Raw genomic sequence first — 57,144 nt, 5'->3', positions numbered from 1 at the left:
CCTCGATCTGTTCCTCGCCAGCCTGAGCTACACCAATACCTCCGCGGTCGACATGGGCAGCTTTATCCATCAGCACGGCAGCTGGCGCATCTTGTTCGACTGCGTGATGATCGGCTTGTTCGGCGGCTTGTACATCGTGCCGCTGTTTGCGGTGATCCAGACCCGTTGCGACCGCCAGCACCTGTCGCGCACGATTGCCGGCATGAATATCATGAACGCCTTGTTCATGGTGGTGGCGGCCTTGGTGGCGCTGACCTTGCTGAGCTTCGGTTTCACCATTCCGCAGATTTTCCTGGTGACGGCGATCCTCAACGCCATCGTCGCGATCTACATCTTCACGGTGGTGCCGGAATACCTGGTGCGTTTCGTGGCCTGGATCCTGATCCATACCATCCATCGGGTCACCACCATCAACCGCGACCGTATTCCTGATGAAGGCGCGGCGGTGCTGGTATGTAACCATGTCAGTTACGTCGATGCGATCGTGATCATGGCGGCCAGTCCACGGCCGATCCGCTTTGTCATGGATCACCGGATCTTCAAGGTGCCGGTGCTGGCCTGGCTGTTCAAGACCGCCAAGGCGATTCCGATTGCGTCGGCCAAGGAAAATCCTGAGCTGATGGAACGCGCCTTCGATCAGATCGCGGCGGCGCTGGCAGACGGCGACCTGGTCTGCATTTTCCCGGAAGGCAAACTGACCAGCACCGGCGAGATGAACGAATTCCGCGGCGGCATCAAGAAAATCGTCGACCGCACGCCGGTGCCGGTGATTCCGATGGCCTTGCGCGGCCTGTGGGGCAGCATGTGGACCCGCAGCGCCGGCAATCCGTTTCACCGCTCGTTCAAGCGCGGGCCGTTATCGGCGCTGCAACTGGCGGTAGGCGAGCCGGTGGCGCCAGAGCAGGCGACACCGGAATATCTGCAACAGCAAGTGCAGCTTTTGCGTGGTGAATGGCAATAAGCGCGCTAATGAAAAAGGACAGAGAACGACGAAATTGAAAAATACTTTATTAGAAGATGCCGTATCGGTGCAATCCGCACGCCGTCGCTTCCTGGCCAATGGCGGCAAGCTGCTGGCCGGCAGTCTCTCAGGTAGCGTCGCAGGCAGCCTCGCGGGCAGCCTATTACTGAGTACCTTACCCATGTCTACTTCTTTCGCCGCAGACACAGCTGCCATTCCTGTGCCGCTGATTATCGACACCGACCCCGGCGCCGACGATGTGATCGCCTTGTTGCTGGCCTTGTCCGCCCGTGACCGGCTGGACGTCAAGGCGCTGACCACGGTAGCAGGCAACGTCCAGTTGCGCTACACCTCGCGCAATGCGCGCATGGTGCGCGAGTGGGCCAACCGGCCGGACGTGCCGGTGTATGCCGGCTGCGCGCGGCCGATGCTGCGCACGCCGATCTATGCCGCCGAAGTGCATGGCGCCGAAGGCGTCACCGGCGTCAAGATATTCGAGCCGGAACAGCCGCTGGCCAAAGGCCAGGCGGTGCAATACCTGATCGAAACCTTGCTGGCGGCGAAACCGCAAAGCATCACGATCGTGACGCTGGGCCCGCAAACCAACCTGGCCATGGCGCTGATCCAGAATCCCGACATCAAGCAAGGTATCAAGGAAATCATCATGATGGGCGGCGCCCATTTCAATGGCGGCAACATCACACCGGCGGCCGAGTTCAACGTCTTTGCCGATCCGCATGCCGCCGACGTCGTGTTCAAGAGCGGTTTGCCGCTGACTGTGATCCCGCTGGACGTGACGCACAAGATGCTGACCAGTCCGGAGCGCATAGAACGGCTGCGCAAGATCGGCAACCAGGCCGGCAAGATCGCCGCCGACATCCTCGATGCCTATGTCGAGCACGATATCAAGCAATACGGCCTGCCGGGCGGCCCGGTGCACGACGCCACCACCATCGGCTACCTGCTCAAGCCGGACATGTTCAAGGGCCGCATGGTGAACGTCGAAGTCGATACCCGGGAAGGGCCGACTTTCGGCGAGACCGTGGTCGATTACTACCATGCGACCAAACGGCCGGAGAATGCGTGCTGGATTACCGAAGGCGATACCCAGGGCTTTTTCGACCTGCTGACTGTTCAGTTGGCCAAGCTGCCTTGAGTCGATAGGCGGCTTGGTTCTGCGCAGTCTGATCCAGGCTGCGCGGTATTTTCGATGTGAAAAATATAATGGTTATGACGCCGAGCTAACTAACAATCCTGCCGCACTGGTAAAATCATGGTTTTCAGCCCCTTTACATCTGGATTATCATGCCCGGCAATACCTTCGGCAGTCTGTTTAGCGTCACCAATTTCGGCGAGTCCCACGGCCCGGCCATCGGCTGCATAGTGGATGGCTGCCCGCCGGGCATGGAATTGTCCGAAGCCGATATCCAGCCCGACCTTGACCGCCGCAAACCCGGCACGTCGCGCCACGTTACCCAGCGCCAGGAGCCCGATACGGTCGAAATCCTGTCCGGCGTCTACGAAGGCAAGACCACCGGCACGCCGATTGCGCTGCTGATACGCAACCAGGACCAGCGCAGCAAGGATTACGGCAACATCCTCGACACCTTTCGTCCCGGGCACGCCGATTACACTTACTGGCAAAAATACGGCATCCGCGATCCGCGCGGCGGCGGCCGTTCGTCGGCGCGCCTGACTGCGCCTGCGGTGGCTGCGGCGGCGATCGCCAAGAAATGGCTGAAACAGCAGTACGGCACCACTTTCAAGGGCTGCATGAGCCAGCTGGGCGAGCTGCCCATCGTGTTTGAATCCTGGGACCACGTGCCCAATAACCCGTTTTTTGCCGCCAATATCAGCCAGATCGACGCCCTTGAGACCTATATGGATGCCTTGCGTAAAGACGGCGATTCCTGCGGTGCCCGCATCGATGTGGTGGCGTCCAATGTGCCGGTCGGCCTGGGCGAGCCGCTATACGACAAGCTGGATGCCGAGATCGGCTACGCCATGATGGGCATCAACGCTGTCAAAGGGGTTGAAATCGGCGCCGGTTTTGCCTGCGTGGCGCAAAAGGGCTCGCAGCATGGCGATGAAATCACCCGCCATGGCTTTCTCACTAACAACGCCGGCGGTATCCTGGGCGGGATTTCCAGCGGCCAGGACATCACCGTCTCGATCGCCATCAAGCCGACTTCCAGCATCCGTACGCCGCGGCAGTCGATCGACAAGCAGGGCAATCCGGCTACGGTCGAGACTTTCGGCCGCCACGACCCTTGCGTCGGCATCCGTGCGACGCCGATCGCCGAAGCCATGCTGGCGCTGGTATTGATGGACCACGCCTTGCGTCACCGCGCCCAGTGCGGCGACGTACAGGTCGAGCGACTGGTCGATCCGCAGTAATTCCGCTATCGCCACCATGCTCTGGTGGCGATTTCCCCTCCCGATTTTCCCGGCAGGAAGCGCGCGCCGGCAGCATTGGCGCGCCTTCTCCTGCAAGCGCCAGTTGCGTCCAGGTCTCAACGCCGTATCGATTTTGCGATCACGCTGGCTAATCTTGCGCGGCTGGCGTAGGTTTACGTTACGCTTGTTGATATTGTGCTTCGTCAATGCCAAAGTACGCCAAGACCGTTTGACACCGAATCAGATCGCATCCCGAGAGAGAAGGGGACATCATGCTCGATACACTTTCTAGCGCCGCCCTCGCTGGCGGCCTGTCATGGGCCAGCGGCATTCGCCTGTACATGGCGCTGTTTGTCGCCGGCTGGTTTGGCCGCGCCGGCTGGATCGACTTGCCGCAGGCGCTGCAGGTGCTGGAGTCGCCTTGGGTCATCGGCGTCACCGGCTTGCTGACGGCGGTCGAGTTTCTGGTGGATAAGATTCCGGGACTCGATTCGGTCTGGGATGCGGTCCATACCTTTATCCGGATTCCTGCCGGCGCCATCCTCGCTGTGGCCGCCATGGGTCACATGGATCCGGCCTGGACCACGGTGGCGGCGCTGGTCGGCGGCACTTTTGCGCTGGGCGCTCATGCCACCAAGGCCGGCAGCCGCGCCATGATTAATACCAGCCCCGAACCGCTGAGCAACTGGACCGCCTCGTTTTCCGAGGACGCGACGGTGCTGGGCGGTTTGTGGGCGGCTTTTTTCCATCCCTGGCTGCTGTTTGCCTTCCTGATTCTGTTTTTTCTGTTTGCGATCTGGCTGCTGCCTAAATTATGGCGCAGCATACGCTGGGTTTTTCAAAGGCTGGCCACATGATTTTATTGCAGTCCCTACGCATGACCCGGCGCGACTGGCGCGCCGGTGAATTACGATTCTTGTTGATAGCCCTGATTGTTGCGGTTGCCTCATTGTCCGCGGTCGGCTTCTTTGTCGACCGCATGCGCGCCGGCCTGAACCGCGATGCGCATCAGTTGCTCGGCGCCGATCTGCTGATTTCCGCCGACCAGCGCATCACTCCCGACTGGCGCGCCGAAGCCGAGCGCCGTCACCTGACCTTGGCCGATACCGTGGTTTTCCCGAGCATGGCGATTGCCGGCGACGGCGACAACGCCAGGTCGCAGCTGGCGTCACTGAAGGCGGTCACGGCCGGCTATCCTTTACGCGGCAGCCTGACCGTCGCCGATGCGCCCGGCGGCGCCGATGAAGTGACGCGCCAGACGCCGGCCCCCGGCACGGTATGGCTGGATGCGAACATGCTGACGGCGCTCAACCTCAAGGTCGGCGATCCGCTCAAGCTGGGCGACAGCAGCTTCACGATTGCCAAGGTGCTGGTGATTGAACCCGACCGCGGCAGCGGCTTCATCAACTTCGCGCCGCGCGTCATGTTATCCATGGCCGACCTGGCCGCCACCAACCTGATCCAGGACGGCTCGCGCGTCACCTACCGCTTGTTGCTGGCGGGAGCAGGGCCGCAAATACAGGATTTCCAGAAATGGGTCGAAAGCGATATCGCCCGCGAAAACGTCAAGGGCGTGCGGATCGAGGGCCTGGAAAACGGCCGTCCTGAAATGCGCGCCACGCTGGATCGCGGCCAGCAATTCCTGTCGCTGGTCGGCTTGCTGTCGGCCTTGCTGGCGGCGGTCGCGGTGGCAATGGCGGCGCGCCGCTTCATGCTGCGCCATCTGGATGCCTGCGCCATGTTGCGCTGCCTCGGCATGACGCAGAACCAGGTGACGCAACTGTATTTGCTGGAATTCCTGCTGATCGGCGTGGCCGGCAGCGTGATCGGTGTGCTGCTGGGTTTCGGCGCCCATTTCATGCTGCTGGAGCTGCTGGGGAAATTCGTTTCCAGCGACTTGCCTGGCGCCAGCGCCATTCCGGCGTTGCAGGGCCTGATAACAGGCATCCTGCTGCTGGTCGGCTTTGCCTTGCCGCCGATCCTGCAACTGCGCAATGTGCCGCATAACCGCGTGATCCGGCGCGAGCAGGATGCGCCGCAGGCGATGGTGCTGGCCACCTACAGCCTCGGTACGCTGACCTTTATCGGCTTGCTGTTATGGCAGGCGGGGGATCTGAAACTGGGTTTGCTGACCGCATTGGGATTCCTGGGCGGCTTCGGCCTGTTCGCCTTGCTTGGCTGGCTGGCGCTGAAAGCTTCGCGCTACTTGCGCGGCTTGTCGCGCCATCCCAGCTGGCGTTTCGCGCTGACGGCGCTGCAGCGGCGGCCGGCGGCGACGGTGGTGCAGATCGTCGCCCTGTCGCTGGGCCTGATGGCCTTGTTGCTGCTGACCGTGATACGCGGCGATCTGATCGGCGCCTGGCAGCAGGCGACGCCGGTCGATGCGCCCAATCGTTTCGTGATCAATATCCAGGACGACCAGCGCGCCGAGATCGGCCGGCGCTTGCAAGGCATCGGCATCGCCCGGCCGGACCTGTCGCCGATGATCCGCGGCCGCCTGACCCAGGTCAACGGCAAGCCGATCACCGCCGATACTTATCCGGAGGATAAGGCCAAGCGTCTGGTCGACCGTGAATTCAATTTATCCACCATGCTGCAGCTGCCGCCGCAGAACACCATCACCGCAGGCCATTGGCTTGACGATACGCAGCCGGCCGCCTCGGTGGAAGAAGGGTTGGCCAAGACCCTGAACCTGAAGCTGGGCGATCAGCTGCAGTTCGACATTGCCGGCCAATTGGTCAGCGCACCGGTCACCAGCATCCGCAAGCTGGAATGGGGTTCGATGCGGGTCAACTTTTTCGTGATACTGAATCCCAAACTGATGAAAGACATGCCGCAAACCTGGATCACTGCATTCAACCTGCCGGATGCGCACGCCGCTTTCGGCAATCAGCTGACGCGCGATTTCCCCAACTTGACCGTGGTCGATATCGGCAGCGTCATCAAGCAGATCCAGAGCGTGATCAGCCAGGTCGTGGCGGCGGTCGAGTTCCTTTTTCTGTTCACACTGGTGTCCGGCGCGCTGGTGCTGTATGCGGCGCTGGTCGGTTCGCAAGATGAGCGCACCCGCGAAGCAGGCCTGCTGCGCGCGCTGGGGGCTACCCGCAAGCAGTTGTCGCAATCGCAATGGATAGAATTCGGCCTGATCGGCAGTCTCGCTGGTTTCCTCGCGGCAAGCGGCGCCGCCGCCATCGGTTGGGCGCTGGCGCAATATGTGTTCAGCTTTACCTGGACCTTCAGCCCGCTGGTCTGGCTGGCCGGGATGGCGATCGGCGCCGCCTGCACCTTTGCCGGCGGCTGGATCGGCTTGCGCAATGTCTTGAACCAGCCGCCGTTGCAAACACTGCGCGAGGCCTGAAGCCGCACCGGCTGGCGTCATTTCGGGGATAATGCCGGCTTACGCTATCATTATCCCCATGACTACAGAACACACAGCCTCTACCCAAGCGCCTGAAGAGCAATCCCAGGCCAGCATCTACGCGCTGATCGGCGGCGCCGAAAAGCTGCGCGAACTGGTCGACCGTTTTTACGATCTGATGGACCTGGAACCGCAATTCGCGGTGATCCGCGCCTTGCATCCGACCACTCTCGACGGCTCGCGCGATAAATTCTACTGGTTCCTGTCCGGCTGGAGCGGCGGCCCCGATTTGTATATAGAACAGTTCGGCCATCCACGCCTGCGCGCACGCCATCTGCCGTACGGGATTGCTTCGCCTGAGCGCGACCAGTGGCTGCGCTGCATGGCGCTGGCGATGCAGGATGTCGGCATGGACGAATGGCTGCAGGAGCGTTTGCTGACGTCTTTCTTCCAGACCGCCGACTGGATGCGCAACAAACCCGATACCCCGCAATAATTTCAGGCACATAGAAATCCACATGGCATCAACAGAATTGCTAGTCTTGCTTTTAGTCGCAGCCATCATCATCGTGCTGCAGGTCATCGCCATTTTGCGCAGCAAGCGCGGTGTGGATCCGGCGCAGCAGCTGACGCAATTGCAGAACGACCTGCAACGTCATCAACAAGAGCTCGGCGATCGCCAGCAACGTGACCTGCGCGGCGAGGTGCAAACCAGCGCGCAGAACATGCGGCAGGAAATCGGCAGCAATTTCGGCCAGTTGCAGCAAACGCTGGCGGCGCAGATGACTAGCGTCGCCACCTTGCAAAACAACCAGATTGACACCTTTGCCCAGCAGCTGGTCAAGCTCAATGAAACCAACGCCCAGCAGCTCGACAGCATGCGGTTGGCGATGAACCAGCAGGCCCAGACCAACCGCGAAGAGCAGGCGCAGTCGCTCAAGCGCTTTGGCGATACCCTCAACCAGACGTTGGCGGCGCTGACCGAATCGAATGCGCAGCGGATGGCCGAAGTGCGCGCCACGCTGGAAGCCAAGATCAAGGATCTGCAAACCGACAACGGCTTGCGGCTGGAAGAAATGCGCAAGACTGTCGATGAGAAATTGCATGCGACGCTGGAGCAACGGCTGGGCGAATCGTTCAAGATCGTTTCCGACCGCCTGGAAAAAGTCCATCAGGGCCTGGGCGAGATGCAGCAGTTGGCGATCGGCGTCGGCGATCTCAAGCGGGTGCTGACCAATGTCAAGACGCGCGGCACCTGGGGCGAAGTGCAGCTGGAAATGTTGCTGGAACAAGTGCTGACGCCGGAGCAGTACGCGAAGAATGTGGAAACCGTGCCAGGCAGCGGCGAACGGGTTGAGTTCGCCATCAAGTTGCCTGGTAATGACGATGGCGGCACGCCGGTGTGGATGCCAATCGACGCCAAGTTCCCGAAAGAGCAGTACGAGCGCTTGGCGGACGCGGCCGACCGTGCCGATGCCGAAGGCGTGGCGCTGGCGTCGAAAGAGCTGGAGCGCGCGGTGCGCGGCGAAGCCAAGACGATTGCCGAGAAATATTTGTCGCCACCTTTGACCACCGATTTCGCCATTCTGTTCTTGCCTACCGAAGGCTTGTACGCCGAAGTCATGCGCCGTCCCGGCCTCGCCGATGAATTGCAGCGCGTGCACCGCATCAGCATTGCCGGACCGTCCACATTGTCGGCGTTGCTGAATAGCCTGCAGATGGGCTTTCGCACACTGGCGCTGGAGAAGCGTTCGTCGGAAGTGTGGCAAGTGCTGGGCGCGGTCAAGACTGAATTCAGCAAATTTGGCGACGTGCTCGCCGCCACCAAACTGACGCTGGAACGCGCCGCCAAGAATATCGACCAGGCGGAAGTGCGCAGCCGCCAGATGGCGCGCAAGCTGAAGTCGGTGGAAGCCTTGCCGAGCGAAGCTGCGCAACTGATATTAGGTAAAGAACCCGATCTGTTGTCTGACGAAGAAAACTGATCTAGCCGGCAGACAGTTCTTCCAGGGCCAGGCCGCGTGTTTCAATCCCGAGGAAAAACACCAGCGCCGCGGCAACCACAAAGCACAATGCGCCGACAGTAAACACGCCACCCTGGCCCCAGCTGGGCAGCACCACGCCGACGATGTAAGGGCCTAGCAAGGAGCCGATTCTGCCGATCGCGGACGCAAAGCCGGAGCCGGTGGCGCGAACCCCCGTGGCATACAGTTCCGGCGTGTAGGTGTATAGCACGGCCCACATGCCGAACAGGAAAAACTGCATGCACAAGCCGCTCGCGATCAAGGCGTTTTCATGTCCGCTCATCGCGCTCCTGCCATACAGGTAGGCCATCAGCGCGCCTCCCAGCAGCGCCGCGATGCAGGTCGGCTTGCGGCCCCATTTTTCCACCAGCCACGCCGCAGTCAGGAAACCGGGAATTCCGCCCAGGGAAATCAAGACCGTGTACATCACCGATTTTGTCACCGCAAAACCGCCTTGCTGCAACAAGGCGCCGAGCCAGGTGGTGAGGCCGTAGAAACCCAGTAGAGCGAAGAACCACAAGCCCCAGATCATGATGGTCCGGCTGCGATGCAGCGGCGACCATAAGGTCATGAATGTATTGCGGCGAGCTGCCGCGGGTGCATGCGACAAAGCCCACACCGGCTCGGGCAATCTGTCCAGTTTCAGGCTGCGCTGCACCTTGTCCTCGAATTTTCGCAAGACGGTTTCCGCTTCCTGATGGCGGCTGACATGCTCCAGCCAGCGCGGCGACTCCGGAATGAAGCGGCGCACGATCAGCAGGAATAGCGCGGGCACGGCCAGCAGCGCAAACACGGTGCGCCAGTTGTAGGTGGATAGTACGAAATAGGAAACTAGCCCGGCACAGATAAATCCCAAAGGCCAGAAACCGTCCATCAGGGCGACATACCTGCCGCGCGCCTTGGCCGGAATGAATTCCGACATCAGGGTTTGCGCGACCGGGAATTCCATCCCCATGCCTACGCCCAGCAGAAAGCGATAAGCGCCTAGCGTGGCCGCATCCGGCGCCGTCGAGCACAGATAGCTGGCGATGCCCCAGATCACCATGCTGACCTGGAATACCGATTTGCGGCCGAACCGGTCGGCCAGCATGCCCGATACCGCGGCTCCCAGCACCATGCCAACAAAGCTCATGCTCGCCAGCGCGCCTGCAGCCTGGGTAGATAGGCCGAATTCGACTTTGATCGAGCCCAGCACGAAGGTCATCATGCCGAGGTCTATCGAGTCAAAGAAAAACGCCAGTGCAATGATGAAAAAAATCATCCTGTGATAGCCGCTGACCGGCAAGCGTTCCAGCCGGGCTGCCGCCTGCACGCTGCTTGTCATGTCGAATGGCGCTATGGTGCCGTCCATGTTATTTCTCCCCGTGAAAATATCTCCCTTTCAGTTTGTTGCAATTGAAATGGTCGGGGACGGCATGGAACGACAGGAATTAGTGCATATGCGTCGAATAGCTGGAGGATCGGAATTGGTCTCAAAGTGAGATCAAAAATATATATTTACCTTTTGTTAATGGCTGATAATCTTGTACCTATCACGCGGCCAAGCGCGGTCGGTTACATCAAGCCGGCATCGCGTACGGCGGCTTACCGCTTTGCCGGACCACTTCGACATCGATGCCGAGGCAAGTCCTGACGATATGCGGCGTCATGGTCAGCGCCGGCGTATCCTGGACCAGCAAGGTACCGTTGGCCAGCCAGGCCAGCTGGTCGGCGTAGCGCGCTGCCAGGTTGGGATCGTGCATGATCGCCAGCACGCCGATATTCCATTCTTTTGCCAGATGCCGCAGAGTATTCAGCAGATGATGCTGATGCGCCAGGTCCAGCGCTGCCGTAGGTTCGTCCAATAGCAGATAACGTGCGGCCGGCTGGGTTTGATGATTGGCGTCTTGCGGTTTTAACTGCGCCAGCACACGGGCGAACTGCACGCGCGCCAGTTCGCCGCCGGAGAGCGTGGTGACGTCGCGCTCCGTCAACGCGGCGGCGCCGGCCAGTGCCAGTGCTTCCATCGCGATCAGACGGTCATTCGTGCTGGCACCGCCGCCATGCGGATAGCGGCCCAGCAAGGCAATTTCCATCGCTGTAAAGGGAAACGAGAACTGTACGCTTTGCGGCAGCACCGCGCGCGATTTCGCCAGCTGTTGCGGCGTGAGCTGTTCCAGCGGCGTCACGTTAAGCGATATATAACCAGTCAGTTGCGCATCGTTACTCTGCAAATTGCCGTGAAATTCACCCGACATGGCTTTCAGTAAGGTGCTCTTGCCGGCGCCGTTGCGGCCAAGCAGGGCAACGATCTGGCCCGGCTGGATCTGCAGGTTCACATTGCGCAGGATGGTTTTGTCGCCGCGCCGCAGGGAAAGATCGCTTGCGATTAACATGGTTGTGTTCCCGGAAAATTCATTGTTTGAAAGCTGAGTTAAAGGCCCAACTGGCCGCGCCGACGCCACAGCAGCACCATGAAGAACGGGCCACCCAGCAAAGCCGTGAGAATTCCCAACGGCATTTCCGCTGGTGCGGCGACGGTGCGTGCGATCAAGTCTGCCGCCAAGGTCAGAATAGCGCCGAACAGCAGCGCTCCCGGCAGCACCACGCGCTGATCCGGGCCGCACGCCAGGCGGATGCAATGCGGCGCCACCAGGCCGATGAAGCCGATGGTGCCGGTGCAAGCCACCAGTGCGCCGACGCACAGGGCGCTGGCAATCAGCACCTGGCGCTTGATGGCTTGCACCGGCACGCCCAGGTGCATGGCTTCGGCTTCACCCAGCAGCATGGCGTTCAGCGCCGCTGAATGGCGCGCCAGGGCGGCGATGCTGAAGATGACGACCGGCGTCGCCACCGCTAGCAAGGACCACTGCGCGCCGGCCAGGCTGCCCAGGTTCCAGAAGGTCAGCGTGCGCAACTGGTCGTCGCTGGCGACATAGATCAACAGGCCGATGGCGGCGCCGACGATGGCGTTGATGGCGATCCCGGCCAGCAGCAACAGCGGCAACGCCAGCCGGCCACGGGCAGCGGCGATGCGATACACCAGCATGGCGACCGCCAGGGCGCCGATGAAGGCAGCCAGCATCGGCGCGTAGATGCCGACGGTATGCAGTGCATCCGGCCATAGCGTGGCGCCAAGGACGATGGTGAGCGCGGCGCCGAGAGCGGCGCCGCTGGAGACCCCGATCAGGCCGGGATCGGCAAGCGGATTGCGGAACAGCGCCTGCATGGCGCTGCCGGCGGCGCCGAAGCCGCAACCTACCAGAATAGCCAACAGCACCCGCGGCAGACGGATGTCTAGCAACACGGCGCGGGTTTGCATATCCACCGCGTCCAGCTGTGCAGCCGGCCACAGCAAGCGCGGGATGCGCCACGGATCGATCTGATAAGCGCCAAGCGCGGCGCAGAGCAAGGTGGTGATTATCAATAACAGCAACAGCCCCAGCAGCACTGCGCGTTGCCGCCCTTTGCGCGGCGAGCCGCTTACTTGCGCGATGCTGGCAGCCGAGGTCCCGGGCAGGGCGGTGGAGAAGGGAGAAGACATGGCGATGATCGTTATAAAGTCAGGCGTAGAGCTGGCTGGCCAGTTGCGTCAACGCTTGCGGCAGGCGCGGTCCGAAGCCTAGCAACAGCAGCGTATCCATATCGGCGACCACGCGCCGGGTCTTGGCAGCCGGCGTCAGCGATAATCCAGGGCTGCTCAACAAGCGATCGATGCCGCCGATGGCGTCCAGGTTCTCGCTTGAAATCAACAGGATATCGGCGCCGCTGGCGACCGCGCTTTCGGCGGTCAGCGGCTTGTAGCCCTTGAAACCTTTGCCTGCGGCGTCGGTGGTGGCGTTGACCGCGCCGGCATAGCGGATCATGGCGTCGGCGGCGGTCTCTTGACCAGCCACCATCGCCTGTGTACCGTTGTTACTCAGGATGAACAACACGCGCGGCGGCCTGGCCTGGCGTTGTTTGTCGATGCCTGCCAATGCTGCTTGCCACTGATCGTCGAATTTATTCAACAGCCGCTTGCCACGTTCAGGCAGCGCCAGCGCTGACGCCACGCCAGTGATTTTTTCACGCACCGTATCGACATCGTGCCGTTCACCCAGCCGGATTACGCGCACGCCGGCAGCGGCAATCTGCTTGAGCGTGGTGGGCGGTCCCGCATCGGCCGACGCCAGCAACAGGTCGGGATGCAGCGAGAGCACGCCTTCAGCCGACAACGCGCGTTGGTAGCCCATTTTAGGCAACGCCATGGCGGCCGCCGGATAGGTGCTGGTCGTATCGGTGCCGATCAGGAATGCGCCGGCATCCAGCGCATAGACTATCTCGGTAATCGCGCCGCCGGCCACCACTACGCGTCGCGCTTGGCTTGATGCGGCCGCTGGCGTTGCGCTGCGAACGCGAAGCGTGGCCAGTAGCAAGCCTGCCGCAGTACTTCCTAAAAGCAAGCGCCGCTGCGCGTTGATGGAATGCTTCACGCCTGAGCCTCTGCAGTGGTTTCATCGTTTATCAACGGTAAATTCAGCGCCGCCGCCCGCCATGCCGGCAGCTCTGGCTGGCCCGGCTTGCGTACCCCGAACAGTATGGCGATGGTATTGCCATCGCGGTCGAACAGTTCAAGCGAGGTGACTTCGCCGTCGCTGGTCGGCTTGCTGACCAACCAGCTGGAGACGATCATGTCTTCCCGCAGATGCAGGTTGAAGCCGGAATCGAGCACATTCAGCCACGGACCCATGACCTTGACGTTGGACACCGCGCCGGAGTGAATCTGGATCATGCCGCGATTGCCGACGAAAACCATGATCGGCAGAGCGCTGGCGACCGCCTGTTCCAAGATCTGGCGGACGGCGCTGTTGTCCACCTGGCGCACGAACTGTGGCGGCGCCAACCGCAGAGCCTGGGTCCGGCTGACGCCGAAGTCGCGCAGCAAGCCGAAGAACTGGTGCGTATCGGTCATGTTTTCCCAGGCTGAACGGAAGCCGTCGATGTCAATTTCCGCATCGTCGGTATCGATGGTCGCCGGCGGTAGCGGCTCAGTTGTCATACCGGGCAGTTGCTGCGGATCGCGCCAGCGCGCCACCAGGGCGTCGAAAGCGGCGTGGTCGCTGTGTTCGCGCAAAAATACCTTGTGCACCGCTGCGCCATGCAGATCGTAGAATTGCAGGCTCTTTTGCAGGCTGGTTTCCGGGCCGCGGGTCACTTCTTCAATCACGGCGCAGGCGAAGCGCCATTGTTTGTAGAAAATCCGCAAATCGATCACTTCGCCCAACGCCAGTCCGACTTCTCCGTTGTGGCTCATCTTTTGATAAGCGCCATCTTTTTCATGCACCACGCTGTCATTGCGGGTGAGCGCCAGGACGGCGCCTAGCAGCGGCACTTCTTCGAATAGTTCGACAAAGCGCGGCAGTAGCCGGATCGCTTCGAAGCCGACGCAAGCGGCCATCGCCTCGCCTTCAGAAATGCCGATGGCGGCAGCGGCGTCGCGGTTGCGCAATTTCTTTTCGCGCTTGGCGTTCAAGAACTCTTCGCGCAATTTTTGCTGTAGATGTTGTGGATTGCAGGTGTCAAGCATGGTTTTCTCCTTGTCCGGGAAGTGGATTTAGTATTGGAATTTCAAGCCGACATTGAAGCTGCGGCCTGGCGCGGTGTAGGCGTCCTTGACCATGGAACTGTCGGCCAGGCCACGGACGTCGGACCAGTTCCAGTACTGGCGGTTGAACAGGTTATGGATGCCGGCATACAGCGCAATGTTCTTGCTGATGTTGTAGCCGCCGCGAAGGTCGACCACGAACGCTGCCGGCGGTACGAAATCGGTCTGCTTGCTCGTGTCGCTGCGGCGCTTGGCGCTTTGGTAGATGAAGTTGGTCTGGCCGTACCAGAGCTCGCTCGGCTCGTAGCGCAGGCCGAACACGGCCGTGAAAGGATTGACGGTATCGAGCGGCGTGCTGCTGCCGTTGGCGCCCTCGGTATGACCTTTGGTATAGGCCATGCCGGCCTTGAAGCCGAGGCCGTTGGCAAGTTGCCAGTCGATTCTTGCTTCGGCGCCGCTGATGCGGGCGCGGGCGCGATTGACGTATTGGTAGATGAGCGGATCGACAAATGGCCGGCCGCTGCCGCCCACCACTTCTTGCGAGATGAAGTTGCTGTAGCGGCCGGTGAAGGCTGCCATACTATATCGTAGGACATGGAGGACGTTATTGCCGCCGCCCAGTTTGCCGCGCAAGCCGATTTCAAAGGTATTGCTGGTTTCCGGCTTCAGGTCCGGATTGCCGATGGTGGCGTAGCCGTAGATCGGATTGCCGAAGCTGTTGTTGACCTGGTCCGGCGTCGGTGTGCGGAAGCCGCGCGCATACTGGATATAAGGTAGCAAAGCCGGACTGATTTCAACCATCACAGCCAGCCGCGGCGACACTGCATTACCGCTGGATTTTGTCGGTTTGCCGGTGTAGGCCGGATCGTTTTCATCAGGCGTCAGGCGGTAGCCGTCGAAGCGCAATCCGGGGGTGATGCTGAGGGCGCCATTCTGCGGCAGGCGGATTTCATCCTGCAGGAAGCTGCCGAACAGCGTGTAATCGGTGTTCGGGAAGGCCTTGTTCGGAAACGGCGATTCGCCGACGCCAGGAATGGTGCCGTTGCGCAGGCCGCTGATACGTGCGGTGCTGACATCGAAGCCATATACCAGCTTGTGTTGCAGAGTGCCGGTGGCGAAGTTGCTTTCGGCTTGCGCCGAGCCGCCGACGGTGCGCTCCCGGTAAGTATTGTCGCGTGTGCGGTCCACTGCGGGGAACCGGTCTTCATAGGAAAACTGATGGTTTTTGGCGTCCTGGAAGTAAAGCTGTGCGTGGGCATTCTGAAAGAAGTGGCCGGCGCTGTCCTTGAAATCGTAAGCCAGGCTGTAACGATTGCGCTCAAGCTTGTCATTGGCGCGCAGCGCCAGGGTGCTGGCGGTGACGGCGGAAAGCACGTCAGAGTCGGTCTTCTGCTCCTGATGGGTGATGGTGGCAGTGAACGTATCTTGCGCGCTGGCCTTGAAGACCAGCTTGCCGAGCAAGGCATTGCCATGGACGTTTTGCGGATTCGCGGTATCGCGGTTGGGGCCGGTGATGTTGCGTGCGCCCTTGGTGTCGACTTCGTGGCCGTCGCGTTTGTTGGCAATCAATAAGCCTTCAAAGCGCTCACCGCCGAACGCCGCCACGGCGGTGGTCGAGGTGCTGCCATCCGTGGAATCATAAGAGGGTTTGATCGAGAAATAAGTCGGTTTGTTGAAAATCTTCAGGAAATCGGCAGGATCCTTGGTGATGAAATTGACCGCGCCGGTCAGGCCGTCGCTGCCATACATGGCCGATGCCGGTCCGCGCAGGATTTCCACCCGCTTGTACATGTCCATCTGCACATAATCGCCACGGCCGGCTTCCAGCGGCCCGAAGGAGAATGAACTGGGGAGGCGTATGCCATCCTCCATCAACAGGATGCGGTTGCCTTCCAGTCCACGGATATTGATACCTTCGTTGCCGCCGCGGCCACCGGCCGTGGCGGCCGATGACGGCCGGTAAGGGCCGCGCCGGACTGTAACGCCGGGTTCATAACGCAGCAGGTCCTTGACGTCCTTCGGTTGCTGTTCTTCGATGGTGTCGGCATTGATGACCGAGATGCTGCTAGGGGTTTGCGCGACGGCTGTTTCGCTGCGGGTCGCGGTTACCGAGATTTCGTCGAGCGTGCGGCTAGCGGCGTGGTTGCCCGCCAATAGTGGCGATTGGGCCGCGCTTTGCGCCAGCGCTGGCGCGGATGCAGCAACCATGGCGAAGATGGCAAAATTGACGGCCGCAGGCAGTGCACACAACGTCGGCAATGTCGGCAATGTCGGCAGCGTCGGCTGCACAGGGTGGGTTGAAAATGAATTGGGCAAAGCGTCGAACTCCAAAACGATGCAGCATGTTTAGTGGCTGGCGTCGCTAGGGGTGCGGCTGGCTGGAAAGAGGGGATGTCTGAAATGGGCAATACGGCAGAAAGCGTAGTGCACAGCTATCATTATAAATGAGAATCATTATCGTTTGTGGATTTTATATGATAAAATCACGCCACGGACTATCGAGACTGATTTCAAGGCCCGGTTAAGTTTTCTGATAGTTACATCTGGTAGCAAATATGGATTTGCGGTGATGGAGAAGCGCCGCGCTCTAGCCTATACTATGAACGCAGCACTGCTTACGCGGGCAGCTTTGGTTTCCTGCGTATTTGCTCGCCATTTGCAGAAAATTTTAAAACATCGCTGCTCTCCAACAGGGCTGAAAGCAAGGAGCTTATTATGCGCAAACTCATATTCCTGGCGGTAGCCGTCATGCTGGCAGGCTGCGCCACAGATGCCGAACGCTCACTGCAGGCGCAGCGCGACGTTGATCAAATGATGCACATTTACGGCCCCGCTTGCGAGCGGATGGGGTACAAAGGCGACTCCAACGAATGGCGCGACTGTGTGTTGAAGCTGGATACGAAAGACAATGCACAGCGCTATCCAACGACCACCACCTGCTTTGGCCATCCGGGCCTGTTCCAATGTAATACCTTCTGACGCCGACGTTCTTGCATCGCCTCGTGCAGTGTTGAACAGGATATCAAGCGAGTATTGATGTCCTGTTTTAACTTGAAAAGCATTAGACCGCACGCAGTAAAGGCCAGTGCGCCAGCCATTTTTTGCTTTCCAGGCGTTGCGTGAATAAAGTGTGTTTCTCTCCGGAAAATCGGGGCGTTGGCCGGATGCGCGCTGCATAAAGATCTTCCAGCCCGAATGGCGCGGTAATTTCCAGATCGCCGCTTGTCGTCTGCCTGACGGCTACCGCAGTCGCGGTTTCAGGCCAGAAGCGCATCGCGTCGCCGCTTGACAGATAAGGCGGATCGTCATTGCGCACATGCATACGCGCCTGATTTTTCACCGACCATGCGATTGATCCATCCATATCCTTCAGGTGCGCTTCCAGCTGCAAATCGATCGCTGCATCACTGCTGCCAGGGTCGAACCAGATGACATCGACATCGCTCGACGGCAAGGATGGCGAGCGTCCATGGAGGAAGTCCCAGACGGCATTCCTGGCGAAACCGGCCGCAACCCAGCAGTCAGGCAGGTCCAGGGAATGCACCAGCGCCACGATACGGCGCCGTTCCGGGTCGGCGCGCAACAGGTCTTGCAGTTGGCTAAGGCGTTCCATCGTCGTCGGTGTATTCCACGAGTTGCAAGTGCATGGGGACGAAATGTATGCCATGCGCCTCAACTTGCGGGCCGGTTTCCTTGAAACCGAAACGTGCGTACACCGGTAGCGCAAATGGCGAAGAATTCACGGTGAAGCATTCGGGTGTTGACATTGATAGCGCTGCGGCTTTCGCTTTCTGCCAAAGCCGGGTGGCCAAGCCGCGACGCTGGAATGCTGGCGATACAAATAAATGAAAGACATGGCTGCCGTCGCGCAGGGCGATGAAGCCGGCCAGTTGTGTGTCTTCAAACGCGGCGATATAGCGATAACGCGGGTCGGCGATGTAACGCGTTTCCGCTTCGGTGGATACCGAATCGAGAAATTTTTCAGCGCCCGTACCGGCTGGATTAATCGTGAATTCATGTAAAAACTGCCGGATCAGAGCGCTGATGGCAGCGCCGTCGACGCTGACCGCGGGGCGAAAATCAAATTTTCCCGGCGTCGGCAGGTTATCTTCAATCGTTTTTCTTGTTGTCATGGAAGTATAAAAATACGTCTGTCGCAGGGCGAATTCAAACCGCTATTCGGGTTAATTATAGTTCCGGAAGGCGGCGGGGTATTCGCGTTGATACCAGCCTGTAGCCGCATCGTGATCAAGGCTGAGGAAGGCGCGCATTTTCGGAATCAGCGCCAGGCCTATCGTGCACACGGCGATCAAGAGACCGAACAGGACATAACACTGCGCCACCGAAGCGTGCAGCAAGGCCAAACCTGCCATCGCCGGCCCCAGCGTCGACGAGATCTGCCACGCCATGGTGTTGATCGATGCATGCCGCGCCCGGTAGTTTGCCGGCATCGCCAGCAAGCGGTGGGTGACGCCGACGAATTGCGTTGTCGATTGCGAGATGCCAAGCATAAAAAATGCCGTTGCCAACAGCCATGGCGAGGCCGTAAAGCCGACTACCAGGAGCGCGGCGGCGCGTAGTAGAGCTGCACTTATCAAGGCGTGAAAGCGCCCCAGTTTCCTTGAGAAAAAAGAAGCGCAGCCAAGAAAGCCGAGGAGCATGCCGGACATGATGCCCATGTTGGTCGCCCCCAGCCAAAAGGCCGACAGGCCCAGGCTGGTCACTCTCAAGGCGGCCATCATGCCGATGGCAGGGGCGTAAAACACGCCGATGACCAGCGTGACCATCGTCCAGCGGCGTTCCAGCGGTATTTGCCACTTGGTTCGCAGGCCGGCCTGCAATTCATCGCGCCATTGTGCGAGTCCGAGCGCCGCAGGTTTGTCCGCTGTTACAACCTTGGGTAATCTGGTGGCGGCAAACGCCGCGATCAACAGCAGCGCCACATGTACCCACAGCGCACTGGCGACGCTGGCGGCGGCGATCACGCTGCCGCCGAGCGCCGGCCCCATGATGCCGCCGAGAGAGCCGCTGACTTTTTGCATGCTCATGGCGAGAGATAGTTTTTCTGCAGTGACCAGTTCCGATGCAATGGTTTGGATGCATGGCAAGATGATCGCCATGGCGCACACGCCAATCATCTCGCAGGCGATGATGGCGTATAGATGATAAAAATGCGCTTGCGCCAGCAACGCCAGCGCCACGCTTTCAAGCGCGATGGCGACGAAGCCGATCGCCATCAGGCGCTTTTTGGGATAACGGTCGCCTAGCGGTGAAAGCAGAGGGATGGCAAGCAAGCTGGCGCCGGCCACAATCACGCCAAAGGTGGCGAGATCGCGGGCGCCGCCATGCTGGGCGATCCACCAGGCAATGGTGATGTTGCCGAGCAGGAGTGCGCTCAGCGTCGCCATTTCGCTGATCAGCACCAGAAGGAAGGGCCGGCCCAGTTGCATCAGCTTTTGTTTGTATTGGTCGAGCATGTTTTATTGTAAGTGGCTCGCGCCGGAGATCAGATCAAACCGTCAAACAATATTACCTCGACAGTGTCACCGTTGGCTATATCAGCCTGCTCATGCGCCAGCACGATCATGCAGTTGGCTTCCGCCATCGACCGCAAAATGCCGGAGCCTTGCGCTGCGGTGGGGCGCACCGTCCATTGGCCATCGCTCATGCCGAGGATGCCGCGCTGGTATTCCGTGCGGCCCGGGCGCTTGCGGATGTCGACCTCGGCAGTGACGCGCATCAGCGGCAAAGCCGGGGCCTGCGCGCCCATCATTTGCAACAGCGCTTCGCGCGCAAAAAAATAAAACGACACCATCACGGCGACCGGATTGCCAGGCAAGCCGAAGAATAATGCCTGCTTGCCGCCGGAGGTAATCCGGCCGAACGCCAGCGGCCGGCCAGGGCGCATGCCGATTTTCCAGAAGGCGACGTCGCCCAGTTGCGCCATCATTTGCTTGGTGTGATCGGCATCGCCGACCGAGACGCCGCCGGAGGTGATAATGGCGTCGGCGTTTTCGCAGGCGCTGCGGAACGCCGCTTCCAGCGCGGCAGGATCGTCGCCGACCACGCCCATGTCGATGATGTCGCAGCCGAGGCGATGCAGCATGCCGTACAGGGTGTAGCGATTGGAGTCGTAGACGCAGCCCGGTTCCAGGATTTCGCCGACCGAGCGCAATTCGTCGCCGGTCGAGAAAAAGGCCACGCGCAGCCGGCGTCGTACCGGAATTTCGGCGATGCCGAGCGACGCCAGCAAGCCGAGATCGGCGGGGCGCAGGATGCGGCCTTTGCAGATGGCTGGCGTGCCGGCTTTCAGATCTTCGCCGGCCAGGCGGCGATTGGCGCCCGGCCGGACTGCGGCGGCAGGGATGGTAATCGACGCCGCCGCAGTGGTCGCCGGAATGTGCACGAATTCTTGCGGTATCACGGTATCCAGGCCAGCCGGCATCAGGGCGCCGGTCATGATGCGGATTGCCTGGCCGCTGGAGGCCATTCCTTCAAAAGCGCGGCCGGCGTGAGCGGTGCCTGCCACCGTCAGCACGGTATCGGCATCCTGGTGCAGGTCGGCTGAATTGAAAGCGTAACCGTCCATCGCCGAGTTGTCGTACGCAGGGACGTCGATGGGCGAGATGATGTCGCTCGCCAGTACCCGGTCCAGCGCGCTGCGCAGGGCGACTTTTTCAATGGCGCCGACCGGCGTGATGAAGGCGTGGATGATGGCCTGCGCCTGTTTGACCGGCATGGCGTGCGGATCGTATCCGGATACGCCGCTGGTCAATTCGCTGGTCAGTTCGGATAGCGATGGCTGGTCTGGGCGGCTGGATGTGTTCAAGTTGATCTTCTTTATGCGTTGTCGTTACCGGTGTACTGCTGCCGCAATTGTTCTTCGGTATTGATGTTGCGGAAGGCATCGGCGTCGCTGAACAGCGCTTCGCTGTAATTCAGGCGGCGATACCATGTCTCTATCTTACGTCCTCCGCCTTGCAAGTAGTCATTGAGATCGGTCAATAAACTGCTTTTCACCAGCATGAATACCGGTTGCGGCTGGATGGCACGGGTACTCTCGTCCAGAGTGGTGGCTACCGCCAGGTCGGCATCGGCATTTTGCAGCGCTTGTACCAGGACTTGCACCAGATCAAGCGGCAGATAGGGCGAATCGCAGGGCGCGGTCACCAGATAGGGGGTCGTGCAGTGGTGCAGGCCTGCCTGCAAGCCCGCCAGCGGGCCGGCAAAATCGGTTTGCTCATCCGGCCAGACCGGATAGCCGAACGCCGCGTAGCCGCCTTGGTTGCGGTTGGCGTTGATGATCAAAGCGCCGACTTGCGGCGTCAGGCGGGAGATGACGTGGGCCACCATCGTTTGCAGGCCTAGCAGGGCCAGGCCCTTGTCGATGCCGCCCATGCGTGAACCGCGGCCGCCCGCCAGGATCAAACCAGTGATGTTGGAGGAAACAGAGGGGTACGGGATTTCCAAAGCATAGCCTCGCGATGTCTTCAGCCGCCGATATACGACATTTCCACTTTCTTCCTGGCCGGCGTCAATCCTTCGGTATTTTGCGTACGCATTTCGGAATAGCGGTCATCGCGCGTGCGCCACAGCTGGCCGATCACGCTGGAGATTTCGCGGTCGCTGCCCTCGCTACGCAGCAAGGCGCGCAGATCGTGGCCGGCGCTGGCAAACAGGCAGGTGTACAGTTTGCCCTCGGTCGACAGGCGCGCCCGCGAGCAATCGTGGCAAAAGGCTTGGGTCACGCTGGAAATCAGGCCGACCTCGCCGCTGCCGTCGGCATAGCGCCAGCGCTGCGCCGTTTCGCCGGGATAGTTGGCGGCGATCGGATGCATCGGCAGTTCGCTCTGGATCAGTTGCGCCACTTCGGCGGAGGACACCACTTCATCCATTTTCCAGCCATTGGAAGCCCCCACATCCATGTATTCGATAAAGCGCAGAATGTACGGCGTGTTCTTGAAATGGCGCGCCATCGGCAGAATTTCGTGCTCGTTGACGCCGCGCTTGACCACCATGTTGACCTTGATCGGACCGAGCCCGACCTGGTGCGCCACGTCCAGTCCGTGCAGCACATCTGCCACAGGGAAGTCGGCGTCGTTCATGCGCTTGAAGATGTTTTCATCGAGCGCGTCCAACGAGACGGTGACGCGTTTGAGGCCGGCGTCTTTCAAGGCTTGCGCCTTTTTTGCCAGCAGCGAACCGTTGGTGGTCAGGGTCAGGTCGAGTTCCTTGCCATCCGGCGTCTTCAGCGCGCTCAGCATGGCGATCAGCTTTTCAATGTGCTTGCGCAGCAGCGGTTCGCCGCCGGTCAGGCGGATCTTGTGGACGCCGTGAGCGACGAACAGGCTGGCCAGGCGCGTGATTTCTTCAAACGACAGCAACGCGGTATGCGGCAAGAATGCATAATCCTTGTCGAACACCGCACGCGGCATGCAGTAGACGCAGCGGAAGTTGCAGCGATCGGTCACCGAGATGCGCAAGTCGTGCAACGGCCGGCCGAGCTCATCCGCTATCAGGCCGGTAGGCGTTTCAAGGATGGAGGGCAAGGACAGAGCCGGCGGCAAGACACTGCGGCTATCGATCAGCGGGATGACTTTCCTAGTCATGATGTGTTTCTTGGCAGGTATGCAAAATCTTGTACTTCTATACGAGGTGATAATTTCTACAAGATACCATGGACATCGTTTTTTGGCTTCAGCGGGTTACAGATACCGCGTATGAGGCGAGCCTATGAGGCCAGATTATGACGCCAGACGTGACAAAGGGAGTCTTGGACTCCCTTTGTTGCCTTGTCATTTTGCTACGCCGCCATGTTGCCGGCGGCGCAAGCTGGCTTAGGACTGCGAGCGCTGGGTTTCGATCTGCACCAGCGGTTCGCTGGCCTGCACCGCTACCGGCTTGCGTTCACGCGGGACGCGTGGAGCGGCAGCGATGTTGGCCGTGGCTTCCTGCGCTGCACGCAGTTTGCTCGGATCGGTCGCTGCCAGTGTCAGGCCTGCTGCCGCCAGAACGGTTTGCAGATCTTCTACCTTGGGCGAGGAGCTCGATACGGCGGTCTTGACTGCGGCTGGTGCTGTTTCTGCCGGCGCCGGCGCAACTGCTGCCGGAGCGGCAGCAATCACAACTGGCGCAGGTTCAACGATGACCGGGGCCGGAGTTTCGACCACCTGCGGCGCAACGTGCTCAACCGGGGCTGGCGCTGCAACTGTCGTCACCAATGGCTCTACCACCGGATCCGCTGCTACCGGCGCCGCCACGACTGCTTCAGGTTCGGCAATAGTCGGCGCGGCTGCAACCGGAATCCACACTGGCGCGGACACAGACTCTGGTTCGACTGCAGGTTCAGCTTTAACAACCGGAGCGACTTCCGCCACCGGTGCAATTTCCTGCGGCACCAGCGGTGCGGCGATAGCGTTCGACAGGACTGTCGGCGCAATCGTCTCAGGCTGGGCTGGCGCAGCAACTTCTTGCGACACCGGAACAGAAGACGCCATCATCGGCACGTCGTCGCTGACGGCTTCTGCGTGGGCCGGTGCCGGTGCAGCGACTGGCTGCTCGACAGGTGCGGCTTCATGGGCAACTGCAGGAGCGGCATCGACTGCCGTAGTACCGACTGCCGTTACAACTGCATCAGTTGCGTCGCTTTCGCCTGCTTCCATGTCCTCGCTACCTTCGCTGCCGCCTTCGGTAGTATCAGTAGCATCACGGTCGCGACGGTTACGGTTACGACCACCGCGGCGACGACGACGACGTGGTTCTTCGTCTCCTTCGGCCTTGGTTTCGATCCGGTCGCTATCGAGCTGCGCCGGTTCTGCCGCTTCGGTAATGCCGGCTACAGCTACGCCTGCAGCGGCGACTACGCCACCCTTGAGCAAGGTGTCATCGACTTTGACTTCGCTCAGGTTTTCCTTGCGCTCTTCGCGCGGCGGACGTGGCGGACGCTCGTTGCGCTCGCGTTTGTTTTCGTTGCGGGCTTCCGACTTGCTCTCGTTGCCTTCGCGCTGTTCACGCGGCTCTCTCGGTTCGCGCGGAGGGCGTGGCAGACGGGCTTGCTGGATCTTGGCTTCTGCGACCTCGGCCACTACCGGCTTCTTGGCGCTGTCGTCGCGTGTTTCCGGGACACTGCCATCGCGGTTACGGCCGCTACGGTTACGGCCACGCTGGCCACGGCTGTTGCGGTCACCGCCGCGATCGCCACGGTCACGCTGCTGCGCACCCTTGGTTTCTGTCGTCGCAGCAGGGGCGGCGACGGGCGCAGCCGGCTTGCTGAAGAAGAAGCCGAAGATCTTGCCGAGGAAACCGGTTTCGGCCGGGCTGGCAGCCACGGCTGCCGGACGTACTGCTTCGACCGGTTTGCGTTCGACGATAGGCGCCGGCTGGTCTGGCGTAATGCCCTTGACCACAGCTTCCTGACGCGGCTTGCTTTCTTCTTTCTGGGTCTTGCTGTAACCGATATCGGTATCGGCTTGCTCTGCCATCGCATAGCTGGCCTGGGTTTCTTCCAGGCGCGGATCGTCGTGCTTCAGACGTTCCAGCTTGTAGTGCGGGGTTTCCAGATGCTTGTTCGGGATCAGGATGATGCCGACGCGGTGACGGGTTTCGATCTTCAGGATCTCGCCGCGCTTTTCGTTCAGCAGGAAAGCAGCGACGTCGACTGGCGCCTGGACGTGGATCGCCGCCGAATTCTCTTTCATCGCCTCTTCCTGGATGATGCGCAGGACTTGCAGGGCTGAAGATTCCGTATCGCGTATGTGGCCGGTGCCGTTGCAACGCGGGCAAGTCACATGGCTGCCTTCCGACAGCGATGGACGCAGGCGCTGGCGCGACAATTCCATCAGACCGAAGCGCGAGATCTTGCCCATCTGAACACGTGCGCGGTCATAGCGCAGGGCATCCTTCAGGCGTGTTTCGACTTCGCGCTGGTTCTTGGAATTCTCCATGTCGATGAAGTCGATCACGATCAAACCGCCCAGATCGCGCAAGCGCAATTGACGGGCGACTTCTTCGGCGGCTTCGCAGTTGGTGTTGAATGCAGTGGTTTCGATATCGCCGCCGCGGGTCGCGCGCGCCGAGTTGACGTCCACGGAAACCAGGGCTTCGGTATGGTCGATCACGATGGCGCCGCCGGATGGCAACGGTACGGTGCGCGAATACGCGGTTTCGATCTGGTGTTCGATCTGGAAGCGGGAGAACAGCGGCACGTCGTCGCGGTAGCGCTTAACGCGGTGCACCATGTCGGGCATGACGTGGGCCATGAACTGCTGGGCCTGGTCGTGGATTTCGTCGGTATCGATCAGGATTTCGCCGATGTCCGGTTGGAAATAGTCACGGATCGCACGGATCACCAGTGACGATTCCTGGTAAATCAGGAAAGCGCCCTTGCCTTGGGAGCCGGCGCCTTCGATGGCGCGCCAGAGTTGCATCAGGTAGTTCAAATCCCATTGCAATTCGTCAACGTTGCGGCCGATGCCGGCGGTGCGGGCAATCACCGACATGCCGTTTGGCAGGTCCAGCTGATCCATGGTTTCGCGCAGTTCCTGGCGATCTTCACCTTCGACGCGGCGGGAAACGCCGCCACCGCGTGGATTGTTAGGCATCAGGACCAGGTAGCGGCCGGCCAGCGAGACGAAAGAGGTCAGGGCGGCGCCTTTATTGCCGCGCTCTTCCTTTTCGACCTGGACCATGATTTCCTGGCCTTCGCGCAGGGCTTCCTTGATCGATGCGGTACGGACGTCGACACCTTCTTTAAAGTAGGTGCGTGCGACTTCCTTGAACGGCAAGAAGCCATGACGCTCTTCACCGTAGTTGACGAAACAGGCTTCCAGCGACGGCTCGATACGGGTAATCACACCTTTGTAGATATTGGACTTGCGTTGTTCGCGTCCGGTGGTTTCGATATCGATGTCGATGAGCTTTTGCCCGTCAACAATAGCTACGCGCAGTTCTTCTTGCTGCGTAGCATTAAACAACATGCGTTTCATTTTTTCGCTCCGTGACCCTTGGGTCAATTCAATGGCGCTTAATGATGCTGTTCATCAGCATTCTGTCAGCGCCAAAAAGTACAGGGATGTACGCGAGAACGGAGTGTCCGGGGGGAGAGAATTGCCTTGGTGTGTCAGCGCCTGATCTGCAAAGCAGGGCGCGGTGCACAGGCGCGGATTAGTGCTGTCGTATTACAGAATACTATCAGCGTGCACCGGTACAGCGTCTTGCAGTTCGCGGAACGCGAGCATGACGCCTGGCGGTGAGCAGCTTGATAGAGCCAAATGCAGCATTGGTTTCAGTAAAGTTAATCGACAAATATAAGCACTACATCAACCGGCGAGCCCGTCGCGACTAAAAATCACATCGGGCTCGCCGGACTTTATCCTAATCATCCAGACATTCTTGTTCAGCATCCGTGCGCGCTATCCGATGACAACAACGGTGCGACCTTGACTCGCGCAGGGGTGATGCGTACACATTTCCCATCAAATTTGCAAATTGGCGAGGCTGATGGGGACGCCCCTGTGTAGAATGGTCTTTTTATTCTTACACCAGCAACTGTTTCTGAACAGTCGCGGAACAATTATATATTCAAAATGAAGGACTTAGCGAGATTTTCTGGAGGACGGGTCAAGTCCCGTCCCGCACCGCGGACGCAAGCCGCGGCCAAGCATAAGGCCGAACCCAAAGTAGCTGTAAAGCAAGAGGTGCAGGCGCCGCTTGCGCCCTTGCAGGTGCAGTTGCTGACCATTGGGGAAGAGGATGCCGGTCAACGGATCGACAATTTTTTGTTGCGTATTTGCAAAGGAGTGCCGAAGAGTCACATTTATCGTGTACTGCGTTCGGGTGAGGTAAGAGTTAACAAAGGCCGTATCGACCAGACCTATCGCCTGCTCGAAGGCGACATTATCCGTGTGCCGCCGATTCGGATTGCTGAAAAGCAAGAACAGGTAGTACCGGGCGCCGAATTCAAGATATTGCTGGAAGATAATCACATGTTGGTGATCGACAAGCCGGCAGGGGTTGCCGTGCATGGCGGGTCCGGCGTCAGCTATGGTGTCATCGAGCAACTTCGGGCTGCGCGTCCGGACGCCAAGTTTCTGGAACTGGTGCATCGGCTGGATCGCGATACGTCCGGCATCTTGTTGTTGGCAAAGAAACGTTCCGCATTGACCAATCTGCATGAACAAATGCGCGAAGGCGATACCGACAAGCGCTATCTGGTATTGGTGCATGGCGATTGGCAAAACGAGCGCCAGCATATTAAATTGGCATTGCATAAATATACGGCGGCTGACGGCGAGCGCCGGGTGCGGGTGCAAGAGGGCGGCCAGGCATCGCACACGATCTTTAACCTGATCCGCCGTTACGGCGACTATGCTTTGCTGGAAGCCGAACTGAAGACGGGGCGCACTCATCAGATTCGTGTGCATTTGTCATCCAGCGGTTTTGCGATTGCCGGCGATGACAAATATGGCGACTTTTCCCTCAACCGCACTTTGCAAAAGGCCGATGGCTCGCGCATCGCGCTGAAGCGGATGTTTTTGCATGCTTATCAGATTACCTTTGCCCATCCCGAAACCGGCAAGCCGGTGACGTTGAAAGCGCCGTTGCCGCCGGAATGTGAAAAATTCCTGAAAAGTTTACCTGGTGGAAATTCTGGCGATGTTGCTCCTGCACCATCGCACACCACGGGCGATTAAAATATCAGTTAGTATTTATCTATTGGTTTGCTGCAGTCAATTACTGGCCGGCAAACTGAATCCACGAACAGGAGCCGGCGAGCGATTGCCGGGCTATATGGCGCGAAAGAATTTTGATTTAATCGTTTTTGATTGGGATGGCACCTTGATGGACAGCACCGCCATCATCGTGAAATGCATACAGGCCGCAGCCAAGGACCTGGGACTGCCGATTCCGGACAACAAGGCCGCCGCACATGTGATCGGGCTTGGTCTGGCTGAAGCGATGCAACTGGCGATGCCGGGCCTGGAAGCGAGCCAGTATCCGCGGGTGGTGGAGCGCTATCGCTATCACTACCTGGCGCAGGACCAAGACCTGACCCTGTTCGACGGTGTGCGCGAAATGCTGGCCGATCTGTCGCAGCAAGGATATTTCCTGGCGATCGCCACCGGCAAGAGCCGGGTCGGGCTGAATCGCGCCTTGCATGAGACCAAGCTGCTGTCGGTGTTTGACGCTACCCGCTGCGCCGACGAAACCTTCTCCAAGCCGCATCCGGCCATGTTGCAGGAATTGACGCGAGAGCTGGGCCAGGATTTGAAGCGCACCGTGATGATCGGCGACACCACGCATGATTTGCAAATGGCGATCAATGCCGGCGCCGCAGGAATTGCAGTCCAGTACGGCGCGCATCCGGCGCATGAACTGAACGCGTTGAAGCCATTGTTCAGTGCGACCTCGACGCCGCAATTGCACGACTGGCTGATCAATAATGCCTGATGCCAGGTCCATGCCAATGAGAGTGTTGCACGATGTCTGAGCAAGCCGTAATCAATCTGAACCCGAACCCGGGTCCGCGAATTCCCATTTGCGCCTCCTCTGCATTGGCTGAGCGCGGCAAGGGTGTGCGTTTTCCGGTGACGGCCTGGGGCGACGATGCGGTGGCGTTTGCGATTCGCTACGACAATGTGGTCCATGCTTATCTCAATCGTTGCGCGCACGTGGCGATGGAACTGGATTGGAACGAGGGCGATTTTTTCGAGTCCAGCGGCTTGTACCTGATGTGCGCCACGCATGGCGCCGTGTATGAGCCGGAGACCGGGAGATGCGCCGGCGGTCCCTGTCGCGGTGGCCGTTTGCACAAGATTGTAGTTGAAGAAAGCAATGATCAGGTGTTCTGGATCCCTGATGAATACGTGCGGCCGGCAATCGCCTGACGAGGTATTGAATGATCTTGGATAATTGACGTGAGTGAGCACCATGAGCAATAACGAATTTGATAATGTGGATTCTGCCGTGCCGGAAAAAAAAGCAGGCTGGGAACGCGAGCTGTTGGAAAAGCTGGCATTTGCATCGTTGCGTGAACAGCGTGCGCGGCGTCGCTGGGGTATTTTCTTCAAGCTGGCGGTGCTTGGCGTGATCGGCTTTGCATTTTGGCTGGGCATGAATTACGAAGGCTCGGATACGCAAACCGTCGGCGCCCATACCGCGCTGGTCAAGATCAATGGCGCGATCGAATCGGAAGGCAACGGCTCGGCCGGCGTGGTCGTGCCCGCACTCGATAATGCCTTCGCCGCCGATGATTCGGTCGGTGTGATCTTGCGCATCAACAGTCCGGGTGGCAGTCCGGTGCAAGCCGGTATCATCAATGATGAGATCACACGCTTGCGCAAGGAGTATCCGAAAAAACCTTTGTATGTAGTGGTCGACGAGATGTGCGCTTCCGGCGGTTACTACATCGCCGCTGCGGCCGACAAGATCTATGTCAACAAAGCCAGTATCGTTGGCTCCATCGGCGTGCTGATGGATGGTTTCGGCTTCACCGGCTTGATGGACAAGGTCGGCGTTGAGCGGCGTCTGCTGACGGCGGGCGAGAACAAGGGTTTCCTTGATCCGTTCAGCCCGATGAGTGCGACCCAAAAGGGCTATGCGCAAACCATGCTGGCTGAAATTCATCAGCAGTTCATCGACGTTGTCCGCAAGGGCCGCGGCGCGCGCCTGAAGGAAACGCCAGAAACTTTCTCCGGCTTGTTCTGGAGCGGCTCAAAGGCCATCGACATGGGACTCGCCGATGGTTACGGTACGGTGGATAGCGTTGCGCGCGATGTCTTGAAGCAGGAAGATATTGTCGACTACACCAAGAGCGAAGGCTTGCCTGAGCGCGTGCTGAAAAAATTCGGCGTGGCGATGGGCGCCGGCGTGGTGCAGTCGCTTGCAAATGAAGTAAGGCCAAGCCTGCGTTGAATTTTCGGCACTGATTTTTTCGCGCTGGATGTCAGCGTTAAGCTTTATTCAACAGCCCGCCTGCAAGAAATTGCCGGCGGGCTTTTTAGTAAAAATAACGAATGTTGAAAGCCTCATAAGGTAATACCGTATTACCGTAATTCGCCTTGTATCTTCGCGATCCTGGCGTATATTAAAGGGACTAAAGGAAAAGCGAACGGAGGAGGCGAATATCGAAATAGCAAACTCGTTGGCCACTCAGTTGATATTGTTTTGGTAGCAAAAAATCATTCCAGCTGCAATACAACCCCTTGCATTGGAATAATTTTTGATTACTGGACAACCCACCGCATCATGGATGCGGCACCGAGAAGTTTTCGACTTCTCAACCCCTGTCTTTCGAGACTAGCAAGAACGGCGTCGGCGCAATACCGATGCCGTTTTGCATTTTGGAAGCCGGTTTTTTATGATGCAAGAAAAAACATTTCGCACGAAATACGCGAACAAATTTTTCCGTGCTTTTCGTGTATTTCGTGGACAAAAAATTACTGCGCCAAAAATAAAAATACAGTCGGCTTTTTGTGGAAGTCCGGATGTTTGCCTGCCACGAGTGCCGTCTTCCATTTGGCTGCGGTTTGCGTCCGGATGGTTTCCGATGGCAGGGTCAGGTCGGTGGCGACGCAGATCAGCGTGCCGGGCTGGCAATTGTTGGCCAGCGCTTCAAGGAATGCGCCGTTACGATAAGGCGTTTCAATGAACAGCTGCGTCTGCTGGTCTTGGCGCGAACGCAGCTCCAATGCCTTGATGCGTTTGCTGCGCAGATCCGCATCGGTCGGCAGGTAGCCGTTGAAAGCGAAGCTCTGGCCGTTGAGGCCGCTGCTCATGACGGCCAGCAGCAGCGAAGACGGGCCCACCAGCGGCCGTACTTGAATGTTATGGGTATGCGCCAGCCGCACCAGATTGGCGCCGGGATCCGCTACCGCCGGTACGCCGGCTTCCGAGATCAGGCCCGCGTCCTGGCCTGCCAGGATAGGCGCCAACAAGGCCGGCAATGCGGCGCTCGCGGTGTTTACATTCAATTCGGCGATGTGGATTTCTTGCAGCGGCTTGGCCAGCGGCTGGGCGGCGTCGACCAGTTTCAGGAACGCGCGGGTGGTCTTTGCATTTTCGGCAATGAAGTAATCGAGCCTGGCGGTAAGCGCCTGGACTTCAACCGGAATGATGGCGGCCAGCGGTTGCGCCAGATCGGCATCGCTTTGACCAAGGGTGTTGGGAATTAAATACAGGATACCTTGCATGGGTCTACTTTAACGGTTCTACTTTGTGAAAAACGGAAGGGCGGCGCGGCGTAGCATACTGGTCAGCGCAATCAATGGCAATCCGGTCAGAGCGGTAGGATCAGTGCTTTCGATTTTTTCCAGGATGGCAATGCCCAAGCCTTCGTTCTTGGCGCTGCCGGCGCAATCATAAGGTTGTTCAATGCGCAAGTAGGCGTCGAGCTCGGCGTCAGGCAAGTTGCGGAAAGTGACGAACGTCTGGATGTTTTCAAGCTGTGCTGCAGCGTCGGCCTGTTTTTCCCTGCCATCCCATAAACACAGGGCGGTATGAAAAATGACCCGGCGGCCACGCATTTTCTGCAATTGCTTCATTGCGTTATCGTGGTTGCCGGGTTTGCCGATTTGTTCGCCGTCCAGTGTGGCGACCTGGTCCGAGCCGATTACCAGCGCGCCCGGCGCCGCCAACGCTATCGCGCGCGCCTTGTCCAGCGCCAGGCGCAACGCCGTGGCCTCAGGCGTTTCGCCGGGGAGCGGGGCCTCGTCGATATCCGGCGCCATGACTTCGAATGGAATTTGTAGCCGGGAAAGCAATTCTTTGCGGTATTTTGAGCTGGAGCCCAGGATCAGGCGCGGCAGGGGTGGTAACATATTGGATGCGGTCGTCTGTTGGTTGGTCTGTTGTAAAGAGGCCATGATTTCCGCCATTTGAGCGCCTGTCCGGTGATAAAAGGCGGAAAATACGCTAACACTTTGACGAATAAAGGAAAAGGCTGCTATTATCGCAGGTTTTCCGGGTTCGGCTGAGTTCGGCTATATTTATGAGTGCATTTGTAATCGACGCCTTTGAGTATTCGCGCCATAAAGAGCGCCGTGAAGGCGAAATCGCTGTGGCTGACCTGAGTCGCCTGGCAGATGAGTCGGCAGACCGCTCCGGCGTGCTGCACTGGGTACTGGTCGGCGGCGCTGATTCCTTGGGTCATCCGCAATTGACGATGTCGGTCACCGGCGCGATCAAGATCATGTGTCAACGTTGCCTGACGCCATTTGCCTTCGATATCGACGCGGAATCCGTGCTGGTGTTGGCAAAAGATGAAGAAAGCGCCGATGAAATCGATGCGCTGCTTGATAATGACGAGATTGATGTCATCGTCGGCACCAAATCACTGAATATTGTTGAATTGATTGAAGACGAGGCCTTGCTGGCCTTGCCGCTCTCGCCCAAGCATCCGGTTTGTCCGGACCAGTCTGCGCTGGAAGGCTTGAAGAGTAGCAAGAAAGAGTCGCCATTCGCGATGCTCAAGAATTTGAAGCAACAATGATGTAAATAGAGTCTGTAATGGATTCGATAAGGAATTGCGGTAAATTTGTCGCGCTGATTTTCACAGTCGTAGAGTGTGATTTTGATGATGTGTGACTAAGGTGTGGCAATAGGCAGTAAAATCCGCGCATACAAACGCGGCAGGAGTATCCAGCCTTTCCCTGTTCTGAGGGTTGGATATGTTAAACTTTAAGATCTTAAGAAAGCAGGAGTTATCATGGCAGTTCAACAAAATAAGAAGACCCCATCGAAGCGCGGCATGCATCGCGCCCACGATTTTCTGGTTGCACCTCCGCTGGCTATCGAGCCAACGACTGGTGAAACACATCTGCGTCACCACATCAGCCCGAACGGCTTTTACCGTGGCCGTAAAGTATTGAAGACCAAGAACGACGAGTAATTTCTGTTCTTGTGATGCAGGTTGAAGGCGGCGCGATGAGTTTTTCTCAGCAGCGCCGTTTTTGTATGTGGAAGGGTGGAATAATTCCCCGCGTCATTTTGAATCACGCCCAATCTGCCTCATAATGTATGGGTTGTAGGCACTGAATCAAAACAATGACAATTAAAATTTCTATTGACTGCATGGGTGGCGATCACGGCCCGTCGGTTACCGTACCTGCTGCTGTTTCATTCGCCAATCGCCAGCCTGAGGCTGAGCTGGTATTGGTTGGTCTCGAAGATGAAATCCGGGCCCAGCTGAAAAAGCACAAGGCCAGCGCCCATCCGCGGCTGTCGGTACTGCACGCATCCGAAGTGGTGACGATGGACGATTCCATCGAAACCGCGTTGCGCCGTAAAAAAGACTCTTCAATGCGTGTCGCCCTGCGTCTGGTCAAGGACGAGCAGGTGCAGGCTTGCGTCTCGGCTGGCAACACCGGCGCCCTGATGGCGGTTTCCCGTTATCTGCTCAAGACTTTGCATGGCGTGGACCGTCCTGCGATCTGTACGCTGCTACCGAATCAAAAAGACCGTCCGACCTACATGCTCGATCTTGGCGCCAACGTCGATTGCGAACCGCAGCATTTGCATCAGTTCGCCTTGATGGGCTCGGCGCTGGTATCCGCCATGGAAGGCAAGCCACGGCCGACCATCGGTTTGCTGAATGTCGGCGAGGAAGATATCAAGGGCAACGAAGTGGTCAAGCTGACCGCTGAATTGCTGCGCGCGGATCATGAAAAGGGCATCCTGAATTTCTATGGCAATGTCGAGGGCAACGATATCTACGAAGGCACCACCGACATCGTCGTCTGCGACGGCTTCGTCGGCAATGTCACGCTCAAGGCATCCGAAGGGCTGGGGCGTTTCGTCAAGATCGTATTGACCACCGAATTCAAGAGCGGCATCCTTAACATGCTGGGCGCCGTGATTGCGAGCGGCGCCATCAAGGCCATCTCGCGCCGCCTCAATCCATCGCGTTATAACGGCGCCAGCCTGCTCGGCTTGCGCGGGCTGGTTTTCAAGAGCCACGGCGGCGCAGACGCCTATGGTTACGAATGGGCCATACAGCGCGCATTCGACGCAGCCAAATATGATGTATTGTCTCGTATTGCGACCACGATTGCGGAGCTGATGCCGCAAGCCGATGCCGCGCCCAAGGCTGCCGAAGCAGGCGTGGGCGAGGGCGCCGGTGAAATCGTCAATACTGAATCAACCCAACAAAAGACAGCATGACTACATTTAGCAAAATTGTCGGTACCGGCAGCTATTTGCCGCCGAAGCGGGTAAGTAATCAAGAACTCACCGAGCAGCTCGCTGCGAAGGGGATTGAAACATCCCATGAATGGATTTTTTCGCGCAGCGGTATCGCTGCCCGCCACTATGCGGAAGCCGATGTGCAATCGAGCGACCTCGCTGTCGCGGCAGCCAGGCAGGCGCTGGACATGGCGCGCATGCAGGCTGACGACATCGACCTGATCATCGTCGCCACCTCGACGCCGGACTATTTCGGCGGCTTTCCGAGCACTGCCTGCGTGGTGCAGCAAAAGCTTGGCATCACCACCGGCGGCGCAGCGTTTGACGTGCAGGCCGTGTGCAGCGGTTTCGTGTATGCGGTATCGATTGCGGACAGTTTCATCAAGTCTGGCGCGCACAAGAATGTGCTGGTGATCGGCACTGAAGTTTTTTCGCGGATCCTGAATTTCGAAGACCGCACCACTTGCGTTCTGTTTGGCGACGGCGCCGGCGCGGTAATCATGACCGGCTCCGCCGAGCCTGGCATCCTGGCTACCAAGCTGCATGCCGATGGCCGCTATAAAGATATTCTTTGCGTACCAGGCAAGGTGAGTTCGGGCGTAGTCGAAGGCAGTGCTTTCTTGTACATGGATGGCCAGGCGGTATTCAAGCTGGCAGTCTCGGTGCTGGAAAAGGTCGCCAACGAAACGCTGCAAATCGCCGGCATGGCGGCGTCCGAGATCGACTGGCTGATCCCGCATCAAGCCAATATCCGCATCATGCAAAGCACAGCCCGCAAACTGGGTCTGGATAACGAGCGCATGGTGGTAACGGTAGATCAGCACGGCAATACGTCGGCGGCATCGATCCCGTTGGCGCTGGACAAGGCAGTGCGCGATGGCCGCGTCAAGCCTGGACAGAATGTCATGATGGAAGGTGTCGGCGGCGGTTTTACCTGGGGCGCCATATTGGCGCGCATGTAAATCAGCTAAGTGCATTGCCATCCACGCGACAGGTTGCACTGTAATCTCCGGTGTCTTCCGGCGTGTTGTTTAATAATAAAATTGATACCCACAGGTTAGGCATGAATAAATTCGCATTCGTTTTCCCGGGCCAGGGTTCGCAGGCCGTTGGCATGTTGAACGGTTTCACCGATAACCCGGTAGTGAAAGACACCGTTGCAGAAGCTTCTGAAGCGCTGCAGTTCGATCTCGGCAAGTTGATTGCCGAAGGACCGAAAGAAGAGCTGGACCTGACCACCAATACGCAGCCGGTCATGCTGACTGCGGCGGTTGCCTGCTACCGTGCCTGGCTGGCGGCGGGCGGCAAAGCGCCGGCGCTGGTGGCTGGTCACAGCCTGGGTGAATATTCGGCGCTGGTGGCCGCCGGCGTGATCGCATTCAAGGATGCCGTGCCGCTGGTGCGTTTCCGCGCGCAAGCGATGCAGCAAGCGGTGCCGGTCGGACAGGGCGGCATGGCGGTTATTCTGGGTTTGTCGGATGAAGACGTACGTGCAGTCTGCGTGGCGGCGGCGCAAGGTGAAATCGTCGAAGCGGTGAATTTCAATGCGCCGGCGCAGGTGGTGATTGCCGGTCATAAGGGCGCGATTGAGCGCGCTTGTGTGGCGGCGAAAGAAAAAGGTGCAAAACGTGCCTTGCCATTGCCGGTATCGGCCCCATTTCATTCCTCGCTGTTGAAGCCGGCTTCGGATCGTCTGCGTGAATACATGCAAGACCTGGTTTTCTCGGCGCCGCAGATAGCCTTGATCAATAATGTCGATGTCGCCATTGTCAGCGATCCGCAAGCTATCAAGGACGCGCTGGTGCGGCAGGCTGCAAGCCCGGTACGCTGGGTGGAAACGGTGCAGAAAATTGCCGCCGAAGGCGTCACCCATGTGGTTGAATGCGGTCCGGGCAAGGTTCTTGCTGGGTTGACCAAGCGTATTAATGACAGCCTGATCGGCGCGATGATTCTCGATCAGGCGTCGCTGGATAACATGTTGGAGGCATACAAGTGAGTCTAGAGAATACAGGTGTACAAGATCTGGCCGGCCAGGTCGCCCTGGTTACCGGCGCTTCGCGTGGCATCGGTCGTGCGATTGCGCTGGAGCTGCTCAAACGCGGTGCCAAGGTGATCGGCACCGCGACCTCGGAAGCCGGCGCCGCCGCCATTACGGAATACATGCAAGCCGGCCGGCCTGGCAATGGCCGCGGCATCGTGCTGAACGTCAATGACGCTCCGGGCTGTGCCGCCGCCGTAGAGCTGATGCAGAAAGAATTTGGCGGTTTGTCGATCCTTGTCAATAATGCAGGCATTACCCAGGATCAGCTGGCGATGCGCATGAAGGACGAAGAGTGGGACGCCGTGATTGCCACCAACCTGACCGCTGTCGCACGTTTGTCGCGCGCCGTCTTGCGTGGCATGATGAAGGCCAAGGCTGGCCGCATCATCAACATCACTTCGGTGGTCGGTTCCGCCGGCAATCCTGGCCAAATGAATTACGCGGCGGCCAAGGCTGGCGTTTCCGGTATGAGCCGGGCGCTGGCGCGCGAAATCGGCAGCCGCAATATCACGGTCAATTGCGTCGCTCCGGGCTTTATCGATACCGACATGACCAAAGACCTGGGCGAGCAGCAAACCGCCGCCTTGCTCCAGCAGATCCCGCTGGGGCGTCTGGGTGCGGCAGAGGATATTGCTGCGGCAGTGGCCTTCCTGGCATCGCCGCAAGCCGGCTACATCACGGGCACCACTTTGCACGTGAATGGCGGCATGTACATGAGTTAAATCGAGCTTTTTCAGGCCTTTTACCAAGGGTCTGTCTTAAGCTTGTTTTAGGCTTGTTTCAGAGTTGAATGTAAGTAGTGGCTATTTAGAAGCTTTTGACATGGTTTAGTTAAAAATTAAAGACTAATGTCGAAAGTAAATTTTCAATGCGCAAACCTGCTAAAATGCGCGCACTTTCTGTAACCTAATGGAGGCATCACATGTCCGATATCGAACAACGCGTTAAAAAAATCGTCGCTGAGCAACTGGGCGTCGCAGAAGCTGACATCAAGATCGAATCGTCGTTTGTCAACGATCTGGGTGCTGATTCGCTCGACACCGTTGAATTGGTGATGGCACTGGAAGATGAGTTCGAAATGGAAATCCCTGACGAACAAGCTGAAAAGATCACTACAGTGCAACAAGCAATCGATTACGCTAAGGCCCACGTCAAGGCAGCCTAAGCAAGCTTTGAATGTATCCAGGAGAACCGCTTGAGCCGCACACGTGAACGCCGCGTTGTGATAACCGGCCTGGGTTGCATTTCACCGGTCGGCAATACTATTGCCGATGCGTGGAATGCGATTATTTCAGGCAAATCGGGTATCGCAACCATCACCAAGTTTGACGCCACTGCTTTTTCCACGCGCTTTGCGGGAGAAGTGAAGGGTTTCAATATCGAAGATTACATTCCGGCCAAAGACGCACGGCATATGGATACGTTTATCCACTATGGCATGGCGGCGGGAATGCAGGCGATGCAAGACAGTGGCCTGGAAGTAACTGAAACTAATGCTGAGCGGATAGGCGTCATCATCGGCTCCGGCATTGGTGGCTTGCCTTTGATCGAAGAAACGCATGCCGAACTGACTAGCCGCGGCCCGCGCCGCATCAGTCCGTTCTTCATTCCGGCGTCGATCATCAACATGATTTCCGGCAATCTGTCGATCAAATACGGTCTGAAAGGACCGAATCTGGCGATAGTCACCGCCTGCACCACGGGCTTGCATTGTATTGGTGCGGCCGGCCGCATGATTCAGTACGGCGATGCCGATGTGATGATTGCCGGCGGTGCGGAATCCAGCGTGTCGCCGTTGGGCGTTGGCGGTTTTGCATCGGCGCGCGCCTTGTCGTCGCGTAACGATGATCCCGCTACCGCTTCGCGTCCTTGGGACAAGGACCGGGACGGTTTCGTATTGGGCGAGGGCGCCGGCGTGCTGGTGCTCGAAGAATACGAACACGCCAAGGAGCGCGGCGCCAAGATCTATGCGGAATTGCTCGGCTTCGGCATGAGCGGCGATGCTTATCACATGACCGCGCCAAGCCTGGACGGCCCGCGCCGTTGCGTTGGCAATGCCTTGCGCGATGCAGGCGTCAACCCTGACGAAGTGCAGTACCTGAATGCGCATGGGACGTCAACGGGGTTGGGCGACAAGAATGAAACGGACGCCATCAAGGCGGCTTTCGGCGATCACGCCTACAAGCTGGTGGTGAATTCCACCAAGTCGATGACCGGGCATTTGTTGGGTGGCGCTGGTGGCCTGGAGTCGGTATTTACCGTCCTGGCTCTGCATAACCAGATTTCACCACCGACAACGAATATCTTCAATCAGGATCCTGAATGTGATCTTGATTATTGTGCAAATATCGCACGGGATATGAAAATCGACATCGCAGTCAAAAACTCATTCGGCTTTGGCGGCACGAATGGCACCCTGGTTTTTGGCAAAATCTGAATTTTTGCAACAGTGCTTTGAACCGGTCTCTCTGGCGACCGGTTCAAAATTCGCTTCAAGTTAGCCATCATGTCGATCGCTCTCTCAGCCGTTGTCAAGCCATCCAGGCTGTTGTTTACCTTGGTAGCAACTGAATGCGCGCTGGTTGGACTGGTAGGCATCCTGATTGCATACGGTAATGTAGGCAATTTGCTATTGCCAGAACGCTTGGCCTTGGCCACACTATGCCTGTTGGCGGCAGCTTACGGCATGCTGCACTTCTATCGAGACCGGCGCACAATTCAAGTCAATATTTCCGCCACCGGCCAAATCCGGATTGCCGAAATTATCGCGCCAATTGCTATAAATGCAAGCCCAGTCTCAATACCGACACCGACACTGATGCTGATGCCTGCAGAATTGCTGCAAGGCACCACCATCTGGTCACATTTACTGTTGCTGCGCCTTCGATTGGCTAGCGGCTCAGTCCGAACAATCGCTATACTGCCTGATTGTGTTTCTAAAGATTCCTTTAGAGTTTTGTCCGTGGCGTGCCGCTGGATTGCGGCACATGCGAACCGTAAGAACGGCGCGGACAAAACAAGGGTCACCGGATTGGCAAATGAATAAGCCGTTCATTGAACTTATGTTATTGCTTACTATCTATGCCCGGGCCCGTATGCACGTCGCAACAAAACAAGGGAATGGGGATTGACGACAGAACGCGAAATTGATCAACTGCTTGTCGAACGCGTTCAGCGTGGCGATAAGAAGGCGTTCGAGCTGCTGGTTATCAAATACCAGCGAAAGCTAATGCGTCTTGTTTCGCGGCTGGTACGCGATCAGGCAGAAGCCGAGGATGTTGTGCAGGAAGCTTTTATCAAGGCTTACCGGGCGCTGCCTCAGTTCAGGGGCGACTCGGCCTTTTACACCTGGCTGTATCGCATTGGTATTAATACTGCCAAGAACTATTTGGTGACCCAAGGCCGCAGGGCGCCGACCTCGACTGAAGCAAATTCAGAAGAAGCAGAAACTTTTGACGACGGCGAGCAACTAAGGGATATAAACACTCCTGAATCTTTGCTGGCCACCAAGCAGATAGCACAAACCGTGAATACTGCAATGGAGGCTTTGCCGGCAGAGCTGCGTACGGCAATCACCTTGCGTGAGATCGAGGGTTTGAGTTATGACGAAATTGCTGAGGCAATGGGGTGTCCGATAGGTACGGTACGCAGTCGGATATTTAGGGCACGGGAAGCTATCGCAGATAAGTTGAGGCCATTGCTGGGTACGGCCATCGACAAACGTTGGTAAAAACGTTGTTAAAAAAAAGATAGTGGTTTTTCGGGAACGAAGGGGTTGGCCAGGTTTTAAGGTGACTTATGAATACCAAAGATATGACCCAAGAGCAGATCTCTGCCTTGGCTGATGGGGAGTTATCCGGCGCCTATGTGGATATGGCGCTGGCGGCCTTGCGTCAAACAGACGGTCGCGACACATGGGATGTCTATCACCAGATAGGCGACATCATGCGTTCGGACGATATGGCGTTGACCATGAGTGCGGGTTTTTCCGCACGCATGTCGGCGTTGCTGGATGCCGAGCCGACGATCATTGCCGCACCTCTGGCCGTCACCATGCAGCCTTCCGAGCAGATCGCTGTCGGCGGCGGCCAGCCTATGCGCGTCGGTGTGATGGGCGGTAGACGCAATATCAAACGCTTTGCCCTGCCGGGCATGGCGGCGGCGGCAGTTGCGGCGGCTGCATTCATCATCTCGCCGCAATTGGCAGTGGTGAGTGGTCCGGCCCAAGGCCCGGCCCAGGCATCTGCAGTGGTGGCGACGCCGCAACTGGCCCTGGCGTCCTCCGCTGGCGACGTTCGTGTCATGACGCACGCCGGAGAAGTGTTGCGTGATTCGCGGATGGATGAATATCTATCGGCGCATCAGCGTTTCTCTCCTTCCCTCTATAGTGCTGCGCAATACGCACGGCCAGCCAAATTTGCACCTGATGCTGATAACTAATATGCGGCAGACGCGAGGGCAGACGCGATTTTTGCTAGGAGTTTTGCTGTCGTTCATGATAGTGCTTTCCGCCCAGGCGGAAGGTCCGGATGCCGGAAATGCAGCGGCAAATGCCGCTGACAAGCAGGATGCGCAAGCTTTGCTGAAAAAAATTCAGTCGGCGGCGCAAAAGTTGAATTATTCCGGCACCTTCATTTATCAACAGGCGAATCAGATACGGACTTCACGTATTACGCATGTGCTCGAAGGCCGCAATGAAATAGAAAAACTGGAAATCCTCGACGGTCAGCCGCGCGAGTATATCCGGCGCAATGAAGACGTCACCGGCTACATGCCGGAGACGAAAACCAAGATCGTCGAGAAGCGCGTCACCCAGGATGGTTTTCCTGCCATCCTGGCGGCGCTGCCGTCGGACTTGAGCGATTACTACAATATAAAAATGGGCGAGACCGGACGCGTTGCCGGTTTCGATTGCCAGGCTGTGCTGCTGGAGCCGAAGGACAACATGCGCTACGGTTACAAGCTGTGGGCGGAAAAGAATTCCGGCTTGCTGCTGCGCGCGCAGACCTTGAACAGCAAGAATGAAATCATCGAACAGATTTCGTTTACCCAGATTGGCATCGGCAATGTCGACCACCGCAGCCTGAAACCGAGTTTTGGCAATACCAATACCTGGCATACGGAAAGCAATGTCATCAATCCGGCCAATCTGAACGAGTGGACTGTCACCGGCATGCCTGCCGGTTTCAAGAAAGTACGCGAACTCAAGCGCATGGTGATGGACGCGCCGCCGCCGGCCGCCAAGAGCAGCGCCGGCGCGCCGCAACCGGCAGCGCGGCGCGAAGTGTCGCAATTGATTTTTTCGGATGGACTGGTGGCGATTTCGATCTTCATCGAACCGGGCAGCCAAAGTCGTACCGAGGGCTCCTTGCAACAGGGAGCGCTGAATATCGTTGGCAAGCGGCAGGGCGATTACTGGTTGACGATTGTTGGCGACGTGCCGCCGGCGGCAATGAGGCAGGTGGCGAATTCGATTGAACTCAAAAACAAATAAAATTTTATGACTATGAAAATGCCGGCTCCGTTTCGTGGTGTTATATCTGCAATGGCAGTCACTGCGACGGCAGCTTTTTTTGTTCCCGCCATGGTTGGCGTCGGACCCCAGGCAATCGCCGCTCCGGTGGCCGGCTTGCCGGACTTTACCGACATCGTTGAAAAAACCGGTCCTGCCGTAGTCAATATCCGCACCACTGAAAAAGTCAAGACCGGCTCCGGCCAAGGTGATTCCGGCGACCCTGGCGACGACGAGATGCAAGAATTTTTCCGTCGCTTCTTCGGCGTCCCGGTGCCCAATGTACCGCGGCCGCAAGTCCCTGGCCAGCGTGGCCGCAAGGCTGATCCCAAGGCGCAGGAAGAAGTGCCGCGCGGGGTTGGTTCCGGCTTCGTGATTTCCGCCGACGGTTATGTGATGACCAACGCGCACGTGATCGACGGCGCCAGCGAAGTCTATGTCACCCTGACCGACAAGCGTGAATTCAAGGCCAAGGTGATCGGCGCCGATACCCGCAGCGACGTGGCCTTGCTAAAAATCGACGGCAGCAATCTGCCGCGCCTGACGATGGGCGATTCCGACAAGATCAAGGCGGGCGAATGGGTGCTGGCGATCGGCTCGCCATTCGGTCTGGAAAACACCGTTACCGCCGGCATCATTTCGGCCAAGGCGCGCGACACCGGCGATTACCTGCCGCTGATTCAAACCGATGTGGCGGTGAATCCCGGCAATTCCGGTGGTCCGCTGATCAATATGCGCGGCGAAGTAGTCGGCATCAATTCGCAAATCTACAGCCGCTCCGGCGGTTTCATGGGGATTTCGTTTGCGGTCCCTATCGACGAAGCGATGCGCGTCTCGGACCAGCTGAAAACCTCGGGCAAGGTTACCCGTGGCCGTATCGGCGTGCAAATCGGCGAAGTCACCAAGGATGTGGCTGAATCGCTGGGCTTGCCAAAGGCGGAAGGCGCACTGGTGGCGCGGGTCGAGCCGGATGGTCCTGCCGCCAAGGCGGGCTTGCAGGCCGGCGACATCATCTTGAAATTCAACGGTACGGCGATCGAGAAGGCCAATGATCTGCCGCGTCAGGTCGGCAATACCAAGCCCGGCGCGCGCGGCACCATCAGTGTCTGGCGCAAGGGCAGCAGCCGCGACTTCCCGATCATGATCACGGAACTGGCCGCCGATAAAGTCGCTACGGACGACGATGCCAAGCCGAAGAAAGAGCAGCAGGTAGCGAATGCGCTCGGCCTGATCGTCAGCGATTTGAACGACGCCAAGAAGAAAGAGCTAGGCGTGGAAGGCGGAGTGCTGATCGAGTCGGCCGAGGGCAGCGCGGCGCGGGTCGGCCTGCGCACCGGCGACGTGGTGCAGCGCCTGAACAATACCGATATCAAGGATACCAAACAGTTCAACGCTCTGGTGACCAAGCTGGAGCCGAAGAAAATGGCGGTGCTGCTGGTGCGCCGTGGTGAATCATCGCAATTCGTGCCGCTGCGTCCGGGCAGCTGATGTAGCCGGTGTTGTTTGCCAGAAGCTGCAGATCGTCCGGATCTGCAGCTTTTTGTTTTCCAGGGACGCTCTGTTTAAAAGCCTGAACGCATGTCGACACCGCATTTCACTTTATATAGCCGCTCTTATTGCCATCTCTGCGAAGACATGCTGCAGGCATTGCTGGCGTTAAGGGCTGCCGATGAGGGCGATGCGGGCTGGTTTACTGTCGATGTGATCGATGTCGACGCCGATCCCGGGCTGGTGGCGAAATACGATGAACTGGTGCCGGTGCTGACGGGCAATAAAAATGGGCAGGAAGCGATGCAGCTTTGCCACTATTTTCTTGACCAGGAATCGGTGAATCGCTTTTTGAATGACTGATTATTGTATTATTGATAATAATTGGTGTTCATTTTCTATAACTGCCATGTGGCAATGTCTCAAGCCTTTGATTTGTCGGTTTTTCCCCTCTGAAATCCGGTAAAATGGCGGCACTGAATAACCTGTCATAAAAGGCGCTCGCCTGGGCGGCATTAATGCTTAGCCCGGCTCAGAGCGCCTTTTTTGTAATCGCGTCTGTCAATGAACAACATCCGTAACTTCTCCATCATCGCCCACATCGACCACGGTAAATCTACCCTGGCGGACCGTATCATCCAATCTTGCGGCGGCTTGTCCGATCGCGAAATGGGGGCGCAGGTACTCGACTCGATGGATATCGAGCGCGAGCGCGGCATCACGATCAAGGCCCAGACCGCAGCGCTGTCGTACAAGGCACTGGATGGCCAGATCTACAACCTGAACCTGATCGACACCCCCGGTCACGTCGACTTCAGCTATGAAGTCAGTCGTTCGCTGTCGGCCTGTGAAGGCGCGTTGCTGGTGGTCGACGCCTCGCAAGGCGTGGAAGCGCAGACTGTGGCCAACTGCTACACCGCGCTCGACCTTGGCGTGGAAGTGGTGCCGGTGCTGAACAAGATCGACTTGCCTTCCGCCGATCCGGATAACGCCATCGCCGAAATCGAAGACGTGATCGGCATCGATGCCCATGACGCGGTGCATTGCTCTGCCAAGACCGGCCTCGGCGTGCGTGAAGTGCTGGAATCGCTGATCGTCAAAGTGCCGCCGCCGAAGGGTGATCCTGATGCGCCTCTGCAAGCGCTGATTGTCGATTCCTGGTTCGATAACTACGTCGGCGTCGTGATGCTGGTGCGTATCAAGAACGGCACGTTGCGTCCCAAGGACAAGATCCTGCTGATGGCCACCGGCTCCCAGCATCTGACCGAAAGCGTCGGTGTATTCACGCCTAAGTCGCAGTCGCGCGATTCGCTTTCCGCGGGCCAGGTCGGCTTCATCATCGCCGGCATCAAGGAGTTGAAAGCAGCCAAGGTTGGCGATACGGTAACCCTTGCTACCAGGCCTGCCGCCGAAGCGCTACCCGGTTTTAAAGAAGTGCAGCCACAAGTGTTTGCCGGCTTGTTCCCGGTCGAATCCAATCAATACGATGCGCTGCGCGACTCGCTGGAAAAACTCAAGCTGAACGACGCTGCCTTGCAATACGAACCTGAAGTCTCGCAGGCGCTGGGCTTCGGCTTCCGCTGCGGCTTCCTCGGTTTGCTGCATATGGAAATCGTCCAGGAACGGCTCGAACGCGAGTTCGACATGGACCTGATCACCACCGCGCCTACCGTGATCTACGAAGTGGTGAAGCGCGATGGCACCATCATGCTGGTGGACAATCCGTCGAAGATGCCCGACCCGTCCAATATTGAAGAAGTGCGCGAGCCGATCGTCACCGTCAATTTGTATATGCCGCAAGAGTATGTGGGTTCGGTGATCACGCTGTGCACCCAGAAACGCGGCCAGCAGATCGACATGAGCTACCACGGCAAGCAGGTCAAGCTGACCTATGAAATCCCGATGGCCGAGGTGGTGCTGGATTTCTTCGACCGCCTGAAATCGACCTCGCGCGGCTACGCCTCGATGGATTACGAATTCAAGGAATACCGTTCGGCCGACGTGGTCAAGGTCGACATGCTGATCAACAGCGAAAAAGTCGACGCCCTGGCAATCATTGTCCACCGCGCCAACAGCCAGTACCGCGGCCGCGCCGTCGCCGCCAAGATGCGCGAACTGATTCCACGGCAGATGTTCGACGTGGCGATCCAGGCAGCCATCGGCGCCAATATCATTTCGCGTGAAAACGTCAAGGCGCTACGCAAGAACGTGCTCGCCAAATGCTACGGCGGCGATATCAGCCGTAAACGCAAACTGCTGGAAAAGCAGAAGGCCGGTAAAAAACGCATGAAACAGGTGGGTTCCGTCGAGATCCCGCAAGAGGCATTCCTGGCAATCTTACAAGTGGATGAAAAATGACATTGCAATCAATCTTAGGAAATTTCGCATTAATCCTGTTTGTCTTGACGATTGTTACTGGCGTCATCTGGTTTTTTGACCGCTTCTATCTGAGCAAACAACGGCGCGCCAAGGCCGACGCGGCGCTGGCCGAATTCGATGCGCGCAACGCCAAGTTGAGCGCCGACGGCATCAAGCTGGAAAACAGTGGACGCGCGGCGCTGGAATCCGACCTCTTGCGCCAGCCGACCTGGGTTGAATATTCGGGCAGCTTTTTCCCGGTGATCGCGATGGTGTTCTTCTTGCGCTCGTTCTTGTACGAGCCGTTCAAGATTCCCTCCAGTTCGATGGTGCCGACCTTGCTGGTGGGCGACCTGATTCTGGTGAATAAATTCACTTACGGTATCCGTCTGCCGATCATCAATAAAAAAGTGATCGAGGTGAATAATCCGCAGCGCGGCGATGTGATGGTGTTCAAATATCCGAAGGATATGTCGCTCGACTACATCAAACGCGTGGTTGGGGTGCCCGGTGATAAAATAACTTACCAAAACAAGCGCTTAACAATTAATGGTCAAGCTCTTTCTTATGCGCCGTTGCCGGATTACCTGAATGAAGACAGCCTGGATTACTCGCAGCAGTACACGGAGAACTTGTCAAACAAGCAGCATTTGATCGCAGTGCGTAGCAGCCGACCACCGATTTCGCTGGAAGGGGTGATGGATTTCCCTAACAAGGACGCCTGTTCCTATAATCCGGAAGGTTTCACCTGTACAGTTCCTGCTGGAAATTATTTCATGATGGGGGATAATCGGGATAACAGCGAAGACAGTCGCTATTGGGGATTTGTGCCGGATGAGAATATTGTCGGAAAGGCATTTCTGGTCTGGATGAACCTGGGTAATTTCAAGCGTATTGGTACTTTATTCAAATAACTTTAACTAAGTCTAAGATGGAGTCAGGGATGACAAGAATGTCCGGAGCACCACGGAAGCAGCAAGGCATCACATTATTTGGCTTGATCGTAATTTTGGCGATATTAGGTTGTATCGGCGTGCTGATTGCCAAGGTAACCCCGACCACGATCGAATATTTCTCGATCAAAAAGGCAATCGCCAGCGCCAGGACTGCCGGCACCACGGTGCAGGAAATCCAGAATGCGTTTAACAAGCAGGCTGAAGTGGGCTACATCGATGCAATTGCAGGCAAAGACCTGGAAATCACCAAGAATGGCGACGATATCCAGATCAGTTTTGCGTACCAGAAGAAAATCCCGCTGGTCGGACCGGTCAGCTTGCTGATTGACTATGCCGGCAGCACCGCCAAGCCTTAAGGTAGTTTGTAGTCGATCAACAGCAGCAGACGACGACAGCACGTGTCGACGAAAAAAATGGATCTCATGTTATTGCAAAATCGGCTAGGCCACACGTTTAAAGATGCTAGCTTGTTACAGCAGGCCTTGACGCATCGCAGCCATAGCACCTTGCATAACGAACGGTTGGAGTTCCTCGGCGATTCGATCTTGAACTGTGTCGTCGCCTCCTTGCTGTTTGATCGCTATACCAAGATCGATGAAGGCGATTTGTCGCGCGTGCGGGCCAACCTGGTCAAGCAGCAGTCGCTGTATGAAATCGCGCAAAGGCTGGAATTGTCGCAATTCCTGCGCCTGGGCGAGGGTGAGCTGAAGTCCGGCGGTTTTCGCCGGCCTTCGATCCTGGCCGATACGCTGGAGGCCTTGTTCGGCGCCATTTTCCTGGATGCCGGCTTCGATGCCGCACGGGATGTGATTCGCGCCCTGTATATTCCGATCCTCGATACGGTCGATCCCAAGACCTTGGGCAAGGATGCCAAGACGCTATTGCAAGAATACCTGCAAGGAAAGAAAATCGCTTTGCCGCAATACAACGTGGTGGCGACCCACGGCGCTGCGCACAATCAGGAATTTGAAATTGAATGCCTGGTGCCTAAACTGGATATCCAGGTATTCGGCAGCGGCGGCAGCCGTCGCGCCGGCGAGCAGGCTGCGGCCAAGCTGGCGCTGGAAGCGGTGCAAAAGTCCTTTGTCAAAGTACCCGGGGCAGCCAAAAAAGCCAAGCCGCGTACGGCGCAATTGAAATTGAGCGGCATTGCAACGATTCAACCGGATGCGCCGGCAGCGCCTGAAATGACGAAGGATGAAGCCGTGGCGGCCAAACCGGCCGTTGTGGCCAAGGACAAGGTTGTCGCTGAAGCACCGGCGTTGAAGGCGACTGCCAAAGCGCACGTCGCGGCGGCCAACGGCAGCGCCGAAACGGCCGCTGCGTCCAAGCCAAATTCTCCTGCTACAGAAACCGTTGTTGCGGCAGCCAATGCTGTCACAGCTGTAACCGCCCCTAATGCAACACCTCACACTACGAGTAAATCGAAAACCGCATGACAGACTCTACCCCCCAGGCATCGACCGCAGCAACGCCGGCAGCTGATTTTCGTTGCGGCTATATCGCGATTGTCGGTCGCCCCAACGTAGGCAAGTCGACCCTGATGAACGAACTGATCGGGGCCAAGGTCAGTATTACCTCGCGCAAGGCGCAAACCACGCGGCATCGGATCACCGGCATCCAGACCATCGCCGATACCCAATTCGTGTATGTCGATACGCCGGGCTTCCAGACCCGGCACTCGAATGCGCTGAACAAGACGCTGAACCGCACCGTGACCACTACGCTGACTGCGGCTGACGTCATCCTGTACATCATCGAAGCCGGTACCTTCGGCCCGGCCGACCAGCAAGTGATGGCTTTGTTGCCGGCCAACGTGCCTTGCATCCTGGTCATCAACAAATCTGACCGCGTCAAGGACAAGGCCGTGCTGCTGCCGTTTGCCCAGAAAGTCGCCGCCATGCGCGACTTTGCCGCGGTGGTGCCGGTATCGGCCAAGCTGCGTTTCCAGCTGGATAACCTGCAAGGCGAAATCCGCAAGTATTTACCGGCGAATCCGCCGATGTTCGGCGAAGACGACATTACCGACCGCAGCGAGAAATTCCTCGCGGCCGAAATCGTCCGTGAAAAAGTATTCCGTTTTGTTGGCGATGAACTGCCTTACACCAGCACCGTCCTGATCGAAAAATTCGAGCTGGAAGGTAATCTGCGCCGTGTGTTCGCTGCGATCCTGGTGCAGCGCGATACCCACAAATCCATGGTGATCGGCCAGAAAGGCGCGCGCCTCAAAGATATTTCCACTCAGGCGCGGCTGGATATGGAGCGCCTGTTCGGCGGTCCGGTCTACCTGGAAATCTGGGTCAAGGTCAAATCGGGCTGGGCCGATAACGAAGCCGGATTGCGCGCCTACGGTTACGAGTAAATCAAACCCAAACCCGACGCAAACTCCACGCGAACCCTACGCCACACATGAACGCGATCATCGCTGATGCCGACGCCGATGCAGAACAATCGCTGCCGGAAGATGCCACTGTCCTGATCAGCGTCGCTCCCGGCCCGGCTACCGCTACCGCTACCGCAGCCCCCAAGCGGCGGCCGCGGATGCCGGAAAGAGATACCCGCGTCACAGCCCAGCCCGGCTTCGTACTGCACAGTTATCCGCATCGCGAAACCAGTCTCATCATTGATGTCTTTACGCGCGATTATGGCCGCATCGCCCTGGTCGCCAAGGGCGCCAAGCGTCCCATGTCAAAGTTGCGCGGCGTACTGCAAACCTTTCAGCCGCTGTCGCTGAGTTGGAGCGGTAAATCGGAAATCCGCACCTTGATCGCCGCCGAATGGGTTGGCGGTCTGTTGCCGCTGGAAAAATCGGCGCTGCTGTGCGGCTTCTACCTGAATGAGCTGCTGGTGAAGTTGGTGGCGCGCGATGATCCGCACGCCGCATTGTTCGCTCACTACGTCACCACGCTCAACCAGTTGGCGCATCTGGAGCCGGCGCCTATCGTCTTGCGCCAGTTCGAAAGAGCGCTGCTCAAGCAGACCGGCGTCGCCGGCGATTTCACCCGTTGCACCGTCAGCCGCCAGCCGGTCGACCCTGCCGAAAGCTACGTGGTCGATCCCGAACGCGGCCCGCGCGTTGCGCGAGCCGCCGATTCCTGGCCCCGGGTCAGCGGCAAGACCCTGCTGGACATGGAGCGCGAAGATTACAGCGATGCCGCCACCCAGGCGCAGAGCAAGGTGTTGATGCGCTTCTTGCTGGCCCACCATCTGGGTGGCGCGCCATTGAATACACGACAGATCCTGATCGATCTGATGCAGTTGTAATTCCGTTTGCATTGCCATCGCGCCAGAATTGATGCAATCTTGATTCCTGATAAACCCACCTGTCACCTGAGCATCCGATGAGCTATCTCAATCCAACATCGTCGATCATCGACCTTGGCATCAATATCGATCACGTCGCCACCCTGCGCAATGCGCGCGGCACCACCTATCCGGACCCGTTGCAAGCGGCTTTGCAGGCGGAAGAGGCGGGCGCCGACGCCATCACTTTGCATTTGCGTGAAGACCGTCGCCACATTCGCGATGCGGATGTGGAAGCGATCCGTCCGCAACTGCGGACGCGCATGAACCTGGAAGCGGCCGTCACCCAGGAAATGATCGATTTTTCCTGCAAGATCAAACCGCAGGATTCTTGCCTGGTGCCGGAGCGTCGTCACGAACTGACCACCGAAGGCGGCCTCGACGTGGTGAAATATTTTACCCAGGTGCAAGCCGCAGTACGCCAGTTGCAAGGCGAGGGTATCCGCGTCAGCCTGTTCATCGATCCTGAAGCGGATCAGATTCAAGCAGCGGCGGAAGTCGGCGCGCCGGTGATCGAATTGCACACCGGCCGTTACGCCGAAGCGCACGATGAAAAAGAGCAGCAGAGCGAGCTGGAGCGGGTGCGGCGCGCCGTGCAAGAAGGCGTGCGGCGCGGCCTCAAGGTGAATGCCGGCCACGGCCTGCATTACACCAACGCCCAGGCGATCGCGGCGATTCCCGATATCGCTGAACTGAACATCGGCCATGCCATCGTGGCGCATGCGGTGTTCGTCGGCTGGAAAGCGGCGGTCAGTGAAATGAAGGCGCTGATGGTGAAAGCGCGTCTCTGCAAATAAAGAGGTTCGTAATGATTTATGGCATCGGCACCGACATCATCCAGATCCCCCGCATAGCGGCGGCGTTGCAGCGTAACGGCGACCGTTTTGCGCAGAAGATCCTGGGACCGCAAGAGATGGAAAAATACCTGCAGCGCAAAGCCAAGGTGGAAGCGCGCGGGATCCGTTTCCTGGCGACGCGCTTTGCTGCCAAGGAAGCGTTTTCCAAGGCGCTTGGACTGGGAATGAAAATGCCGATGACTTGGCGTGCGATGCAGACCTTGAATGCGCCCGGCGGCAAGCCGATCGTGGTGGTCAATCCCGCGCTGGAAGAATACATGCAAGAGAAGGGTTTGACCGCGCAGGTATCGATCACCGATGAAGTGGAGTACGCGGTGGCATTTGTCATTGTGGAGAAAAAATGAGCAGTGGTTTGAATGATTTGAGTGATTTGACAAGTGGGCATACCGTAGAAAAGCAGATGTTCGGCCCGGTCATGCTGGATGTGGTCGGCACCGAGTTGAGCGCGGACGATATCCGTCGCATCCGGCACCCGCTGACCGGCGGCGTGATTTTATTTACCCGCAATTACCGGGATCGCGCCCAGCTCACGGCGCTGACTGCCGCGATCCATGCGGCGCGTCCGGGCATATTGATCGCGGTCGATCACGAAGGTGGCCGCGTCCAGCGTTTCCGCACTGATGGCTTTACCCGCCTGCCGGCCATGCGTGTTCTGGGCCGGCAATGGGACAGCGATGTGCTGGCGGCCACCAAGGCGGCCACCGCGGTCGGCTTCGTGCTGGCCAGCGAGCTGCGCGCCTGCGGCGTCGATTTGTCGTTTACGCCGGTGCTCGATCTCGATTATGGCGGCTCCACGGTCATCGGCGAACGCGCTTTTCATCGCGACCCGCGTGTCGTGACCTTGCTGGCAAAGAGCCTGAACCACGGCCTGGCGCTGGCCGGCATGGCCAATTGCGGCAAGCATTTCCCCGGCCACGGTTTTGTCGAAGGCGATTCGCATCTGTCTCTGCCAATCGACGAGCGTAGCCTGGAGCAGATCATGGAGCAAGATATCAAGCCCTACGACTGGCTGGGCATGAGCCTGGCGGCGGTGATGCCGGCGCACGTGATCTATTCCAAGGTGGACAAGCACTCGGCTGGATTTTCAAAAAAATGGCTGGACATCCTGCGCCAGGATATCGGCTTCGACGGCGTCATCTTCAGCGACGACCTCAGCATGGAAGCCGCAGGTTCCGCCGGCGGCGTGCTGGATGGCGCCAGGGCGGCGCTGAAAGCGGGTTGCGACGTCGTCTTGATCTGCAATTCGCCGGACAAGGCGGATCAACTGCTGGCCGGACTGAACATTGCAACTGACGACCACCAGGCCGTAGTCTCGCGCGCCCGTCTCGCCGTACTGGCGCCGCAAACCGCAGCGCTCGACTGGCAAGCCTTGCAAGCCGACACGCGCTACTTGGCCGCCAAGGCATTGGTGCAGTCGTTGCTGCCATGATGCGCGTGAAAAGACACCGGACCCATGACCGAAGCTGAAACTCCCGATCCGCGCGCGGTGGTGCTGGAGACCGTCGCCAAGTTGCCGAACCTGCCCGGCGTGTATCGCTATTTCGATGCTGCCGACAATATTCTGTATGTCGGCAAGGCGCGCGATCTGAAGAAGCGCGTCTCCAGTTATTTCCAGAAAAACCTGGCCAGCCCGCGCACCGCCTTGATGGTGGAGCGTATCGCCCGGCTGGAGACCACGGTCACGCGTAGCGAAGCCGAGGCCCTGATCCTGGAAAGCAACCTGATCAAGTCTTTGCAGCCGCGCTACAACATCCTGTTTCGCGACGATAAATCCTATCCCTACCTGAAGATCAGCGGCCAGGAAACGCCGCGCATGGCCTACTATCGCGGCGCCGTCGATAAAAAGAACCAGTACTTCGGTCCCTTTCCGAACGCCTGGGCGGTCAAGGAGTCGATGCAGATTTTGCAGAAGGTTTTCCTGTTGCGGACTTGTGAAGATAGTGTTTTCGCCAATCGCACCCGGCCATGCCTGTTGCATCAGATCCAGCGCTGTAGCGCACCATGCGTCAACCTGATCAGCCGCGAAGATTACCTGATCGATGTCGATAACGCCGCCAAATTCTTGCGCGGCCGGCAGACGGAAGTGTTGTCTGCATTGGAAAAAAAGATGCACGCCTATGCGGATGAGCTGAAGTTCGAACAGGCCGCCGGCGTGCGCAACCAGATTACTTCGCTGTCGCGTGTGCTGCACCAGCAAAGCATGGAAACCGTGGGCGACAGCGATATCGACATCATCGCCGTCATCGTCCAGGGCGGGCGCGCCTGCGTCAACCTGGCGATGGTGCGCGGCGGCCGCCATCTGGGCGACCGCGCATATTTTCCGAGCCATGTCGATGGCGCCTTGTCCAGTCCGGACGAGGTCGCCGGCGCTTCGATCGAGGTGGCGGTGCTGAGGGCGTTTTTGGCGCAGCATTACATCGACATGTTCATCCCCGGCACCCTGATCCTGAATACCGAATTTGACGAACCCGCTCTGATGGTGGCGCTGATGGAGCAGTGCGGTCACCGCATCAACCTGCTGTTCCAGCCGCAAGGGCAGCGCCGGCAATGGCTGGAGATGGCGCACAAGGGCGCGGAAATTTCGCTCGCCAGGTTGTTGTCGGAGCAGGGCTCGCAACAAGCCAGGACGCGGGCGCTGGTCGAGGTGCTCGGGCTTGAAGTCGACGATATCGACAGCCTGCGCGCCGAGTGTTTCGACATCAGCCATACCTCCGGCGAGGCGACCCAGGCATCGTGCGTGGTGTTCCATCACCATGCAATGCAAAACGGTGAATACCGGCGCTATAACATCAAGGACATCACCCCTGGCGACGATTACGCGGCGATGCGCCAGGTGCTGATGCGGCGCTACGAAAAGGTGGCGAACGGCGACGGCGTCATGCCCGATATCGTCCTGATCGACGGCGGCAAGGGGCAGGTGGAGATGGCGCGCCAGGTGCTGGCCGAACTGGGGCAGGATATCAGTCTGATCGTCGGCGTCGCCAAAGGGGAAGGGCGTAAGGTCGGGCTGGAAACGCTGATCTTTGCCGACGGCCGCGCCGCGCGCGAACTGGGGAAGGAGTCCGCCGCCCTGATGTTGATTGCGCAGATCCGCGACGAGGCGCATCGCTTCGCCATCACAGGCATGCGCGCCAAACGCGCCAAGGCGCGCCAGAGTTCACGCCTGGAAGAGATAGAAGGCATAGGCGCCAAACGCCGTCAGAAACTGCTGGCCCGCTTCGGCGGTTTGCGCGGTGTGGCGGACGCCAGCATTGAAGATATCGCTTCCGTCGAGGGTATTTCGCGGCAGCTGGCCGAGGAAATCTATCGTCAACTGCATTGAGCCTGGTGTTGCAATTGCGGTAGAGCTTGTTGCTTTTGCAGGTTTTGTTTCCCAACTGCGCCATACTCCTAGATAATTAGAATATGGACAGCGGGTTCCTTGCCAATAAAACTATTTATGCCTTTTTATGCCCATTAATATTCCGATTCTACTGACCTGGTTGCGAGTTGCATTGATCCCGTTGGTGGTCGGGGTTTTCTATCTTCCCGATCTTGGTTTTTCTACCTTGCAGGTAATGGGAATTGCATCGACCATTATTTTTATCGTCGCCGCGGTGACCGACTGGTTCGATGGTTTCCTGGCGCGGCGCTGGAACCAGACCTCGGCCTTTGGCGCTTTTCTCGATCCGGTCGCCGACAAGCTGATGGTCGCCGGCGCCTTGCTGGTGCTGGTGCATCTGGGACGGGTCGATCCGATCATCGCGTTTGTGATCATCGGCCGCGAGATCGCCATCAGCGCCTTGCGCGAATGGATGGCGCAAATCGGCGCGTCGAAATCGGTCGCGGTCAGCTCCATCGGTAAAATTAAAACCACCGCACAGATGGTGGCAATCCCAATGTTGTTGTATTATGGCGTTCTGCTCGGCATCGATACCCGTTTCTGGGGGCAGGTGCTGTTGTACATAGCGGCAGTGCTTACCGTCTGGTCCATGTTTTACTATTTGCGTAAAGCTTGGCCTCTGATCAAAGAGAGCACGGCTGCAAGCGGCGAAAACAACAAGCAGTGAAGTAAAAGTCGGTGATTTGAAAAAAAGTTAATTAAAATCTTTCAAATTCATTGACAAACTCTGTAGATCAACTATAATGTCGTCTCTGTAGTTGATGTAGAAATGGCGTAGTAAAAAGAAACAAAATGCGGGAGTAGCTCAGTTGGTAGAGCGCAACCTTGCCAAGGTTGAGGTCGAGAGTTCGAGCCTCTTCTCCCGCTCCAGATTCAAAAAAAGGAAGCTGGTAAAGCTTCCTTTTTTTATTAAGTGTGAACGATGTATTGGTTGTAGAAGGTAATACACCAATATTGATTTAGTCTTTGGCGCAACACCCCTGGCGGGGTAGCAAAGTGGTTATGCAGCGGCCTGCAAAGCCGTTTACGCCGGTTCGATCCCGACCCCCGCCTCCAAAAACTCCTTACGCGGGAGTAGCTCAGTTGGTAGAGCGCAACCTTGCCAAGGTTGAGGTCGAGAGTTCGAGCCTCTTCTCCCGCTCCAAATGCCAGGCAAGGAAGACGATGATCTCTTCCTTGCCGGTTCAGTAAAAAAATCCCACCTTGATTTTTCTCCTGATGTGCAACGTGGTGTTTTCACGTCTGCATGATTGTCCTGGAGTCGCCACCATCTGACATGTCGTGACACTTTCGTTTTCCTTGCAGGAACCGATACAAGAGTAGATTCACCTTACGCCGAGGCCACTTTCCAGATAGGACTGGGTTTCGGGAGTCTTCTCCTTTATCGGTAAGGAATGCTGGCATCCGCAGCATTTTTTGAGCGAAGCCGTATTCTGTCGAAGAGCCGATAAACGAGTAGATTCACCCTTACGCCGGGGCCACTTTCCAGATAGGACTGGGTCTCGGGAGTCTTCTCTTTTATCGGTAAAAATGCTGGTGTCCGCGGCATTGTTTTCGAGCGCGACAGGTTTTTTTTGAAGAGCCGATAAACGAGTAGATTCACCTTACGCCGGGGCCACTTTCCAGATAGGACTGGGTCTCGGGAGTCTTCTCCTTTATCGATAAAAAATGCAGGCGGCAGCCGGCTTTTCTCAAAACGCTGCAGCACGATTCCCGTGCTCTGAATCAGCGCCGGATTTTATATAAACATTGCGACTTAAATATTGTCGCATAAATAGATTATTATATCGCTGTGTCCAACAATGGAGGCAGCGATGCGTAAATTGCAAATTGACGATGCAGAAGTGATGCGCGTGGCAATACAACAAGAGATCGAGCGTTCGGATGAATCGCGCTACGATCATCGTCTTCACGGGGTATTGCTGGTGGCGAGTGGGCATTCTTGCGGCGCTGTCGCTGATTTGTTCGCCGAAGATGTGCGGACGATTCAGCGTTGGGTTCGGCGCTTTGAGCAACAGGGTTTCGAAGGGTTGCGCGATGGCGAGCGTCCCGGGCGGCCACGTGGTTTGGACGAGAGGCAATGGAAGGCGCTGGCTAAAGATCTGCGCCACAATCCGCGTGAATTTGGACTTGAGCAGAATCTGTGGGACGGGAAGATTCTCGGCGAACACATTAAGACGCGCTACGGCGTGACGCTCGGAGTACGTCAGTGTCAGAGAGTGTTTGGCCAGATGGGATTTCGTCTGCGCAAACCGCGGCCACAAGTCGCGCAATCCGACCCGATGAAGGTTGCTGCGGTAAAAAAAACTGCGCCGTCTGGCAAGGCGCAAGGACATTGAGTTATGGAGTCTCGACGAATGCCATTTCCAACAGCACGGTTCCCGCCTTCGGATGTGGGTGCCGCCCGAAATCAAGGATCCGGTCTTGCAACATGCGCCCACCCGCAAGTCAGTCGCTTGCTTTGGTGCCGTGAGTTTAACCACCGGCAAGTTCGTCAGAGAAATATGCAAGGTATTCAATGCTGAAACCTTCAAGGACTTCCTCAAGAAATTGCTGCGACACCGTTCTCGCAACAAGCGCATGGTGGTCGTGCTGGACAACGCCCGCTACCACCACGCCGTGTTACTTGCGCCATTCCTGCGCAAGTACCGCGGCGTACTGCAACTATTGTTCTTGCCGCCGTACAGTCCGCAACTCGCGCCGATAGAACGTGTTTGGAAACTTGTTCGCCGCATCGCTACGCACAACCGATATTTCGCTACGCTT

54 protein-coding genes and 3 tRNA genes (1 of these 57 only partly in view) are annotated in these 57,144 nt (G+C 58.0%); 42 read left to right on the top strand and 15 right to left on the bottom strand.

Features of this window, described 5'->3' with window-relative positions:
* The 7 genes from ABI171_RS07705 to rmuC form a co-directional block, all read left to right on the top strand.
* Positions 1–961, top strand: partial view of an MFS transporter gene (locus tag ABI171_RS07705; protein ID WP_348091980.1) — the 3' portion only. It extends 926 nt beyond the left edge of the window; 961 of the gene's 1,887 nt are visible here — the last part of the coding sequence; its start codon lies beyond the left edge, outside the window; it ends in the stop codon at positions 959–961.
* A 34-nt stretch (positions 962–995) separates the two neighbouring features.
* Positions 996–2,117 (top strand): nucleoside hydrolase, encoded by a 1,122-nt coding sequence (locus tag ABI171_RS07700; RefSeq protein ID WP_348091979.1) that lies wholly within the window; start codon positions 996–998, stop codon positions 2,115–2,117.
* Positions 2,118–2,266: 149 nt separating this feature from the next.
* Complete coding sequence (gene aroC, locus ABI171_RS07695; protein ID WP_348091978.1) at positions 2,267–3,358, top strand: chorismate synthase; 1,092 nt, start codon at positions 2,267–2,269, stop codon at positions 3,356–3,358.
* A gap of 272 nt (positions 3,359–3,630) precedes the next feature.
* Entirely contained in the window at positions 3,631–4,215 is a 585-nt protein-coding gene (locus tag ABI171_RS07690; protein ID WP_348091977.1) for a DUF4126 domain-containing protein, read from the top strand.
* Complete coding sequence (locus ABI171_RS07685) at positions 4,215–6,716, top strand: FtsX-like permease family protein (protein ID WP_348092012.1); 2,502 nt, start codon at positions 4,215–4,217, stop codon at positions 6,714–6,716. Before ABI171_RS07690 ends, ABI171_RS07685 begins: the two co-directional genes overlap by 1 nt.
* A gap of 58 nt (positions 6,717–6,774) precedes the next feature.
* A complete protein-coding gene (locus ABI171_RS07680) occupies positions 6,775–7,212 on the top strand; it encodes a group II truncated hemoglobin (RefSeq protein ID WP_348091976.1) in 438 nt (145 codons plus the stop codon).
* 22 nt (positions 7,213–7,234) lie between these two features.
* Positions 7,235–8,701, top strand: a complete 1,467-nt coding sequence (rmuC, locus tag ABI171_RS07675; protein ID WP_348091975.1) for a DNA recombination protein RmuC — start codon at positions 7,235–7,237, stop codon at positions 8,699–8,701.
* A gap of 1 nt (position 8,702) precedes the next feature.
* Here the strand turns inward: rmuC and ABI171_RS07670 are convergent, their stop codons facing one another.
* The 6 genes from ABI171_RS07670 to ABI171_RS07645 all read right to left on the bottom strand — a co-directional run bounded on the left by ABI171_RS07670 (position 8,703) and on the right by ABI171_RS07645 (position 16,511).
* On the bottom strand, positions 8,703–10,091 hold the full coding sequence (locus ABI171_RS07670; protein ID WP_348091974.1) for an MFS transporter: 1,389 nt from the start codon (positions 10,089–10,091) through the stop codon (positions 8,703–8,705).
* 208 nt (positions 10,092–10,299) lie between these two features.
* Positions 10,300–11,115 carry a heme ABC transporter ATP-binding protein gene (locus tag ABI171_RS07665; protein ID WP_348091973.1) on the bottom strand — a complete coding sequence of 272 codons (816 nt, stop codon included), beginning with the start codon at positions 11,113–11,115 and terminating at the stop codon, positions 10,300–10,302.
* A gap of 38 nt (positions 11,116–11,153) precedes the next feature.
* The gene (locus ABI171_RS07660) at positions 11,154–12,263 is read right to left on the bottom strand and encodes an iron ABC transporter permease (protein ID WP_348091972.1); all 1,110 of its coding nucleotides are present in this window, start codon (positions 12,261–12,263) and stop codon (positions 11,154–11,156) included.
* A 19-nt stretch (positions 12,264–12,282) separates the two neighbouring features.
* The gene (locus ABI171_RS07655; RefSeq protein WP_348091971.1) at positions 12,283–13,191 is read right to left on the bottom strand and encodes an ABC transporter substrate-binding protein; all 909 of its coding nucleotides are present in this window, start codon (positions 13,189–13,191) and stop codon (positions 12,283–12,285) included.
* A complete protein-coding gene (locus tag ABI171_RS07650) occupies positions 13,188–14,285 on the bottom strand; it encodes a ChuX/HutX family heme-like substrate-binding protein (RefSeq protein WP_348091970.1) in 1,098 nt (365 codons plus the stop codon). Before ABI171_RS07650 ends, ABI171_RS07655 begins: the two co-directional genes overlap by 4 nt.
* A 27-nt stretch (positions 14,286–14,312) precedes the next feature.
* On the bottom strand, positions 14,313–16,511 hold the full coding sequence (locus ABI171_RS07645) for a TonB-dependent hemoglobin/transferrin/lactoferrin family receptor (protein WP_348092011.1): 2,199 nt from the start codon (positions 16,509–16,511) through the stop codon (positions 14,313–14,315).
* Positions 16,512–17,018: 507 nt separating this feature from the next.
* Between ABI171_RS07645 and ABI171_RS07640 the strand changes: the two genes are divergently transcribed.
* The gene (locus ABI171_RS07640) at positions 17,019–17,282 is read left to right on the top strand and encodes a hypothetical protein (protein WP_348091969.1); all 264 of its coding nucleotides are present in this window, start codon (positions 17,019–17,021) and stop codon (positions 17,280–17,282) included.
* 82 nt (positions 17,283–17,364) lie between these two features.
* Here the strand turns inward: ABI171_RS07640 and ABI171_RS07635 are convergent, their stop codons facing one another.
* From ABI171_RS07635 to ABI171_RS07605, 7 genes are all read right to left on the bottom strand, one after another.
* Complete coding sequence (locus tag ABI171_RS07635; protein WP_348091968.1) at positions 17,365–17,916, bottom strand: nucleotidyltransferase family protein; 552 nt, start codon at positions 17,914–17,916, stop codon at positions 17,365–17,367.
* The gene (locus ABI171_RS07630) at positions 17,903–18,436 is read right to left on the bottom strand and encodes a GNAT family N-acetyltransferase (protein ID WP_348091967.1); all 534 of its coding nucleotides are present in this window, start codon (positions 18,434–18,436) and stop codon (positions 17,903–17,905) included. Before ABI171_RS07630 ends, ABI171_RS07635 begins: the two co-directional genes overlap by 14 nt.
* A gap of 51 nt (positions 18,437–18,487) precedes the next feature.
* Positions 18,488–19,780, bottom strand: coding sequence for an MFS transporter (locus tag ABI171_RS07625; protein ID WP_348091966.1), 1,293 nt, complete (start codon positions 19,778–19,780; stop codon positions 18,488–18,490).
* A gap of 29 nt (positions 19,781–19,809) precedes the next feature.
* Positions 19,810–21,042: a gephyrin-like molybdotransferase Glp gene (glp, locus tag ABI171_RS07620; protein WP_348092010.1), complete on the bottom strand. Its 1,233-nt coding sequence runs from the start codon at positions 21,040–21,042 to the stop codon at positions 19,810–19,812.
* 101 nt (positions 21,043–21,143) lie between these two features.
* Positions 21,144–21,701 (bottom strand): molybdenum cofactor guanylyltransferase MobA, encoded by a 558-nt coding sequence (gene mobA, locus ABI171_RS07615; RefSeq protein WP_348092009.1) that lies wholly within the window; start codon positions 21,699–21,701, stop codon positions 21,144–21,146.
* Between the two features lie 92 nt (positions 21,702–21,793).
* The gene (gene moaA, locus ABI171_RS07610; RefSeq protein ID WP_348091965.1) at positions 21,794–22,912 is read right to left on the bottom strand and encodes a GTP 3',8-cyclase MoaA; all 1,119 of its coding nucleotides are present in this window, start codon (positions 22,910–22,912) and stop codon (positions 21,794–21,796) included.
* 228 nt (positions 22,913–23,140) lie between these two features.
* Positions 23,141–26,287: an Rne/Rng family ribonuclease gene (locus ABI171_RS07605; RefSeq protein ID WP_348091964.1), complete on the bottom strand. Its 3,147-nt coding sequence runs from the start codon at positions 26,285–26,287 to the stop codon at positions 23,141–23,143.
* A 600-nt stretch (positions 26,288–26,887) separates the two neighbouring features.
* Between ABI171_RS07605 and ABI171_RS07600 the strand changes: the two genes are divergently transcribed.
* The 4 genes from ABI171_RS07600 to ABI171_RS07585 all read left to right on the top strand — a co-directional run bounded on the left by ABI171_RS07600 (position 26,888) and on the right by ABI171_RS07585 (position 30,215).
* Positions 26,888–27,994 carry an RluA family pseudouridine synthase gene (locus ABI171_RS07600; protein ID WP_348091963.1) on the top strand — a complete coding sequence of 369 codons (1,107 nt, stop codon included), beginning with the start codon at positions 26,888–26,890 and terminating at the stop codon, positions 27,992–27,994.
* A 97-nt stretch (positions 27,995–28,091) separates the two neighbouring features.
* The gene (locus ABI171_RS07595) at positions 28,092–28,751 is read left to right on the top strand and encodes an HAD-IIIA family hydrolase (RefSeq protein WP_348091962.1); all 660 of its coding nucleotides are present in this window, start codon (positions 28,092–28,094) and stop codon (positions 28,749–28,751) included.
* Positions 28,752–28,783: 32 nt separating this feature from the next.
* Positions 28,784–29,188, top strand: a complete 405-nt coding sequence (locus tag ABI171_RS07590; RefSeq protein WP_348091961.1) for a Rieske 2Fe-2S domain-containing protein — start codon at positions 28,784–28,786, stop codon at positions 29,186–29,188.
* A gap of 43 nt (positions 29,189–29,231) precedes the next feature.
* Complete coding sequence (locus tag ABI171_RS07585; RefSeq protein WP_348091960.1) at positions 29,232–30,215, top strand: S49 family peptidase; 984 nt, start codon at positions 29,232–29,234, stop codon at positions 30,213–30,215.
* A 524-nt stretch (positions 30,216–30,739) separates the two neighbouring features.
* On the opposite strand, the gene ABI171_RS07580 is transcribed toward ABI171_RS07585, so the two are convergent.
* Entirely contained in the window at positions 30,740–31,492 is a 753-nt protein-coding gene (locus tag ABI171_RS07580; RefSeq protein ID WP_348091959.1) for an SAM-dependent methyltransferase, read from the bottom strand.
* 18 nt (positions 31,493–31,510) lie between these two features.
* Positions 31,511–32,119 (bottom strand): Maf-like protein, encoded by a 609-nt coding sequence (locus ABI171_RS07575; RefSeq protein WP_348091958.1) that lies wholly within the window; start codon positions 32,117–32,119, stop codon positions 31,511–31,513.
* 170 nt (positions 32,120–32,289) lie between these two features.
* Here ABI171_RS07575 and ABI171_RS07570 point away from each other — a divergent pair, with 170 nt between their 5' ends.
* From ABI171_RS07570 to ABI171_RS07425, 30 genes are all read left to right on the top strand, one after another.
* Positions 32,290–32,790, top strand: a complete 501-nt coding sequence (locus ABI171_RS07570) for a YceD family protein (protein ID WP_348091957.1) — start codon at positions 32,290–32,292, stop codon at positions 32,788–32,790.
* Positions 32,791–33,006: 216 nt separating this feature from the next.
* Positions 33,007–33,189: a 50S ribosomal protein L32 gene (rpmF, locus tag ABI171_RS07565; RefSeq protein ID WP_014006864.1), complete on the top strand. Its 183-nt coding sequence runs from the start codon at positions 33,007–33,009 to the stop codon at positions 33,187–33,189.
* A gap of 155 nt (positions 33,190–33,344) precedes the next feature.
* Positions 33,345–34,460 (top strand): phosphate acyltransferase PlsX, encoded by a 1,116-nt coding sequence (gene plsX, locus ABI171_RS07560; protein WP_348091956.1) that lies wholly within the window; start codon positions 33,345–33,347, stop codon positions 34,458–34,460.
* Positions 34,457–35,443: a beta-ketoacyl-ACP synthase III gene (locus tag ABI171_RS07555; RefSeq protein ID WP_348091955.1), complete on the top strand. Its 987-nt coding sequence runs from the start codon at positions 34,457–34,459 to the stop codon at positions 35,441–35,443. The genes plsX and ABI171_RS07555 overlap by 4 nt, the downstream gene beginning before the upstream one ends.
* A 101-nt stretch (positions 35,444–35,544) precedes the next feature.
* Positions 35,545–36,477 (top strand): ACP S-malonyltransferase, encoded by a 933-nt coding sequence (gene fabD / locus ABI171_RS07550; protein WP_348091954.1) that lies wholly within the window; start codon positions 35,545–35,547, stop codon positions 36,475–36,477.
* Positions 36,474–37,244 carry a 3-oxoacyl-ACP reductase FabG gene (gene fabG / locus ABI171_RS07545; protein ID WP_348091953.1) on the top strand — a complete coding sequence of 257 codons (771 nt, stop codon included), beginning with the start codon at positions 36,474–36,476 and terminating at the stop codon, positions 37,242–37,244. The genes fabD and fabG overlap by 4 nt, the downstream gene beginning before the upstream one ends.
* Positions 37,245–37,444: 200 nt before the next feature.
* Positions 37,445–37,687, top strand: a complete 243-nt coding sequence (gene acpP, locus ABI171_RS07540; RefSeq protein ID WP_038487422.1) for an acyl carrier protein — start codon at positions 37,445–37,447, stop codon at positions 37,685–37,687.
* 30 nt (positions 37,688–37,717) lie between these two features.
* On the top strand, positions 37,718–38,959 hold the full coding sequence (gene fabF / locus ABI171_RS07535; protein ID WP_348091952.1) for a beta-ketoacyl-ACP synthase II: 1,242 nt from the start codon (positions 37,718–37,720) through the stop codon (positions 38,957–38,959).
* Positions 38,960–39,028: 69 nt separating this feature from the next.
* Positions 39,029–39,568, top strand: a complete 540-nt coding sequence (locus ABI171_RS07530) for a flagellar hook-length control protein (protein WP_348091951.1) — start codon at positions 39,029–39,031, stop codon at positions 39,566–39,568.
* Between the two features lie 81 nt (positions 39,569–39,649).
* The gene (rpoE, locus tag ABI171_RS07525; RefSeq protein ID WP_348091950.1) at positions 39,650–40,252 is read left to right on the top strand and encodes an RNA polymerase sigma factor RpoE; all 603 of its coding nucleotides are present in this window, start codon (positions 39,650–39,652) and stop codon (positions 40,250–40,252) included.
* Between the two features lie 68 nt (positions 40,253–40,320).
* On the top strand, positions 40,321–40,962 hold the full coding sequence (locus ABI171_RS07520; RefSeq protein ID WP_348091949.1) for a sigma-E factor negative regulatory protein: 642 nt from the start codon (positions 40,321–40,323) through the stop codon (positions 40,960–40,962).
* 1 nt (position 40,963) lies between these two features.
* Positions 40,964–42,016 carry a MucB/RseB C-terminal domain-containing protein gene (locus ABI171_RS07515; protein WP_348091948.1) on the top strand — a complete coding sequence of 351 codons (1,053 nt, stop codon included), beginning with the start codon at positions 40,964–40,966 and terminating at the stop codon, positions 42,014–42,016.
* Positions 42,017–42,106: 90 nt separating this feature from the next.
* Positions 42,107–43,522: a DegQ family serine endoprotease gene (locus ABI171_RS07510; protein ID WP_348092008.1), complete on the top strand. Its 1,416-nt coding sequence runs from the start codon at positions 42,107–42,109 to the stop codon at positions 43,520–43,522.
* A 90-nt stretch (positions 43,523–43,612) separates the two neighbouring features.
* Positions 43,613–43,885 carry a glutaredoxin family protein gene (locus tag ABI171_RS07505; RefSeq protein ID WP_348091947.1) on the top strand — a complete coding sequence of 91 codons (273 nt, stop codon included), beginning with the start codon at positions 43,613–43,615 and terminating at the stop codon, positions 43,883–43,885.
* Positions 43,886–44,086: 201 nt separating this feature from the next.
* Entirely contained in the window at positions 44,087–45,880 is a 1,794-nt protein-coding gene (gene lepA, locus ABI171_RS07500; RefSeq protein WP_348091946.1) for a translation elongation factor 4, read from the top strand.
* A complete protein-coding gene (lepB, locus tag ABI171_RS07495) occupies positions 45,877–46,794 on the top strand; it encodes a signal peptidase I (protein ID WP_348091945.1) in 918 nt (305 codons plus the stop codon). Before lepA ends, lepB begins: the two co-directional genes overlap by 4 nt.
* Positions 46,795–46,823: 29 nt before the next feature.
* Positions 46,824–47,192, top strand: a complete 369-nt coding sequence (locus tag ABI171_RS07490) for a DUF4845 domain-containing protein (protein WP_348091944.1) — start codon at positions 46,824–46,826, stop codon at positions 47,190–47,192.
* 57 nt (positions 47,193–47,249) lie between these two features.
* A complete protein-coding gene (rnc, locus tag ABI171_RS07485; RefSeq protein WP_348091943.1) occupies positions 47,250–48,275 on the top strand; it encodes a ribonuclease III in 1,026 nt (341 codons plus the stop codon).
* Positions 48,272–49,198 carry a GTPase Era gene (gene era, locus ABI171_RS07480; protein WP_348091942.1) on the top strand — a complete coding sequence of 309 codons (927 nt, stop codon included), beginning with the start codon at positions 48,272–48,274 and terminating at the stop codon, positions 49,196–49,198. Before rnc ends, era begins: the two co-directional genes overlap by 4 nt.
* Before the next feature lie 47 nt (positions 49,199–49,245).
* Complete coding sequence (gene recO / locus ABI171_RS07475; protein WP_348091941.1) at positions 49,246–50,100, top strand: DNA repair protein RecO; 855 nt, start codon at positions 49,246–49,248, stop codon at positions 50,098–50,100.
* A gap of 77 nt (positions 50,101–50,177) precedes the next feature.
* Entirely contained in the window at positions 50,178–50,936 is a 759-nt protein-coding gene (gene pdxJ / locus ABI171_RS07470; RefSeq protein ID WP_348091940.1) for a pyridoxine 5'-phosphate synthase, read from the top strand.
* Positions 50,937–50,947: 11 nt separating this feature from the next.
* Entirely contained in the window at positions 50,948–51,340 is a 393-nt protein-coding gene (acpS, locus tag ABI171_RS07465) for a holo-ACP synthase (RefSeq protein ID WP_348091939.1), read from the top strand.
* Positions 51,341–51,396: 56 nt separating this feature from the next.
* Positions 51,397–52,425 (top strand): beta-N-acetylhexosaminidase, encoded by a 1,029-nt coding sequence (nagZ, locus tag ABI171_RS07460; protein WP_348092007.1) that lies wholly within the window; start codon positions 51,397–51,399, stop codon positions 52,423–52,425.
* 24 nt (positions 52,426–52,449) lie between these two features.
* Positions 52,450–54,318, top strand: a complete 1,869-nt coding sequence (gene uvrC, locus ABI171_RS07455) for an excinuclease ABC subunit UvrC (RefSeq protein ID WP_348091938.1) — start codon at positions 52,450–52,452, stop codon at positions 54,316–54,318.
* A 127-nt stretch (positions 54,319–54,445) separates the two neighbouring features.
* A complete protein-coding gene (gene pgsA, locus ABI171_RS07450) occupies positions 54,446–55,045 on the top strand; it encodes a CDP-diacylglycerol--glycerol-3-phosphate 3-phosphatidyltransferase (protein WP_348091937.1) in 600 nt (199 codons plus the stop codon).
* 127 nt (positions 55,046–55,172) lie between these two features.
* Positions 55,173–55,248 (top strand) — tRNA-Gly (locus tag ABI171_RS07445).
* Between the two features lie 112 nt (positions 55,249–55,360).
* Positions 55,361–55,434 (top strand) — tRNA-Cys (locus tag ABI171_RS07440).
* Between the two features lie 12 nt (positions 55,435–55,446).
* Positions 55,447–55,522 (top strand) — tRNA-Gly (locus ABI171_RS07435).
* Between the two features lie 670 nt (positions 55,523–56,192).
* Positions 56,193–56,717, top strand: coding sequence for a helix-turn-helix domain-containing protein (locus ABI171_RS07430; protein WP_348091936.1), 525 nt, complete (start codon positions 56,193–56,195; stop codon positions 56,715–56,717).
* On the top strand, positions 56,686–57,144 hold a 459-nt coding region (locus tag ABI171_RS07425; RefSeq protein ID WP_348092006.1), incomplete at its 3' end, for an IS630 family transposase. The genes ABI171_RS07430 and ABI171_RS07425, both read left to right, overlap by 32 nt.

This window comes from Collimonas sp. (genome assembly GCF_039923675.1).
Taxonomy (GTDB): domain Bacteria; phylum Pseudomonadota; class Gammaproteobacteria; order Burkholderiales; family Burkholderiaceae_D; genus Collimonas.
This window is presented reverse-complemented; position numbering and strand designations above follow the sequence as displayed.

What these genes read in the sequence shown, in the direction of transcription:
- rnc (WP_348091943.1), top strand. Translation starts at nt 47,250, where the DNA reads ATGGATCTCATGTTATTGCAAAATCGGCTAGGCCACACGTTTAAAGAT.
- ABI171_RS07585 (WP_348091960.1), top strand. Translation starts at nt 29,232, where the DNA reads ATGAGCAATAACGAATTTGATAATGTGGATTCTGCCGTGCCGGAAAAA.
- ABI171_RS07635 (WP_348091968.1), bottom strand. Translation starts at nt 17,916, where the DNA reads ATGGAACGCCTTAGCCAACTGCAAGACCTGTTGCGCGCCGACCCGGAA.
- fabD (WP_348091954.1), top strand. Translation starts at nt 35,545, where the DNA reads ATGAATAAATTCGCATTCGTTTTCCCGGGCCAGGGTTCGCAGGCCGTT.
- ABI171_RS07690 (WP_348091977.1), top strand. Translation starts at nt 3,631, where the DNA reads ATGCTCGATACACTTTCTAGCGCCGCCCTCGCTGGCGGCCTGTCATGG.
- recO (WP_348091941.1), top strand. Translation starts at nt 49,246, where the DNA reads ATGAACGCGATCATCGCTGATGCCGACGCCGATGCAGAACAATCGCTG.
- ABI171_RS07670 (WP_348091974.1), bottom strand. Translation starts at nt 10,091, where the DNA reads ATGGACGGCACCATAGCGCCATTCGACATGACAAGCAGCGTGCAGGCG.
- era (WP_348091942.1), top strand. Translation starts at nt 48,272, where the DNA reads ATGACAGACTCTACCCCCCAGGCATCGACCGCAGCAACGCCGGCAGCT.
- rmuC (WP_348091975.1), top strand. Translation starts at nt 7,235, where the DNA reads ATGGCATCAACAGAATTGCTAGTCTTGCTTTTAGTCGCAGCCATCATC.
- ABI171_RS07530 (WP_348091951.1), top strand. Translation starts at nt 39,029, where the DNA reads ATGTCGATCGCTCTCTCAGCCGTTGTCAAGCCATCCAGGCTGTTGTTT.
- mobA (WP_348092009.1), bottom strand. Translation starts at nt 21,701, where the DNA reads ATGGGCGGCATCGACAAGGGCCTGGCCCTGCTAGGCCTGCAAACGATG.
- plsX (WP_348091956.1), top strand. Translation starts at nt 33,345, where the DNA reads ATGACAATTAAAATTTCTATTGACTGCATGGGTGGCGATCACGGCCCG.
- nagZ (WP_348092007.1), top strand. Translation starts at nt 51,397, where the DNA reads ATGTTCGGCCCGGTCATGCTGGATGTGGTCGGCACCGAGTTGAGCGCG.
- ABI171_RS07640 (WP_348091969.1), top strand. Translation starts at nt 17,019, where the DNA reads ATGCGCAAACTCATATTCCTGGCGGTAGCCGTCATGCTGGCAGGCTGC.
- ABI171_RS07570 (WP_348091957.1), top strand. Translation starts at nt 32,290, where the DNA reads ATGAGTGCATTTGTAATCGACGCCTTTGAGTATTCGCGCCATAAAGAG.
- ABI171_RS07605 (WP_348091964.1), bottom strand. Translation starts at nt 26,287, where the DNA reads ATGAAACGCATGTTGTTTAATGCTACGCAGCAAGAAGAACTGCGCGTA.
- ABI171_RS07575 (WP_348091958.1), bottom strand. Translation starts at nt 32,119, where the DNA reads ATGTTACCACCCCTGCCGCGCCTGATCCTGGGCTCCAGCTCAAAATAC.
- ABI171_RS07590 (WP_348091961.1), top strand. Translation starts at nt 28,784, where the DNA reads ATGTCTGAGCAAGCCGTAATCAATCTGAACCCGAACCCGGGTCCGCGA.
- uvrC (WP_348091938.1), top strand. Translation starts at nt 52,450, where the DNA reads ATGACCGAAGCTGAAACTCCCGATCCGCGCGCGGTGGTGCTGGAGACC.
- acpS (WP_348091939.1), top strand. Translation starts at nt 50,948, where the DNA reads ATGATTTATGGCATCGGCACCGACATCATCCAGATCCCCCGCATAGCG.
- aroC (WP_348091978.1), top strand. Translation starts at nt 2,267, where the DNA reads ATGCCCGGCAATACCTTCGGCAGTCTGTTTAGCGTCACCAATTTCGGC.
- acpP (WP_038487422.1), top strand. Translation starts at nt 37,445, where the DNA reads ATGTCCGATATCGAACAACGCGTTAAAAAAATCGTCGCTGAGCAACTG.
- ABI171_RS07430 (WP_348091936.1), top strand. Translation starts at nt 56,193, where the DNA reads ATGCGTAAATTGCAAATTGACGATGCAGAAGTGATGCGCGTGGCAATA.
- ABI171_RS07580 (WP_348091959.1), bottom strand. Translation starts at nt 31,492, where the DNA reads ATGCAAGGTATCCTGTATTTAATTCCCAACACCCTTGGTCAAAGCGAT.
- ABI171_RS07660 (WP_348091972.1), bottom strand. Translation starts at nt 12,263, where the DNA reads ATGTCTTCTCCCTTCTCCACCGCCCTGCCCGGGACCTCGGCTGCCAGC.
- ABI171_RS07645 (WP_348092011.1), bottom strand. Translation starts at nt 16,511, where the DNA reads ATGGTTGCTGCATCCGCGCCAGCGCTGGCGCAAAGCGCGGCCCAATCG.
- ABI171_RS07680 (WP_348091976.1), top strand. Translation starts at nt 6,775, where the DNA reads ATGACTACAGAACACACAGCCTCTACCCAAGCGCCTGAAGAGCAATCC.
- ABI171_RS07520 (WP_348091949.1), top strand. Translation starts at nt 40,321, where the DNA reads ATGAATACCAAAGATATGACCCAAGAGCAGATCTCTGCCTTGGCTGAT.
- rpmF (WP_014006864.1), top strand. Translation starts at nt 33,007, where the DNA reads ATGGCAGTTCAACAAAATAAGAAGACCCCATCGAAGCGCGGCATGCAT.
- pgsA (WP_348091937.1), top strand. Translation starts at nt 54,446, where the DNA reads ATGCCCATTAATATTCCGATTCTACTGACCTGGTTGCGAGTTGCATTG.
- ABI171_RS07630 (WP_348091967.1), bottom strand. Translation starts at nt 18,436, where the DNA reads ATGACAACAAGAAAAACGATTGAAGATAACCTGCCGACGCCGGGAAAA.
- glp (WP_348092010.1), bottom strand. Translation starts at nt 21,042, where the DNA reads ATGCCGGTCAAACAGGCGCAGGCCATCATCCACGCCTTCATCACGCCG.
- ABI171_RS07555 (WP_348091955.1), top strand. Translation starts at nt 34,457, where the DNA reads ATGACTACATTTAGCAAAATTGTCGGTACCGGCAGCTATTTGCCGCCG.
- lepA (WP_348091946.1), top strand. Translation starts at nt 44,087, where the DNA reads ATGAACAACATCCGTAACTTCTCCATCATCGCCCACATCGACCACGGT.
- pdxJ (WP_348091940.1), top strand. Translation starts at nt 50,178, where the DNA reads ATGAGCTATCTCAATCCAACATCGTCGATCATCGACCTTGGCATCAAT.
- ABI171_RS07625 (WP_348091966.1), bottom strand. Translation starts at nt 19,780, where the DNA reads ATGCTCGACCAATACAAACAAAAGCTGATGCAACTGGGCCGGCCCTTC.
- moaA (WP_348091965.1), bottom strand. Translation starts at nt 22,912, where the DNA reads ATGACTAGGAAAGTCATCCCGCTGATCGATAGCCGCAGTGTCTTGCCG.
- ABI171_RS07505 (WP_348091947.1), top strand. Translation starts at nt 43,613, where the DNA reads ATGTCGACACCGCATTTCACTTTATATAGCCGCTCTTATTGCCATCTC.
- ABI171_RS07515 (WP_348091948.1), top strand. Translation starts at nt 40,964, where the DNA reads ATGCGGCAGACGCGAGGGCAGACGCGATTTTTGCTAGGAGTTTTGCTG.
- ABI171_RS07650 (WP_348091970.1), bottom strand. Translation starts at nt 14,285, where the DNA reads ATGCTTGACACCTGCAATCCACAACATCTACAGCAAAAATTGCGCGAA.
- ABI171_RS07665 (WP_348091973.1), bottom strand. Translation starts at nt 11,115, where the DNA reads ATGTTAATCGCAAGCGATCTTTCCCTGCGGCGCGGCGACAAAACCATC.
- ABI171_RS07600 (WP_348091963.1), top strand. Translation starts at nt 26,888, where the DNA reads ATGAAGGACTTAGCGAGATTTTCTGGAGGACGGGTCAAGTCCCGTCCC.
- ABI171_RS07490 (WP_348091944.1), top strand. Translation starts at nt 46,824, where the DNA reads ATGACAAGAATGTCCGGAGCACCACGGAAGCAGCAAGGCATCACATTA.
- ABI171_RS07595 (WP_348091962.1), top strand. Translation starts at nt 28,092, where the DNA reads ATGGCGCGAAAGAATTTTGATTTAATCGTTTTTGATTGGGATGGCACC.
- lepB (WP_348091945.1), top strand. Translation starts at nt 45,877, where the DNA reads ATGACATTGCAATCAATCTTAGGAAATTTCGCATTAATCCTGTTTGTC.
- ABI171_RS07510 (WP_348092008.1), top strand. Translation starts at nt 42,107, where the DNA reads ATGGTTGGCGTCGGACCCCAGGCAATCGCCGCTCCGGTGGCCGGCTTG.